This is a genomic window from Streptomyces sp. MMG1121 (assembly GCF_001280015.1).
Taxonomy (GTDB): domain Bacteria; phylum Actinomycetota; class Actinomycetes; order Streptomycetales; family Streptomycetaceae; genus Streptomyces.
The window spans coordinates 57,672-112,933 of the sequence record NZ_LGDV01000164.1 but is presented as its reverse complement, the minus strand read 5'-3'; the positions used below and the strand labels follow the sequence as shown (position 1 = coordinate 112,933).

General features: G+C 69.8%; 50 protein-coding genes, 2 tRNA genes and 2 pseudogenes (1 of these 54 only partly in view). 16 read left to right on the top strand and 38 right to left on the bottom strand.

Going from position 1 to position 55,262, the window contains the following annotated elements; translation table 11 throughout:
• Positions 1-142 (top strand): annotated as a pseudogene (locus tag ADK64_RS44990) (UTP--glucose-1-phosphate uridylyltransferase); the annotation flags it as partial.
• 68 nt (positions 143-210) lie between these two features.
• On the opposite strand, the gene obgE reads toward ADK64_RS44990, so the two are convergent.
• From obgE to ADK64_RS44985, 8 genes and pseudogenes are all read right to left on the bottom strand, one after another.
• Entirely contained in the window at positions 211-1,656 is a 1,446-nt protein-coding gene (gene obgE / locus ADK64_RS15810; protein WP_053659323.1) for a GTPase ObgE, read from the bottom strand.
• Between the two features lie 140 nt (positions 1,657-1,796).
• Positions 1,797-2,051 (bottom strand): 50S ribosomal protein L27, encoded by a 255-nt coding sequence (gene rpmA, locus ADK64_RS15805; protein WP_030779398.1) that lies wholly within the window; start codon positions 2,049-2,051, stop codon positions 1,797-1,799.
• A 14-nt stretch (positions 2,052-2,065) separates the two neighbouring features.
• Complete coding sequence (gene rplU / locus ADK64_RS15800; RefSeq protein WP_053659321.1) at positions 2,066-2,386, bottom strand: 50S ribosomal protein L21; 321 nt, start codon at positions 2,384-2,386, stop codon at positions 2,066-2,068.
• 311 nt (positions 2,387-2,697) lie between these two features.
• Positions 2,698-6,897 carry an Rne/Rng family ribonuclease gene (locus tag ADK64_RS15795; RefSeq protein ID WP_199829625.1) on the bottom strand — a complete coding sequence of 1,400 codons (4,200 nt, stop codon included), beginning with the start codon at positions 6,895-6,897 and terminating at the stop codon, positions 2,698-2,700.
• 262 nt (positions 6,898-7,159) lie between these two features.
• Entirely contained in the window at positions 7,160-7,936 is a 777-nt protein-coding gene (locus tag ADK64_RS15790; RefSeq protein ID WP_053659319.1) for a TIGR03936 family radical SAM-associated protein, read from the bottom strand.
• Positions 7,937-7,982: 46 nt separating this feature from the next.
• Positions 7,983-8,729, bottom strand: a pseudogene (locus tag ADK64_RS15785) (hypothetical protein); the annotation flags it as partial.
• A gap of 140 nt (positions 8,730-8,869) precedes the next feature.
• The gene (locus tag ADK64_RS15780; RefSeq protein ID WP_053659317.1) at positions 8,870-9,145 is read right to left on the bottom strand and encodes a hypothetical protein; all 276 of its coding nucleotides are present in this window, start codon (positions 9,143-9,145) and stop codon (positions 8,870-8,872) included.
• Between the two features lie 74 nt (positions 9,146-9,219).
• Complete coding sequence (locus tag ADK64_RS44985; protein WP_053659315.1) at positions 9,220-9,984, bottom strand: hypothetical protein; 765 nt, start codon at positions 9,982-9,984, stop codon at positions 9,220-9,222.
• 325 nt (positions 9,985-10,309) lie between these two features.
• On the opposite strand from ADK64_RS44985, the gene ADK64_RS15770 reads away from it, so the two are divergent.
• The 3 genes from ADK64_RS15770 (at position 10,310) to ADK64_RS15760 (ending at position 11,804) form a co-directional block, all read left to right on the top strand.
• Positions 10,310-10,786, top strand: coding sequence for a hypothetical protein (locus ADK64_RS15770; protein WP_053659313.1), 477 nt, complete (start codon positions 10,310-10,312; stop codon positions 10,784-10,786).
• A gap of 210 nt (positions 10,787-10,996) precedes the next feature.
• A complete protein-coding gene (locus ADK64_RS15765; protein WP_053659311.1) occupies positions 10,997-11,290 on the top strand; it encodes a hypothetical protein in 294 nt (97 codons plus the stop codon).
• Positions 11,291-11,513: 223 nt separating this feature from the next.
• The gene (locus ADK64_RS15760; RefSeq protein ID WP_053659309.1) at positions 11,514-11,804 is read left to right on the top strand and encodes a hypothetical protein; all 291 of its coding nucleotides are present in this window, start codon (positions 11,514-11,516) and stop codon (positions 11,802-11,804) included.
• 76 nt (positions 11,805-11,880) lie between these two features.
• On the opposite strand, the gene ADK64_RS15755 is transcribed toward ADK64_RS15760, so the two are convergent.
• The 5 genes from ADK64_RS15755 to ADK64_RS15735 all read right to left on the bottom strand — a co-directional run bounded on the left by ADK64_RS15755 (position 11,881) and on the right by ADK64_RS15735 (position 15,243).
• Positions 11,881-12,225 (bottom strand): hypothetical protein, encoded by a 345-nt coding sequence (locus tag ADK64_RS15755; RefSeq protein ID WP_234384590.1) that lies wholly within the window; start codon positions 12,223-12,225, stop codon positions 11,881-11,883.
• A 324-nt stretch (positions 12,226-12,549) separates the two neighbouring features.
• Complete coding sequence (locus ADK64_RS15750; RefSeq protein WP_053659307.1) at positions 12,550-12,807, bottom strand: hypothetical protein; 258 nt, start codon at positions 12,805-12,807, stop codon at positions 12,550-12,552.
• A gap of 132 nt (positions 12,808-12,939) precedes the next feature.
• On the bottom strand, positions 12,940-13,284 hold the full coding sequence (locus ADK64_RS15745; RefSeq protein ID WP_053659306.1) for a hypothetical protein: 345 nt from the start codon (positions 13,282-13,284) through the stop codon (positions 12,940-12,942).
• 41 nt (positions 13,285-13,325) lie between these two features.
• Entirely contained in the window at positions 13,326-13,571 is a 246-nt protein-coding gene (locus ADK64_RS15740; RefSeq protein WP_053659304.1) for a hypothetical protein, read from the bottom strand.
• A gap of 259 nt (positions 13,572-13,830) precedes the next feature.
• Entirely contained in the window at positions 13,831-15,243 is a 1,413-nt protein-coding gene (locus ADK64_RS15735) for a condensation domain-containing protein (protein ID WP_053659301.1), read from the bottom strand.
• A gap of 841 nt (positions 15,244-16,084) precedes the next feature.
• Between ADK64_RS15735 and ADK64_RS15730 the strand changes: the two genes are divergently transcribed.
• The 4 genes from ADK64_RS15730 to ADK64_RS15715 all read left to right on the top strand — a co-directional run bounded on the left by ADK64_RS15730 (position 16,085) and on the right by ADK64_RS15715 (position 20,136).
• Positions 16,085-17,047, top strand: coding sequence for an alpha/beta hydrolase (locus ADK64_RS15730; RefSeq protein WP_053659299.1), 963 nt, complete (start codon positions 16,085-16,087; stop codon positions 17,045-17,047).
• 232 nt (positions 17,048-17,279) lie between these two features.
• Positions 17,280-17,507, top strand: coding sequence for a ferredoxin (locus ADK64_RS15725; RefSeq protein ID WP_053659297.1), 228 nt, complete (start codon positions 17,280-17,282; stop codon positions 17,505-17,507).
• Complete coding sequence (locus tag ADK64_RS15720) at positions 17,497-18,891, top strand: NAD(P)/FAD-dependent oxidoreductase (RefSeq protein ID WP_053659295.1); 1,395 nt, start codon at positions 17,497-17,499, stop codon at positions 18,889-18,891. Before ADK64_RS15725 ends, ADK64_RS15720 begins: the two co-directional genes overlap by 11 nt.
• 39 nt (positions 18,892-18,930) lie before the next feature.
• The gene (locus tag ADK64_RS15715) at positions 18,931-20,136 is read left to right on the top strand and encodes a cytochrome P450 (protein ID WP_053659293.1); all 1,206 of its coding nucleotides are present in this window, start codon (positions 18,931-18,933) and stop codon (positions 20,134-20,136) included.
• A 12-nt stretch (positions 20,137-20,148) separates the two neighbouring features.
• On the opposite strand, the gene ADK64_RS15710 is transcribed toward ADK64_RS15715, so the two are convergent.
• Positions 20,149-20,619 (bottom strand): hypothetical protein, encoded by a 471-nt coding sequence (locus ADK64_RS15710; RefSeq protein ID WP_053659291.1) that lies wholly within the window; start codon positions 20,617-20,619, stop codon positions 20,149-20,151.
• A 554-nt stretch (positions 20,620-21,173) separates the two neighbouring features.
• Positions 21,174-22,127 carry a DUF5996 family protein gene (locus ADK64_RS15705; RefSeq protein WP_053659289.1) on the bottom strand — a complete coding sequence of 318 codons (954 nt, stop codon included), beginning with the start codon at positions 22,125-22,127 and terminating at the stop codon, positions 21,174-21,176.
• 445 nt (positions 22,128-22,572) lie between these two features.
• Between ADK64_RS15705 and ADK64_RS48985 the strand changes: the two genes are divergently transcribed.
• Entirely contained in the window at positions 22,573-23,076 is a 504-nt protein-coding gene (locus tag ADK64_RS48985; protein WP_078992679.1) for a PAS domain-containing protein, read from the top strand.
• On the opposite strand, the gene ADK64_RS15700 is transcribed toward ADK64_RS48985, so the two are convergent.
• The 11 genes from ADK64_RS15700 to ADK64_RS15650 form a co-directional block, all read right to left on the bottom strand.
• The gene (locus ADK64_RS15700) at positions 23,030-24,991 is read right to left on the bottom strand and encodes a TIGR03960 family B12-binding radical SAM protein (RefSeq protein WP_053659287.1); all 1,962 of its coding nucleotides are present in this window, start codon (positions 24,989-24,991) and stop codon (positions 23,030-23,032) included. The genes ADK64_RS48985 and ADK64_RS15700 overlap by 47 nt on opposite strands.
• A 70-nt stretch (positions 24,992-25,061) precedes the next feature.
• On the bottom strand, positions 25,062-26,567 hold the full coding sequence (locus ADK64_RS15695) for a CYTH and CHAD domain-containing protein (protein WP_053659285.1): 1,506 nt from the start codon (positions 26,565-26,567) through the stop codon (positions 25,062-25,064).
• A 124-nt stretch (positions 26,568-26,691) separates the two neighbouring features.
• Positions 26,692-27,888, bottom strand: a complete 1,197-nt coding sequence (gene rodA / locus ADK64_RS15690; protein WP_053659283.1) for a rod shape-determining protein RodA — start codon at positions 27,886-27,888, stop codon at positions 26,692-26,694.
• The gene (gene mrdA, locus ADK64_RS15685; protein WP_053659281.1) at positions 27,885-30,134 is read right to left on the bottom strand and encodes a penicillin-binding protein 2; all 2,250 of its coding nucleotides are present in this window, start codon (positions 30,132-30,134) and stop codon (positions 27,885-27,887) included. Before mrdA ends, rodA begins: the two co-directional genes overlap by 4 nt.
• A gap of 146 nt (positions 30,135-30,280) precedes the next feature.
• On the bottom strand, positions 30,281-30,958 hold the full coding sequence (gene mreD / locus ADK64_RS15680) for a rod shape-determining protein MreD (protein ID WP_053659279.1): 678 nt from the start codon (positions 30,956-30,958) through the stop codon (positions 30,281-30,283).
• Between the two features lie 14 nt (positions 30,959-30,972).
• Complete coding sequence (gene mreC, locus ADK64_RS15675; protein WP_053659277.1) at positions 30,973-31,914, bottom strand: rod shape-determining protein MreC; 942 nt, start codon at positions 31,912-31,914, stop codon at positions 30,973-30,975.
• A gap of 185 nt (positions 31,915-32,099) precedes the next feature.
• On the bottom strand, positions 32,100-33,119 hold the full coding sequence (locus tag ADK64_RS15670; RefSeq protein WP_053659275.1) for a rod shape-determining protein: 1,020 nt from the start codon (positions 33,117-33,119) through the stop codon (positions 32,100-32,102).
• Positions 33,120-33,453: 334 nt separating this feature from the next.
• Complete coding sequence (ndk, locus tag ADK64_RS15665; RefSeq protein WP_053659273.1) at positions 33,454-33,867, bottom strand: nucleoside-diphosphate kinase; 414 nt, start codon at positions 33,865-33,867, stop codon at positions 33,454-33,456.
• Between the two features lie 63 nt (positions 33,868-33,930).
• The gene (locus ADK64_RS15660) at positions 33,931-34,293 is read right to left on the bottom strand and encodes a DUF4233 domain-containing protein (RefSeq protein WP_053659271.1); all 363 of its coding nucleotides are present in this window, start codon (positions 34,291-34,293) and stop codon (positions 33,931-33,933) included.
• A 10-nt stretch (positions 34,294-34,303) separates the two neighbouring features.
• Positions 34,304-35,818, bottom strand: coding sequence for a bifunctional tetrahydrofolate synthase/dihydrofolate synthase (gene folC / locus ADK64_RS15655; protein ID WP_053659269.1), 1,515 nt, complete (start codon positions 35,816-35,818; stop codon positions 34,304-34,306).
• A gap of 195 nt (positions 35,819-36,013) precedes the next feature.
• On the bottom strand, positions 36,014-38,644 hold the full coding sequence (locus tag ADK64_RS15650) for a valine--tRNA ligase (RefSeq protein ID WP_053659267.1): 2,631 nt from the start codon (positions 38,642-38,644) through the stop codon (positions 36,014-36,016).
• A 137-nt stretch (positions 38,645-38,781) separates the two neighbouring features.
• On the opposite strand from ADK64_RS15650, the gene ADK64_RS15645 reads away from it, so the two are divergent.
• The 3 genes from ADK64_RS15645 to ADK64_RS15640 all read left to right on the top strand — a co-directional run bounded on the left by ADK64_RS15645 (position 38,782) and on the right by ADK64_RS15640 (position 41,186).
• Positions 38,782-39,789 carry a hypothetical protein gene (locus tag ADK64_RS15645; RefSeq protein WP_053659265.1) on the top strand — a complete coding sequence of 336 codons (1,008 nt, stop codon included), beginning with the start codon at positions 38,782-38,784 and terminating at the stop codon, positions 39,787-39,789.
• A 102-nt stretch (positions 39,790-39,891) separates the two neighbouring features.
• Positions 39,892-40,188, top strand: a complete 297-nt coding sequence (locus tag ADK64_RS45925; RefSeq protein ID WP_159046264.1) for a hypothetical protein — start codon at positions 39,892-39,894, stop codon at positions 40,186-40,188.
• 380 nt (positions 40,189-40,568) lie between these two features.
• Entirely contained in the window at positions 40,569-41,186 is a 618-nt protein-coding gene (locus ADK64_RS15640; protein WP_053659263.1) for a Uma2 family endonuclease, read from the top strand.
• Positions 41,187-41,266: 80 nt separating this feature from the next.
• Here the strand turns inward: ADK64_RS15640 and clpX are convergent, their stop codons facing one another.
• The 5 genes from clpX to ADK64_RS15615 form a co-directional block, all read right to left on the bottom strand.
• Positions 41,267-42,553, bottom strand: a complete 1,287-nt coding sequence (gene clpX / locus ADK64_RS15635) for an ATP-dependent Clp protease ATP-binding subunit ClpX (protein ID WP_053659261.1) — start codon at positions 42,551-42,553, stop codon at positions 41,267-41,269.
• Between the two features lie 168 nt (positions 42,554-42,721).
• Positions 42,722-43,387, bottom strand: coding sequence for an ATP-dependent Clp protease proteolytic subunit (locus ADK64_RS15630; RefSeq protein ID WP_053659259.1), 666 nt, complete (start codon positions 43,385-43,387; stop codon positions 42,722-42,724).
• 67 nt (positions 43,388-43,454) lie between these two features.
• A complete protein-coding gene (locus tag ADK64_RS15625; protein ID WP_053659345.1) occupies positions 43,455-44,060 on the bottom strand; it encodes an ATP-dependent Clp protease proteolytic subunit in 606 nt (201 codons plus the stop codon).
• Positions 44,061-44,330: 270 nt separating this feature from the next.
• Positions 44,331-45,701, bottom strand: a complete 1,371-nt coding sequence (gene tig, locus ADK64_RS15620) for a trigger factor (protein WP_053659258.1) — start codon at positions 45,699-45,701, stop codon at positions 44,331-44,333.
• A gap of 179 nt (positions 45,702-45,880) precedes the next feature.
• Positions 45,881-45,957: transfer RNA gene (locus tag ADK64_RS15615), tRNA-Pro, on the bottom strand.
• A 173-nt stretch (positions 45,958-46,130) separates the two neighbouring features.
• Here ADK64_RS15615 and ADK64_RS15610 point away from each other — a divergent pair.
• Positions 46,131-46,201: transfer RNA gene (locus ADK64_RS15610), tRNA-Gly, on the top strand.
• A 139-nt stretch (positions 46,202-46,340) separates the two neighbouring features.
• Here ADK64_RS15610 and ADK64_RS42205 read toward each other — a convergent pair.
• Positions 46,341-46,535 (bottom strand): hypothetical protein, encoded by a 195-nt coding sequence (locus tag ADK64_RS42205; RefSeq protein WP_063789908.1) that lies wholly within the window; start codon positions 46,533-46,535, stop codon positions 46,341-46,343.
• 408 nt (positions 46,536-46,943) lie between these two features.
• Between ADK64_RS42205 and ADK64_RS15605 the strand changes: the two genes are divergently transcribed.
• Entirely contained in the window at positions 46,944-48,137 is a 1,194-nt protein-coding gene (locus tag ADK64_RS15605) for an acyltransferase family protein (protein ID WP_078992677.1), read from the top strand.
• On the opposite strand, the gene ADK64_RS15600 is transcribed toward ADK64_RS15605, so the two are convergent.
• The 3 genes from ADK64_RS15600 to ADK64_RS15595 form a co-directional block, all read right to left on the bottom strand.
• Complete coding sequence (locus ADK64_RS15600; protein WP_053659256.1) at positions 48,134-48,631, bottom strand: HD domain-containing protein; 498 nt, start codon at positions 48,629-48,631, stop codon at positions 48,134-48,136. The two genes, ADK64_RS15605 and ADK64_RS15600, sit on opposite strands and share 4 nt — an antisense overlap.
• Positions 48,632-48,683: 52 nt before the next feature.
• A complete protein-coding gene (locus ADK64_RS45920) occupies positions 48,684-49,109 on the bottom strand; it encodes a hypothetical protein (RefSeq protein ID WP_159046263.1) in 426 nt (141 codons plus the stop codon).
• Positions 49,110-49,265: 156 nt separating this feature from the next.
• On the bottom strand, positions 49,266-50,438 hold the full coding sequence (locus tag ADK64_RS15595) for a PP2C family protein-serine/threonine phosphatase (protein ID WP_053659254.1): 1,173 nt from the start codon (positions 50,436-50,438) through the stop codon (positions 49,266-49,268).
• A gap of 176 nt (positions 50,439-50,614) precedes the next feature.
• On the opposite strand from ADK64_RS15595, the gene ADK64_RS15590 reads away from it, so the two are divergent.
• Positions 50,615-51,853, top strand: coding sequence for a GNAT family N-acetyltransferase (locus tag ADK64_RS15590; protein WP_053659252.1), 1,239 nt, complete (start codon positions 50,615-50,617; stop codon positions 51,851-51,853).
• A 7-nt stretch (positions 51,854-51,860) separates the two neighbouring features.
• Here ADK64_RS15590 and ADK64_RS15585 read toward each other — a convergent pair whose 3' ends face one another.
• On the bottom strand, positions 51,861-52,670 hold the full coding sequence (locus ADK64_RS15585; protein WP_053659250.1) for an Fpg/Nei family DNA glycosylase: 810 nt from the start codon (positions 52,668-52,670) through the stop codon (positions 51,861-51,863).
• 100 nt (positions 52,671-52,770) lie between these two features.
• The gene (locus ADK64_RS15580; RefSeq protein WP_053659248.1) at positions 52,771-53,256 is read right to left on the bottom strand and encodes a ribose-5-phosphate isomerase; all 486 of its coding nucleotides are present in this window, start codon (positions 53,254-53,256) and stop codon (positions 52,771-52,773) included.
• Between the two features lie 213 nt (positions 53,257-53,469).
• On the opposite strand from ADK64_RS15580, the gene ADK64_RS15575 reads away from it, so the two are divergent.
• Complete coding sequence (locus tag ADK64_RS15575; RefSeq protein ID WP_053659247.1) at positions 53,470-54,897, top strand: amino acid permease; 1,428 nt, start codon at positions 53,470-53,472, stop codon at positions 54,895-54,897.
• A 194-nt stretch (positions 54,898-55,091) separates the two neighbouring features.
• Here ADK64_RS15575 and ADK64_RS15570 read toward each other — a convergent pair whose 3' ends face one another.
• Positions 55,092-55,262: the 3' end of a biotin transporter BioY gene (locus ADK64_RS15570; RefSeq protein WP_053659245.1), read on the bottom strand. The gene runs 411 nt beyond the window's last position; 171 of the gene's 582 nt are visible here — the last part of the coding sequence; its start codon lies beyond the right edge, outside the window — the gene reads right to left on this strand; it ends in the stop codon at positions 55,092-55,094.

Here is a 55,262-nt window from a genome sequence, read left to right as displayed (position 1 = left end):
CCGCCGCTACGACACCGGCGACCGCGGCGACTATCTGCGTGCCATTGTCAGACTCGCGTGCGAACGTGAAGACCTGGGCCCGGACTTCCGGACCTGGCTCCGTCAGTACGTCGGCCAGGAGCTGACGGACGGCGACGACTGACGCCGGTACGGAACGCGAGAGGGCGGGCCGGAGGGAAACCTCCGGCCCGCCCTCTCGTACAGCGGATCCTAGAACGGCTCGAAGTCGTCGAACTCCCGGCCGGCCTCGTCGCGTTCGGCCTGCTGGTCCCTGCGGCGCTGGGCCGCGGGCCGGGGTGCCTCGAAGCGGTGGTCCTCGCCGCGGCGGCCCAGCATCTCGGCGCCGGCCATGACCGTCGGCTCCCAGTCGAAGACGACCGCGTTCTCCTCCGGACCGATGGCCACGCCGTCGCCGGAGCGGGCGCCCGCCTTCATCAACTGGTCTTCCACACCGAGGCGGTTGAGCCGGTCGGCGAGGTAGCCGACGGCCTCGTCGTTGTTGAAGTCGGTCTGGCGGACCCAGCGTTCGGGCTTCTCGCCGCGCACACGGAACAGCAGCTCACCGTCGACCTCCTCGCGGGTGACGGTGAAGCCCGCGTCGTCGACGGCCTTGGGCCGGATGACGATCCGCGTCGCCTCCTCCTTCGGCTTCGCGGCCCGCGCCTTGGCGACCAGCTCACCGAGCGCGAAGGTCAGCTCCCGCAGCCCGATGTGGGCGACGGCCGACACCTCGAAGACGCGGTAGCCGCGCGCCTCCAGGTCGGGGCGGACCATCTCGGCGAGGTCCTTCCCGTCCGGCACGTCGACCTTGTTCAGGACGACGATCCGGGGCCGGTTGTCGAGGCCGCCGTACTGGCGCAGCTCCTCCTCGATGATGTCGAGGTCGGAGAGCGGGTCGCGGTCGGACTCCAGGGTCGCGGTGTCCAGCACGTGCACCAGCACGCTGCACCGCTCCACGTGCCGCAGGAACTCCAGGCCGAGGCCCTTGCCCTGGCTGGCGCCCGGGATCAGCCCCGGCACGTCCGCGATGGTGTAGACGGTCGACCCGGCGGTGACGACGCCCAGGTTGGGCACGAGCGTCGTGAAGGGGTAGTCGGCGATCTTCGGCTTGGCCGCGCTGAGCACGGAGATCAGCGAGGACTTGCCGGCGCTCGGGTAGCCGACCAGCGCCACGTCGGCGACGGTCTTCAGCTCCAGGACGATGTCCTGCAGGTCACCGGGCACGCCGAGCAGCGCGAAGCCGGGCGCCTTGCGGCGGGCGGAGGCCAGCGCCGCGTTCCCGAGGCCGCCACGGCCGCCCTGCGCGGCGATGTACGACGTCCCGTGGCCGACGAGGTCCGCGAGGACGTTGCCCGCCTTGTCCAGGACGACCGTGCCGTCCGGCACCGGCAGGACCAGGTCCTCGCCGTCCTTGCCGGAGCGGTTGCCGCCCTCGCCGGGCTTGCCGTTGGTGGCCTTGCGGTGCGGTGAGTGGTGGTAGTCGAGAAGGGTCGTCACGGACTGGTCGACGGTGAGGATGACGTCGCCGCCACGCCCGCCGTTGCCGCCGTCCGGGCCGCCGAGCGGCTTGAACTTCTCGCGGTGTACGGAGGCACAGCCGTGGCCCCCGTTACCCGCGGCGACATGCAGTTCGACGCGGTCCACGAAGGTGGTCATGGTTCAGTGCCTCCAGAAGTACGGATGTTTCTCTCTTGCTTCACGCATAACACGCGAAAGGCGGACCCGCCTTCCCGAACGGGAAGTGAGGTCCGCCTCGCGAAAGCGTTCGGTGCTGAATCAGCCCTTGATCAGGTGATTCAGGCGACCGGAACGATGTTCACGACCTTGCGGCCACGGTGGGTACCGAACTCCACCGCGCCCGGCAGGAGGGCGAACAGCGTGTCGTCGCCGCCACGGCCGACACCGGCGCCGGGGTGGAAGTGGGTGCCGCGCTGGCGGACCAGGATCTCACCCGCGTTGACGACCTGACCGCCGAAGCGCTTCACGCCGAGCCGCTGGGCATTGGAGTCGCGACCGTTCCGGGTGGACGATGCGCCCTTCTTGTGTGCCATCTCTCCTCAGTCCCTTACTTCGCAGCCGTGGGGATACCGGTGACCTTGATCGCCGTGTACTGCTGACGGTGACCCTGGCGACGGCGGTAGCCGGTCTTGTTCTTGTAGCGCAGAATGTCGATCTTCTGGCCCTTGTGGTGGTCCACGACCTCGGCCTGGACCTTGATGCCGGCGAGCACCCACGGGTCGCTCGTCACGGCGTCGCCGTCGACAACGAGCAGGGTCGAGAGCTCGACCGTGTCGCCAACCTTGGCAGTGGAAATCTTGTCAACCTCAACGATGTCGCCGACAGCAACCTTGTGCTGGCGACCACCGCTGCGCACGATGGCGTACACGCGGATCTCTCTTTCGCTCGTTCAGAACCGGCACCCCCGCAGGCCAGCCACCCACACAACACACGGGCGACCTCTCCCGGCCCGCAGTGCGTCCGGGAGGATGAGGTTTACGGGGATGTGGCGCGCTCAATGACACGCCGACGGTCTAGATTACGGGGCCCGGCCGAGGGGGTCAAACCGGGCCTGGGGGTGTGGGGCGGTCACGGGGACGGCCGGGAGAGAGGGCCGCCCGTGCTCGTGCGGCCCGTCACCCGGCGCGCCGGCGCCGCCGGTGTGCGGCCGGTCGCGTGGACCGGCCGCACACCCGGGCGTCAGCCCTCGTCGGTGGCGGTGGCGGAGACCGTGGTGGTCTTCTTCGCCGTCGACTTCGCGGCGGCCGTCTTGGCGGTCTTGGCCGCCTTCTTGGCCGTCGTCTTCTTCGCGGCCGTCTTCTTGGCCGCGGTCTTCTTGACGGCAGCCTTCTTCACCGCCGCCTTCTTGGCCGTCTTGCGGGCCGCCTTCTTGGCCGGAGCCGCCTCCTCGACCGGCGCCTCGACCGCCTGCTCGGCGACCGGGGCCGGAGCCGGGGTCTCCTCCGCCGCGGCCGACGGGACGACCACGACGGCCGTCTCCTCGGACGCGGTCGGCGCGGTGGCCTTGCGCACGGCACGGCGGCGCGGGCGGGCCGGGGCGGCGCTCTCGGCGGGCGCCTCCTCGACCGGGGCGGGCGCCGCGGCGACCGGCTCCGGCTCGGGCTGCGCCACCGGCGCCTCGGCCACGGGCGCGGTCTCGGACACCGTCACCACGGACGCCTCGGCTCCCGCCGGGGAACCGGCCGGCGCCGACACCTTCCGGGTCGCACGACGACGCGTACGGCCCTTGGGCGCGGCCTCCTCGACAGCCTCGGCCTCGGCCTGCGGCGCCGGGACCGTCCGGTCCTCGACGACCGGCTCCGGACGGGCCACCGCTTCCTCGGCGGCGACGTCCGCGGCGACCGGCGCCACGACGGCCTCTTCCTTCGCGGCCTCGGCCTGCTCGGCCCTGGCCGCCCTGGCCGCCCTGGCCGTCTTCGGGGCCTTCTCCGCCTTGGGCGCACCGGCCGGAGCCGACGCCCGGCGGCTCGCCCGGCGCCGCGAACGGCCACGGGTGGCCGACGCCTCCGCCTCGGCGACGCTGCTGTACAGCTCCTCGTCCGGCGCGAACTCCGGCGCGGGCAGCGCGATGGGCTCGGCGACCTCGGCGGCCACCTCGACGACGGACTCCGTCTCGGGCTCCACGGCCTCGCCGGTCTCCACCGCCACGGCGACGGTCTCGTGCACGTGCTCGGCAGCGGCCTGCTCGTGCCCGTCACCGCCACGGCCGCGCTTCTTGCGCTTGCCGCCACCGCCACCGCCGGCCGCGCTCGGCTGCTCCATGTGCACGATGACACCGCGGCCGTTGCAGTGGACGCAGGTCTCGGAGAAGGACTCCAGCAGGCCCTGGCCGACCCGCTTGCGGGTCATCTGGACCAGACCCAGCGAGGTCACCTCGGCCACCTGGTGCTTGGTCCGGTCCCGGCCCAGGCACTCCAGCAGTCGCCGCAGCACCAGATCCCGGTTGGACTCCAGCACCATGTCGATGAAGTCGATCACGATGATGCCGCCGAGGTCGCGCAGCCGCAGCTGGCGCACGATCTCCTCGGCCGCCTCCAGGTTGTTCCTGGTGACCGTCTCCTCCAGGTTGCCGCCCTGGCCGGTGAACTTGCCGGTGTTGACGTCGACGACGACCATCGCCTCGGTCCGGTCGATCACCAGCGAGCCGCCACTGGGCAGCCAGACCTTGCGGTCCAGCGCCTTGGCGAGCTGCTCGTCGATCCGGTACGTGGCGAAGACGTCGACCTCGGAGGTCCACTTCGACAGCCGGCCGGCGAGGTCGGGCGCAACGTGCGAGACATAGCCGTGGATGGTCTCCCAGGCGTCGTCACCGCTGACGACGACCTTGGTGAAGTCCTCGTTGAAGATGTCGCGGACGACCCGGACGGTCATGTCCGGCTCGCCGTACAGCAGCGTCGGCGCGTTGCCGCTCTTGGCCTTCTTCTGGATGTCCTCCCACTGCGCCTGCAGCCGCTCGACGTCCCGGCGCAGCTCCTCCTCGCTCGCGCCCTCGGCGGCGGTGCGCACGATGACGCCCGCGTCCTCGGGGACGATCTTCTTGAGGATGGTCTTCAGCCGGGCCCGCTCGGTGTCGGGCAGCTTGCGGCTGATGCCGGTCATCGAGCCCTCGGGGACGTACACGAGGTAACGGCCGGGCAGCGAGACCTGGCTGGTCAGACGCGCGCCCTTGTGTCCGATCGGGTCCTTCGTCACCTGGACGAGCACGGGCTGGCCGGACTTGAGGGCGGACTCGATGCGACGCGGGCCGTTGGCCATGCCCAGCGCCTCGAAGTTGACCTCACCGGCGTACAGGACGGCGTTGCGGCCCTTGCCGATGTCGATGAAGGCGGCCTCCATCGACGGCAGCACGTTCTGCACCTTGCCCAGGTACACGTTGCCGACGTACGAGGTCGACTGCTCCTTGTTGACGTAGTGCTCGACGAGCACGCCGTCCTCCAGGACGCCGATCTGCGTGCGCTCGCCGTGCTGGCGCACGATCATCACGCGCTCGACGGCCTCGCGGCGGGCCAGGAACTCGGCCTCGGTGATGATCGGAACGCGTCGGCGCCCCTGCTCACGGCCTTCGCGGCGGCGCTGCTTCTTGGCCTCCAGCCGGGTCGAGCCCTTGATGGACTGCACCTCGTCGGACGGCTCGCTGGGCTTGCGCGGCTCGCGGACCTTGACGACCGTACGCTCCGGGTCGCCCTCGTCGGGCTCGGTGTCGGCGCCGGTGTCACCGGCACGGCGCCGACGACGACGGCGCCGGCGGCTGGAGCTGGAGCCGCCGGACTCGTCGCCACGAGCCTCCTCGGCGTCCTCTTCCTCCTGCTCGGCGGTGTCCTCGGCGTCCTGCGCGGCCTGTTCGGCGATCAGCTCGTCGCCCTCGCCCTCGGCGGCCTCACCGCGACGGCGGCGACGGCCGCCACGACGGCGACGGCGACGGGAGCCGGACTCCTCGAAGCCGTCGGCGCCCTCGGTCTCGTCGGCCTCCTCGCCCTCGGCGAGGTCCTCGACGGACTCGGCGGCCTCCTCCGTCTCCTCTTCCACGGCGGGGGCCTCGACGGCCTGCGGCTCCTCGACGGCACCTCGGCGACGGCGACGGCGCGGGGCGGCCTCGGCGCGCTCCTCCGCCTGCTCCGCGGTCTCCTCCGTACCGGCGGCCTCGGCCGCGGCCTCGGCGGCGGCGCGCTGCGGGGTCTGGAACTTCGGCTCGGCGAACACCGGCGCCTGGAAGACGGCGACGGCGGGCCGGGCCGGGCGGCGCGTGGACTCGGCCTCGTCGGCCTCGTCGGCTTCGGCAGCCGCGGCGGCCTTGGCGCGAGCGGACCGCGCGGGCTCGGAGAACCCGGACGCGGCACGCACGACCCGACGCCGGGAACGACGCGGGGCGGTCTCCTCGGCCGGGGCCTCGGCGACGGCCTCGACGGCCTGCGGCTCCTGGGCGGCGGCCTCCTCGGCCACGGGTGCCTCGTCCGGCGCGGGGCCGCCGGCGGGCGCGGACACCCGGCGGGTGGCACGCCGACGACTGCGCCGCGAAGCGGCCTCGTCGGCGGCGGGGGCGGCTTCCTCCACGGCGGGAGCGGCGGCCTCTGCGACCTCGGCGGCCGCCGGGGCCTCCTCGGCGGCCTGCGGAGCCCCGGCGGGCGCGGCCGCACGGCGCGTGGCCCGGCGACGCGGACGCGCGGCGGGCTGCTCCTCCTCGGCCCCCGCGGCCCCTGCGGTCTCCTGCGGTGCCGGCTCGGCCGCTACGACGGCCTCGACGGCCTCGGCGGACGACGGCGCCCCGGCGGGCGCGGAGGAACGACGGGTCGCGCGACGACGCGGACGCGCGGCGGCAGGGGCCTCCTCGGCGGCAGGCACCTGAGCGGCCTCGCCAGCCTCGGCGGCGGGCTCGACGGCGGGGGACGCCTCCGCCTCGGCGGGGGGCGTGGAAACGGTGCGCGTGGCCCGGCGACGGGTGCGGCGCGGTGCGGCCTCCTCGCCGACGACGACCTCGCCACCGTCGGTCACGGCAGCGGCCTTCTCGGTCTCGGTGGCAGCGGACGCGGCCGGTACGGCGGCCTCGACGGCCTCGGTGGACGAGGGTGCCCCCGCGGGGGCGGACGCCCGTCGCGTGGCCCGGCGACGCGGACGCGCGGCGGCAGGGGCCTCCTCGGCGGCAGGCGCCTGAGCGGCCTCGCCAGCCTCGGCGGTCTCCTCGACCTCGTCGGTCACAAGCTGCTCAGCAGCCTCGTCCGCCTCGTCGGCCGGTATGGCCGGCACGGTCGCCTCGGCGGATGCCTCGGCCGCGGCCGGCGGCCCCGCCGGGCGGGATGCGGCACGGCGACGCCTGCGCGGCGGCAGGGTGTCGCTGGGCGTGTTCAGTTCGGAACCCTCTGCGGGTTCGGTCGGTTCGAGCATGCGGGCGTTTCTCCCGTCAGGCTCCCGGGCGCCGCGCCTGGTCCGGCGACGGCCTCGAAGGGCCGTCCGCCGTTGACGTCCGCGGCCCGCGCGATGCGCTATGGCCGCCGTCCGGGGCGCGGGCGCCGCACGGGAGCACTCTGTGTCCTGTCTCGCCGGTTCCGTACGCCTTGTCGGTACGGCCTGGCGAAAGTCTTCTGGTCGGTGCGCTGCCCGACCCAGGTGGCTCCCGAGTACGAGGGCGGCGCTACGACGTCCGTCCCTACGCGGAACCTTCCGGCGTCGACGTCGTCGCGGCGGCCGCCGGTCTGGCCGTCAGGGCCCCGGTTGCCTCGCGGTCGGGCGCGAGCGGGTCGGTCACCGTGCCGGTCTCTTCATCGAACAGCCCCTGCGCCAGCCTGGTCACCGCTGCGGGGACCGGCGGCGCCAGGTCGGCCACGGCGCGGAGACCGGACAGGACGTCGTCGGGTCGTACGGCAGGCGTCACGTGCCGAACAACCAGCCGCAGTATCGCACAGGGCTGGTCGGTCGGCCTATCAGCCGGTGAACCATGTGTTTCCAGGCTCGCCACGGCCGGGCGGGCGTCGAAGGTACGGACGCCGTTCTTGGTCATGCGCTGCACCTCCACGGTGTCGGCCCCGGTGAAGGCCTCGACCGCGCGCTCGGCGTCACCGAGGTCGACGCCGTCCAGCCGCAGCTCCCAGACGGAGGCCGTCAGCCGGTCGGCGAGACCGGAGGTCCGCGCCTCGACCGCGTCGACGATGTCGAGCCCGACGGGCAGCGACTCGTCGAGCAGAACTCTCAGTTTCTCCGGATCCCGCGCCTCGGTGAGCGCGATCTCCAGGTACTCCGCCTCACTGCCCGTGCCGGTGGGTGCGGCATTGGCGTACGACACCTTCGGATGCGGCGTGAATCCGGCCGAGTACGCCATGGGTACGTCGGCGCGGCGCAGCGCACGCTCGAAGGCGCGCTGGAAGTCTCGGTGGCTGGTGAACCTCAGGCGGCCGCGCTTGGTGTAGCGCAGTCGGATGCGCTGCACCGCGGGTGCGGGCGGCGGGCCTTCGGGCTGTCGCTTGCCCAGTGTCCTAGTCCTTCGTGAGAGCGGTCGTACTCCTATCAAGAGTACGTGCCGAGGGCCCCCGAAGTTCCCCCCGGTCCACCGCGACCGGCTGCCGGGGTGCGCCGAACAGTGCTCGTCGCGCGTCGGCCCGTGTCTGTCGTACCGCGTCACGCGCGCTGGCCGGCGCCTCGCGCACGGCCCGCCCCACCACGCGCGCGCCCGCGGCGGCCGGCCGCAGGACGGCGTCCCGGACGACGTGTCCGACCGGGGCGAGCACGGTCCGGTACACCCGTCGCCCGGGCTCCACGAAGATCCACCGGAAGAGCGTCCCGAGAACCCGCCCGAGGGCCCGCGAGATCCGCCCGGCGATCCGCCACGCATGCCCGAGGGCCTCCCCCACCTCCCGCGCCACGACGGCCAGAACCCGCCCGACGGGCACGAGGACCCAGCGCCGCAGCGCAAGGGCGGGCAGGACGAACAGAACGCGCAGCACCCCGTACAGGGCGACGCCGACAGCGCCGGCGACGGGCGCGAGGACCCAGGTGCACAGCCACTGGGCGGGCACGACGACCAGATGCCGCGCCGGCCGGGCGAGGGGCCGTCCGACCGTAGTGAGCACGTACCGGTACAAGAACACGGCCGGTACGACGACAAGCACGCGCCCGACCGGTCGCACCACCGTGTCCAGCAGAAACCGTCCGGCGACGACGAGCGCGTCCCACGCCATCCGCACCGGCACGACCGGCACGAGGACGACGATCCGTACCGGAACATCCTTGCGGCGACCCGGTCCGTGACGCCGACTTCTGCATGTCCATACCGGTCAGGACGCCCCTGCCCGCCGTCCGGATGCGCGAACGAGCCCCCTCCCGCTCGGGGAAGGGGCTCAACAGGTCGCACGCGCCTCGCCTGTCAGAACGCCTGGCTGTTGCAGCCCATGTCCGAACCGAGGTGGCTCTGCTGCGCACCCGGGTTCCCTTCGCCGTTCAGCAGGTTGGCCGCGGCGGAGGAGAGGGCGCTGATGTTGCCGAGCACTTCGATGTTCATGTCGTGCGAGCGGCACTCGGTGCCCTGCGTGACGTCGACGTCATGGCCCGGCTCACCGTGTGCGAAGGCGGTGTTGCCGCCGAAGGAGCAGACGCTGCCGATGACGGCGCCTGCGAGGACTGCCTTGTGGAACGTGCGCATTGGTTCTCCGTTGGTCGAGCGGATGTGATCTGCGGCAGATCGAGCGGGAAGTGCGGACGATGACGGCGGGGCCGTCAGCCGAGCCGGGGAAGACCCAGCTGACCGAGGGGCGGTGCCGCGACCTGTCCGAGGCCGACCGGCGCCAACTCCGGGACGCTCGGCGCCCCGAGCATCGGGTTGACGAGCGGGTTCACCTGCGGGTTCACCTGGGGGTTCACCTGCGGGGTGACCCGCGTCGGGGTGTCCGGGGCGAAGCCCTGGGGTACGGCGACCTGCGGGGCGACCTGCGGCATGACCTGGGGCACGACCTGCGGCGTGACCTGCGGGGCCGGCTGCTGCGGAGCCGGCTGCTGCGGGGCGTACTGCGGCTGCGGGGCGTACTGCGGCGGCGGAGGAGCGTACTGCGGCTGCGGGGCGTACTGCGGCGGCGGAGGAGCGTACTGCGGCTGCGGGGCGTACTGCGGCGGCTGCGGGTACGGCGAGGTGGAGGCCTGCGCCGTGCCCTGCGACGAGGCGGACGCGGCGGCGTAGCCGGTCTGCTGCTGCGGGGGCGGCTGCGGCGGTGCGTACTGCGGCGGCGGGGGCGCGTACTGCTGCTGGTACTGCGGAGGGGAGACCTGTGCCACGCCCTGCGACGTGCCCGAGGCCGCGGCGTAAGGCGGCTGCTGCTGTGGCGCGTATGCCGGGGGCGCGGCCTGGGCATCCGGCTGCATCGGAGCCGGTGTTGGAGCAGCACCGCCATATCCGACGGGAGTGGCGGCTTGGCTGACGCCGGCGCCCATGGCGGACAGACCACCGGCCGCTGCCAGAACGAGCGCGGCCTTGTGAAGCTTGCGCATGAAACCCTCGGCCCTTCGATACCTGAAAAGGGAAATCCATCTCCCCGTCGGAACGAAGAATCCCGCGCCGTGGTCACGGCACCCAAAGGTCCGTCACCCATTTGCCAGCCACCCGGGCAGGCGGTGCGGCCCCTATGCCCTTGCGGCAAATGGGTGACCCCGGCGCGACACCCGTATCCGAGTCCGCGCAGTTCTCGTTCCCCACCGGGCAAGAACGATGACCCATCGCCACCGCTCAGGGCAACAACAAACAGCGACAACTGCCGCTGCTTCACCAGCATTTCGCCAGGTTCCGTGCACAGGTCAATGAAGGGCCGAGGATTTCATGCGCAAGCTTCGTCAAGTCGCGCTCGTCGTCGCAGCAGCCGGCGGTCTGACCGCCGTCGGTGCCGGCCCAAGCTCCGCCGTCACCCCCGCCGCCTACAACGGGGCCTCGCCGCCGCCCCTTTCACAGCCGGACGCCCAGGCCGCCTCGGCCACCTCCGCCCAGGCGACCGCACAGAGCTACGGCAACCCGGCGCCACAGGCGGCCCCACAGCGGGGCACCGATGTCGCTCCGCAGCTCAACCCTCAGCTGAATCCGCAGATCAATCCGCAGATTTCGCCGGCGGCCCCGCAGCCGGGACTGGGCGCTCCGGTCGGCCAGGCCAACCTGTTCCGTCCGTCCCAGGAGTGCAGCCCGCAGACCCTGCTCGGCGCGAACGTCCCGGTCGCTCTGCTCGCCGCCTCCGAGACCCGGGGCATCGACTGCACCCAGGCCAACAGTCAGTCGAACGCTCTCGCCAACGCGCATTCGCGCTGACGTCCGGACGGAAACACCCGGCATGCGCGGGCCTTTCGGAGATCGCCACCGAGAGGCCCGTTCGCATGCGATACGACTTCCGGGTGTTTTTGCTTCACGATCACGAAAGCGGCGCGTCGTTGCCGGTTTTAGCGTATTTCGTACTAATCTCCCGTAACTGTAAAAAGTCGATCTGTCACAGATCGCATCCACTCACTCCACGGAGATGACATGCGCAAGCTTCGCAACGTTGCCGTCCTGGTTGCCGCACTCAGCAGCATCGGACTCGTGAGCGGCACGGCGTACGCCGGCGGCCAGGGCGACGGCAAGGGCGGCGACCACGGGGACAGGTTCAACATCACGCAGAGCTCCCACTGCAAGTCGCACGACCTGAACCTCGACGTCCTCGGCGAGGTCGGCCTGCTCAACGGCCTGCTGGGCAACGCCCTGAACGGCGAGGGCAACCCGGGCGCCCAGGCCACCAACATCGGCTCGACGATGGGCTGCAACAACAGCGCCTTCTGAGCCGTGGTCCGGCGCCGAGACGCCGGACGGTAAATGGTCCCGGCGCCGGGCCGCAGGCCGGGCGCCGGGACCATTTGTGTGCGCCGACAGTTCTCCGAGATAGCGAAAAACAGCTCGAGTTCGGCGCGTCGCTCGATTTCTCGGGTATTTCGTATCAGCATTCATGTTGACAAAGATGGCGATTTCCCAGAGATCGCATCCACCTCATTCCATCGGAGATCACATGCAGAAGCTCCGCACCGCCGCCGTTCTCGTCGCCGCATTCGGGAGCCTCGGGCTCCTGGGTGCCGGCACTGCCCACGCCGACCAGGGCGGGGGCAGGGGCAGAGGCGGCGATGAATTCAATATCTCGCAGAGCAGCACCTGCCGGTCGCACGACCTGAACGCAGACGTCCTCGGCGAGGTCGGCATCCTCAACGGCGTTCTGGGCAACGGCCTGAACGGCGAGGGCAACCCGGGTGCGCAGCAGTCGTCCCTGGGCTCGTCCATGGGCTGCAACAACTCGTTCAAGTAGGTCAAGAAAACAATCCCCGGTATCCCGACCGATGGTCGGGATACCGGGGATTGTCGTTTGTTCCGGCCGAAAGCGCTCAGAACTCGATGTGCGGCTTCCTGAAGCCCTTGGGTAGCTTTGCCGTGTTGGAGCAGTCCACCACCGGTCCGACGCTCGCGGACCCGCCACCCACCAGTGTGTCCTCCGGAAACACCACGCGCGGACGGTCGGACGTCGAGCAGTCCTGCGCCTGCTTGATGACGTGCGCGCCGTTCTTGTCGATGCGGGTCTCGGTCTTGTGAACGCAGACCGTGCCGCCCTGTTCGGTGCTCTTGCAGCTGCCCTTGGGCCCCTCTGCGTACGCGTGTCCGGCGCCGACGCAGAACACGGCGAGACTTCCGACGAGCCCCGTGACGGTGGCGATCTTCCGTGCAGTGAACATGAGTTGTTTTCCTTTACGACGGAGGCCCGGGCGCGTGTGCCATTGACTGGCGTGCGCCCGGGCCCGAGAAGGTCGAATACAGAGCATTCCGCCACCGGACGCTTTGTCAGCGCGCCCAGCGGCGGGATTGGCGCAGCCCGGACGCGTACCCGACAGGATCGTCGTGCGTCCGGGCCGTCTTCGCCACGGTTTCACTCCGCACACCGGTGAACAGACCGAAGCGGTGCTGGTCCCGGATGCCGAGTTCGTACGATGCGCATCAGGCTTCCGGAGAAGGCCGATTCGCCCGTGCCGGTGCCGAGAGGCTGAGCCCTCGGTACGTCTTTACTCGTCGCCCTGGTGCTGGCCGTAGCCCTGCTCGGGCCCGGGGTGCCCCTCGTCCTGCTGCTGGCCCTGCGGCTGGCCCTGCGGCTGGGTGTAGTAACCGCCGCCGACGGCCACGGCGTTGGCCGACGAGTTGGCCACGGCGGTGATCTGCGGAGGCGCGTCCTCGTTACCGGCGGCGGAGCTGACCCCCGCGCCGAGGGCGGACAGCCCCGCAATCGCTGCCGCTACGACCGCAACGCGCTGAAACTTACGCATGGTTTGACCCTTCCTTACCCAGGCGGAGCGCCCGGCTTGACTACTTAATGTGAGCATATACACACCGTCAGTAGTTACCGGGGATCTCACTCCACATGTCGCGTCGGCCGGAAGGATCCGAACCCTGGAGGCTCAGCGCGGCATGTCGGGCGACATCTGCTCGTCGTCCTTGTCCGGCGCCGGCACCCCCACCGTCGTAGGGGAACAGGTCACCTCGGGCCCGAGTCGCTCCACCCCCTGCCCCAGGAAGGCGGGCAACCTCGTGGGCTCCACCGGGTGGCAGGTCTCCTGGTGCGGCAAGGTGCCGCCTTCGGGCACTTCACCCTTGATCCGCTGGGTGCAGCTGAGATTGCCCAGGATGTCGCGAGTACAGGTCCCCGGGCTTGCCGCGGCATGCGCCGGGGCGACGCCGATGCATGTCACAGCGAGGCCGCCGACGAGCCCCGAGACAGCCGCGATCTTCTTTCTGCTGAACATGTGTTGCGCTTTCCTTCCTAGGGATGCCCGCAGTGCCCGGCTCAGACGTGGAAAGCGTCGTTGAACTGACCGCAGGCCGTGTCGCTGGTGCCGGCGAGGCCGAGCACGCCGATCGGGACGTCGTTCTCGGACACCGTCTGCGGACTGCACTCCTGGTAGGGGCGGAAGAGGTCGACCGCCTGCGGCTGGTCCCCGCCGTAGGAGTCGGCGGTGGCGGTGCCGGCGCCGATGGCGGCCAGACCGCCGGCCGCCATTGCTGCGATCACGACCTGCTGGAGCTTGCGCATGGAACCCTCGGTTCTTTGCCTATACAGCGATGCTGGTTGCCTAGCGTGACTGCACAAACACTAGCAGTAGCGAGATGTGGCATTCCACACCAGACATCCATCCCGAGAGGGATATAGCCCCACAGAATCAACGAATGGACGCCAACTGGCCGTATGGAGACATGGATTGCCGCGCGGAACCCGAAGTTGCGTCAGGTGAACCGGTGTCAGGTACGGCCCGGCACCGGCACCAACACGAGTGATGCCGAAGAAAGTTGCGTCAGGAGAACGCCGGCTCCGCGACCCGCGAACGATCGCGCGCCGGCACGGAGACGATCAGGTCCCGCAGTCCCTCGACGTACAGCCGTACGTTCTTGTACGCGACCTCGGTGTCCGGGTAGCGGCAGGCGAACCACAGCCCCTCGTGCAGCCGGTTGACCCAGGCGCACACCTGGTCGCCGTACGACACCCGGATCAGTCCGTACGCCTTCTGCTCGGCCCAGGCTTCCGAACCGGGGATGAGACGGGCATCCACATACGAGATGATCGAGTACATATCCGGTGACGTCGGACGGAAGTCCGCGCCGAGCAGACGCAGTACCCGGGCCAGTGGAATGCGCGCCAGCGACCGGTTGGCCCGCAGTTCGGAGCGGACCGTGGCGAGCGCGTCGTCGAAGTCCCGCGCCGCGGGCACCTCGATGGGTGCGCCGCCGACGTACCAGCCCACCGAGTCCGACCACGCGGACTTCAGCCGGGTGTGGAACGGTACGACCGTGCGGTAGACCGGCTGCCCGCCGAGCTCGTGGACGATCAGACTGGTCGCGGCCAGGACACCCACCAGGCTGCCGCCGTAGGGCCGGCAATACGCCTCGAACGCGGCCGCCGCGTCCGCGTCGACGAGCGGCTCGCACACCAGCTTCTGCGCGGGCAGCTCGCCACCGGGCTGCAGACCGAGGTCGACGGGGAACTCCGGAAGCCTCCCGTCGCACCGGCTGATGAACTCCCGCCAGCGCGCCACGATCGCGTGCGTGTCGTCGATGCCGTCCGCGTTCGCCCGTTCCTGCTCGCAGAAGTCGACGTAACTTCCCGCGGGCGTGCCGGTGACGGGCTGCCCCGTGACGCCCGCCAGGTACAGTTCGTGGATCTCCTCCGGGATGCGATGGATGGAGTAGGCGTCGACATTGGTGTGGTCGAAGGCCATGTACACGCTGGTGGAGTCCTCGCGAACGACCGCCGTGTAGATGAGGTTCGGCCAGCCGAGCGCGTCCGCCGCGGCGTCAAATCGGTCCTGCAGATAGCGGATCAGCGCTCCCGCGTCGGCGAAGTCGCCGACCACCTCGCGGTGCAGCGACACGTCGTTCTCGTCGAGCGTGAACCGGTGCATGTCGTCGCCGGTCCACCTGAAGCCGCTGCGCAGCGTCTCGTGACGCAGCGTCCAGCCACGCAACGCCTGTTCCAGCTTGTCGAGGTCGGCTCGGCCCGGCAGGTCGAACGCCGTGCCGAGCCAGGTCGGTACGAACAGGCCGTCCTCCCGCACCGACCGGGCCGTTCTGATGTGCGACTCCTGGATGTACGCCGGCGGCCGCGGATCCGGCGCCAGCACTGCCGCGGCCGCGATGGTCGCCGGGCTGAACGTCCACTCGACGAGCCGCCCGGGCCGGACCTCGCAGCGCTGAATGTCAGAAATTCGCACGGTGGCGTCTCCTTCGCAGAAGACACCAGCTTGATCAAGGGGGAGCCGTACGCGAGCGGTGGTCGCTGTGTCGTCGGCTTTTCAGCGGGACGTGTGACACCTCGAACGAAGAAACGACACCGCTACGGTGATCGCTTGCCCTGAACGGCTGTTGAGCTCCGCGCGGGTGCCGCCTCCCGTCCCCCGGCGGCGGCCTCCGGTGCCGGTGACCGGGACGCCGTTGCCGTCCGGCGGCCGGGCGCCATGTCGGCGGTGCGCGAACGCTGTTCGCCGTCAGGGGCGTCGTGCACGATGTGGACGCGCACGAACTCCTCGTACACACCACGGCGTTTGATCTCCGGCGCGGCTCGACCGGCCGGCGGCGCTTCCGCTCTCGGTCGAACGTGGGGCCGACGTCGACGCCGCTGATGCCGTACTTCTCCCGCGGACACCCGATGACGGCCGCGGCGGCGACCGATGTGCCCCTTGCCCATGTACGTCCCGACCGGCGGGCAGGTCATGACGAAGCGACCGAGGACCCGCACGGCAACTGACCCCGCTTTGCCTTCAGTTGACGCCGCGCGGACGGAGGAGCCGAAGAGGCGGAGGTGCTTCTGCCTGGCAACGCCCCGGCGAGCCCCGTCGCCCGTGCCGCTTCATCGCCTGCGACGGGGACGCCGGCCGGCGTCCCAAGTCGAGGGTGTCGGGGCCCGCGACTACGATGGCCGTACTGCCCCATCGAGGGCTTGATCAGGAGCTCGGCCCAGAGCCCAGGCGTGCGGCGGCGCCGGCGCCCCCGGGGCGGGATCGACGCGCCCGCCTGTCCTCACCATGCCTCTCAGCCCTGCCAGGGAGCATTGTCATGGCCTCTCAATTTCCCTCGCTCATCCTGGAGCGCCCGGCTCAGGAACTGGCCGACGCGACCTCGAAGCCGCCGTTCCTGTACGAGCTGAAGCCGGCCGAAGCGCGCAAGGTCCTCGACGACCTGCAGGCGGCACCGATCGACAAACTGCCGGTCTCCGAGGAGTGGATCACCGTATCGGCCTCCGTGGGCGACGTACGGGTGCGCATCGTCAAACCGGAGGGCGCCACCGGAGCGCTGCCCGTCATCCTGTACATGCACGGCGGTGGCTGGGTGCTGGGCAACGCCGCCACCCATGACCGCCTGGTGCGGGAGTTGGCGGTCGGTGTGCAGGCGGCGGTGGCCTTCGTCGAGTACACGCCCTCACCGGAGGCCCACTACCCCGTGGCCATCGAGCAGGGCTATGCCACGGCGCAGTGGATCACGCGTGAGGGAGCGTCCAAGGGCCTGGACGCCGGGCGCATGGCGGTGGCCGGCGACTCGGTCGGCGGGAACATGACCGCCGCGCTCACCCTGCTGGCCAAAGAACGCGGAGACGTCACCTTCGTACAGCAGTCGATGTACTACCCGGTCACGGACGCGAACATGGACACCACGTCCTACGACCAGTTCGACACCGGCTACTACCTCAGCCGCAAGGCGATGGAGTGGTTCTGGGACGCCTACACCACCGACCCGAAGCAGCGCGCGGAGATCACCGCCTCTCCCAACCACGCCACCACCCAACAACTCACCGACCTGCCGCCGGCCCTGCTGATCGTGGACGAGGCCGACGTGCTGCGCGACGAGGGCGAGGCGTACGCGGCCAAGCTACGGGCCGCCGGCGTCCCGGTCACCACGGTGCGCTACGACGGCATCGTGCACGACTTCATGATGATCAACTCGCTCCGCCGGTCCAAGGCCGCCCGTGCGGCCGTCGACCAGGCCATCTCGGTCCTGCGCGACGCCCTCGGAACCGGCTAGCGTCACGCCCGACCGGCAGCCCGACCGGTAAGGACCAGCCGATCCCATTCGATCGAGAGAGGCTTCCCGAAGCCGCCGCGTCCCGGTTTGCGAGCCCCTCCGAAGGAGTCGATCCTGAAGGTGAGGCATGCCGTCCGATCGTACGGACCGAGCGCAAGGGCTGCGGAGTTCGCGGCGCAAGGCGCGGACGCGCCCGGGGAGAACCGCGGCCCCAGCAGGGAGCGGGTACCAGATGAGGCTTGTCGTCGATCTCAACCGATGCCAGGGATTCGCGCAGTGCGTCTTCCTCGCCCCGGACGTCTTCTCCCTGCACGGGGAAGAAGCGCTGCTGTTCTCCCCTCGCTTCGACGAGGCACAACGTGACCGGGTGGAGAAGGCCGCGGCCGCCTGCCCGGTCCAGGCCATCCTCGTCGACTACTCCGATGAGCCGACGAAGCGGGTGGAGCCCCATGTCGGCTGACACGGACGTCGAGGTCCTGCGGCGCCAGGGCCGCATCGTCGTGGTCGGCGCCTCGCTGGCCGGTCTGCGCGCGGCGGAGACCCTGCGCGAGGAGGGCTTCACCGGATCACTGACCATGATCGGCGACGAGTCGTACGAACCCTACGACCGGCCGCCGCTGTCCAAGCAGGCGCTGCTCGGGCGAGCACAGCCCGAGGACACCGCGCTGCCGCGGCGGCGCGACATCGACGCCGAATGGCGGCTGGGCGTCGCTGCCGAGGGCCTGGACCGGGAGGCCAAGCAGGTACGCCTGGCGAACGGCGACACCGTTCCCTACGATCGCCTGCTGATCACCACCGGGACCAGAGCGCGGCCCTGGTTCCACCCGGAACAGGCCGCACTGGACGGGGTGTTCGTGCTGCGGACCCGCGACGACTCCGCACGCCTGCGCCGGAAGCTGACCGGGGGCGTGTCCCGGGTGCTGGTGATCGGCGCCGGTTTCACGGGCTCCGAGGTCGCCTCCGCCTGCCGGGAGCTGGGCCTTGCGGTCACGGTCGCCGAACGCGGCCCGGCACCGCTGGTGGGCGCACTCGGCGGGGTGATCGGCGCGGTCGCCGACCGGATGCAGCGCAAGCACGGAGTCGACCTGCGCTGCGGCATCAGCGTCACCGCGCTCGAGGGTGACTATGTGGGACGGCTCAGGCGCGCCCATCTGTCCGACGGCTCGGCGATCGACGTGGAGGTGGCGGTCGTCTCGCTCGGTGCCATGCGGAACACGGAATGGCTCGCCGGCTCGGGGGTGGCCGCGGGCCCCCGGGGGATCGCGTGCGACGCCGGGTGCCGGGTGTTCGACGTCAACGGCATCGTCACCGACGACATCTACGCAGCCGGTGACGTCGCACGCAGCCCCCACCCGCTCTTCGATTACCAGTTCCTGGCGCTGGAGCACTGGGGCAACGCGGTCGAGCAGGCCGAGATCGCCGCCCACAACATGATCTGTGCGGGTCCCCAGCGCCGGCCGCACCTGTGGCTGCCGATGTTCTGGTCCTCCCAGTTCGGCGTCAACATCAAGTCGGTGGGTGTGCCCTCGCTGGGCGACCAGCTGGTCGTCGCCCAGGGGGCGCTCGCCGAGGAGCGGTTCGTGGCGGTCTACGGGTACCGCGGCCGCGTCATCGCCGCGGCGTCCTTCGACGGAGCCAAGTGGCTGGGGTTCTACGAGCAGCAGATCGCGGCCGGCGCCCCCTTCCCGCCGGAGTACCGCACGGTCGACCGGCGTACCGAATCGCTGGAGCCGGTCGACCCGGCCTTCCCGGATCCCCATCTGCCCACCCACGGGGCCACAGTCACGCTGACGGGCCACTCACCGAGCGAACGGCGCGTCCGGTTCGTTCCGTCACGTGCCTGATCAACCGCCCTGTGCGGCCCGGAGCCCTCAGGAGACACCATGACGCCCGGCACCATCTCCGCGCAGATCACCGACTACGCCAATCGGGCCGACCCCTACCCGCTCTACGCGGAACTGCGCAAGCAACCGGTCAGGCGGGAGGACGACGGCACCTACCTGGTCAGCACCTACTACGAAGTGCGGAACCTGGCCAACGACCCGCGGCTGAGCAACGACACACGCAACCGCCCGCCGGGCTACGCCCGCCCCGGACAACCGGCGGAGGAGACCGGCCTGCCGCCCGGCTTCATCTTCACCGACCCGCCTGTGCACGACCAGCTGCGCGACACCATCAACCGGCCGTTCGGACCCCCGCACAGCCCCAGATTCCTCGACGGTCTGCGCGGAGAGCTGAGCAAGGTCGTCACCGAGCTGCTCGACGCCTTCGAAGGCAAGGACCAGGTCGACATCGTCGAGGACTTCGCCTACCCCCTTCCCGTCACCGCCATCTGCAAGGTCCTCGGCGTGCCGCGCGAGGACGAACCACGCTTCCACGTCTGGGCCGATGCCCTGGCGTCGGCGCTCGATCCCCACCCCGGCGACGACGGCCAGGAAAAGGGGCAGCGGGCGCGCCAGGAGTTGGGCGCGTACCTGGCCGATCTCATCGAGACCAAACGCCGCCACCCCGGCACCGGGATACTCAGCGCGCTCACCCCCGACATGACACCGGCGGACCTGGAGGCCACCGCGGTGCTGCTCCTGGTCGCCGGCCACGAGACCACGGTCAACGCGATCACCAATACGACCCTCACCCTGCTGCGCCACCCCGACATCCTCGAGCGGTTCCAGAAGGAGCCGGACCTGGCCGTCCCGCTCATCGAGGAAGTGCTGCGCTACGAACCCCCGGTGCAGTTCGTCACGTGGACCACCGCCCTGGCCGACATCGACGTCGCCGGCACCACCATTCCCAAGGGCTCCCCGGTCTGGCTCATGCTGGCCGCGGCCAACCGCGACCCCAAGCGTTTCAAGGACCCCGACCGGTTCGATCCCGACCGCAAGGACAACGAGCACCTGGGCTTCTACACCGGCATCCACTACTGCTTCGGCGCCGCTCTCGCCCGCATAGAGCTCCATGTGGCCGTGCCCGAACTGTTCCGCCGGGTCAGGTTCTCCGGGCTGCTCGAGGACCCGCCGCCGTACCGGGCCAACGCGGTGCTGCGTGGCCCCCGCCACCTTCCTGTGGCGATCGAGGGCCTCACGGCCTGAGGGGCGGCGCCGTCACCACTCGCCGTGGTGGCCGATCACCCGGAAGCTGCCCACGACACCATCGTCACCGAACACGCCCCCGAGGCCGGTGCGGGTCACCGTGCCAAAGGTCTCTCCGTGAGGACCCACGGTGGTGACCGGAGCACCGTCGTCACAGGAAAAGCCCCGGTAGACCTCGACGGTCCTGCGGCTGTCATTGAAAACACTGAAGCTGCCGGAGCCGGTCGCCGTGATGCAGCCCTCGGCGGAGGCCGAGTACATACGTTCGTTGAAGTAGATCTTTCCGACCCGCCCATGGCCGTGGTCGCCTCCACCGGCACCGCGACCCTCGCCCTTCTCCCCGCCTGCGCTCCTGCCGCCCACGGGAGCCGCCGGAGGCGCGGCTCGGTGCACAGGCCGGGCCGCCCGGTGGACGGCGGGGGAAGCCGGGGTGGAACCGTCGGCCGAAGCGTAGGTGATGCTGGCGGCCACCAGGACGGTCACGCCTACTCCCGTGCCGACCACAGCAAAAATACGCGGAGACATGTCACTTCTCTCTGTCGCACGGATGCCGGCCGGTGCAACCGACCTGCGACGAACGTACCGACAGCCCCGATGACCGGCATTTCGGACAAGTCTCTGGTGTGACGGCATGACCCAAACGGGTACCGCCTGAACTGCGCGTACGCCCCGGAGAACACCAGGGAGCCCCCTTCCCGGTGGGGCACGGCGAGGAATGACGCCGGTCGTCGACACCCGCTTCAGGAGTTCGATCCGAGCCCGCTCCAGCCGCGGTCGTCGGCTGGTGCGACAGCCGAACAGAGACGCCGGTGTACGCCCCCGTCCGGCCTCGTTGATGTCAGCCGTGGACGTCAGCGACCTTCTGATCCGTAGCTCTATGCGGATCGGGCAATGGCGGCCATAGCGGTCGCGTCGAAGTCTCCAACGGGCGCTGGAGGCCGCGGGCCCGTTGCTGATGACCTCGCCGCCCGTGAGGGCGGCGGGCCGTCGAGATGGAACCCGCAGGAGCCAGCCGTGAGGACCGATCCCGGCCCGAGTCAGCCGTGCTGGTGCTGGACGAGCGCGGGCGGTGTCCTGCTCTTGTACCAACCCTCGACGCGGGGTCCGACGAGGTCGGACGGCCAGCCCGCCGTCTCGACGGCGGCATCGTAGACGGCGTCGCCGAACGCCACAATGGCCTCGTGCGGGTCCGCCGTCTCCCTGAGCCTGGCCCACGGCAGACGAACCAGACCAGCGTCAGGATGCCAGGCGGCGCCCTCAACACCCCAGGACCGGCCCCTGAGACCGTCCGGCTGGGGCCAGATGTACGCGTACATGCCGGCATTCGGCGCCTCGGCATCCCCGAAGGAGAATCCCACCGACACGTACGCGTCGAGTTGGGCGTTCTGCATGAACGGCGGCTGGTGGGCCGGCGGCACGGTGGGCTGCGCCCGGTAACGCGTGGCGGACAGGTCGAAGCCGCCCCACATCACACCCACCCGAGGGCGGTGTCCCAGGAAGGGGGCCTGCCACGCCTCGAGCCCGTCAGCGGCGAGGTTCAGCGCTGTCCAGATCAGCCGGGCCGCGTGGCCATCCCAGGTGCGTTCGGCACGATCGTCCTCGAAGCGCGGCGGGGCATCCGGAATCTCGCAGATCAACGAGCTGCGCGGTCGGTGTATGCCGAGCTCGTCTGCCGCATCGCAGAAGGACCTGTAGAACATGGCGACTGACCCGTTGGACAAGGGCACTGTCCGCGAGCCGTTGTCGGCCTCGATGACCACGCCACCGTCGAGCAAGCTGTAGTGCACCGTGAAGGTCACGCCGCGCTGCCGAAGCGTTGGCGTCCTGAGTCCCCGGGGTGTGACATCGAGGACGATGTTCCCCCAGCCGACTTCGAAGGGCTCGTCAAGGGTGTACTTGCCTGCGACCTGTACCAACCGGTTCACGTAGTCGACCATCGGCGCCAAGTCCTCATGGACCAGCGTCGGCCACGCATTGAGACGGTCGCTCACAGAGAGCCTCCCAGCGTGTCGATGGGATTGCGGGAGGACGTCAAGTACCGCGCCCGCTTCCCTACGCAGCGACGGGCGGGCGTCGGACACCGAACTGCGATCCAGTACCCCATTCTCACACGCAGGTCAGGGTCCCGCCCACTCGGTGGCGCGGGGCGTCCGACGTGCTGGGCCGGCAGCCGGGCATCTTCATGCCGGCACGGTGATCACACCAGACCGCCGCTGACAGCTCACCCTTGGGCATCTGCGGTATGACCGAACAACTGACGGCACCACTTGTGAATAAAGCCAGGTTGCTGAATTTCGCTGCTGCACCGCAACCAAGTTCTGTCACTCCCTCTTCACGGGCTGCCGTGCTCCGTTTCCAGCGGGCCCTGCCATCGTCACTTGATGTAGGCGGTCAATCGCACCTTTGTCTCAAGATGTGACGGCAGAATGCGCGAATATGAATGAAGGGGATGTTTTGGTATGCGCTAGAGAGCCGCAGATGAATGCCTCGGACGAACTCCTTCACATGCCTGACCCGGCGGCTCTTCTGACGCTGGACGGATCCATCCGCAGCCTGAACCCAGCGATGGCCACCGTGCTGGGCAAGCCGACAGAGACGTGCCTGGGACATGACTTCGGTGATCTGTGGCCCGCAGGCGAGAGCACTTCGGCCGAGAGTCTCGTGGCCCACGCCGCCAAGACGAAGACGGCAGCGATGCGGGTGCTGCAATACCCCGGGCCGGGCGGCCGCCTCGGAGACGATGTGCGAGGCTCATCCAGGGCCCGGCAGCGGCGTCCGAGCGGGCGCCGACGGGCGAGGGCTCGAAGCGCCGACCACAGCCAGCGCCGCAGCCACCTCCTCCTCACTCACCCCCGCCAGCGCCTCAACCACCCGATCGAGCGCCTCGCCCACCTCAGTGCGCGTGACCACTCGAAGCCGGCGTCGGACCCGCGTTCTTGACCGTCAGCGGCAGCAACTTCTTGCCGGTCGGGCCGATCTGGATGTGGGTGTCCATCTGCGGGCAGACGCCGCAGTCGAAGCACGGGGTCCAGCGGCAGTCCTCGACCTCTGTTTCGTCGAGGGCGTCCTGCCAGTCCTCCCAGAGCCAGTCCTTGTCCAGGCCGGAGTCGAGGTGGTCCCAGGGGAGGACCTCCTCGTAGCCCCGCTCGCGGGTGGTGTACCAGGCGACGTCGACGCCGAAGGCGGGCAGGGCCTTGTCCGCGCAGGCCATCCACCGGTCGTAGGAGAAGTGCTCGCGCCAGCCGTCGAAGCGGCCGCCGTCGTCGTAGACCGCGCGGATCACTGCGCCGATGCGGCGGTCGCCGCGGGAGAGCAGTCCCTCCACGATGCCGGGCTTGCCGTCGTGGTAGCGGAAGCCGATCGAGCGGCCGTACTTCTTGTCGCCGCGGATCTTGTCCCGGAGCTTGGCCAGGCGGGCGTCCGTCTCCTCGGCGGAGAGCTGGGGCGCCCACTGGAAGGGGGTGTGGGGCTTGGGGACGAAGCCGCCGATCGAGACCGTGCAGCGGATGTCGTTCGAGCCCGAGACCTCGCGGCCCTTCTGGATCACGTGCATCGCCATGTCGGCGATCTGCAGGACGTCCTCGTCCGTCTCCGTCGGCAGGCCGCACATGAAGTACAGCTTCACCTGACGCCAGCCGTTGCCGTAGGCCGTCGCGACCGTACGGATCAGGTCCTCCTCCGAGACCATCTTGTTGATGACCTTGCGCATGCGCTCCGAGCCGCCCTCCGGGGCGAAGGTCAGGCCGGAGCGGCGGCCGTTGCGGGTCAGCTCGTTGGCCAGGTCGACGTTGAAGGCGTCCACCCGGGTGGAGGGCAGGGAGAGGCCGATCTTGTCTTCCTCGTACCGGTCCGCGAGGCCCTTGGCGATGTCGCCGATCTCCGAGTGGTCGGCGGAGGAGAGGGAGAGGAGGCCGACCTCCTCGAAGCCGGTGGCCTTCAGGCCCTTCTCCACCATCTCGCCGATGCCCGTGATCGAGCGCTCGCGCACCGGGCGCGTGATCATGCCCGCCTGGCAGAAGCGGCAGCCGCGCGTGCAGCCCCGGAAGATCTCGACCGACATGCGCTCGTGGACCGTCTCGGCGAGCGGGACCAGGGGCTGCTTCGGGTACGGCCACTCGTCCAGGTCCATGACCGTGTGCTTCGACACGCGCCACGGGACACCCGACTTGTTGGGCACCACGCGCGCGATACGGCCGTCCGGCAGGTACTCGACGTCGTAGAACGCCGGGATGTACACCGCACCCGTCTTGGCCAGGCGGAAGAGGACCTCCTCGCGGCCTCCCGGGCGGCCCTCGGCCTTCCACTCGCGGATGATCCTCGTCATGTCGAGGACGGCCTGCTCGCCGTCACCGATGATCGCCGCGTCGATGAAGTCCGCGATCGGCTCGGGGTTGAAGGCCGCGTGGCCGCCGGCGAGGACGATCGGGTCGTCGATCGTGCGGTCCTTGGACTCCAGCGGGATTCCCGCCAGGTCCAGCGCCGTCAGCATGTTCGTGTAGCCCAGCTCCGTGGAGAAGGACAGGCCGAACACGTCGAAGGCCTTCACCGGGCGGTGGCTGTCCACCGTGAACTGGGGGACGCCGTGCTCGCGCATCAGCGCCTCCAGGTCCGGCCACACGCTGTACGTGCGCTCGGCGAGGACGCCCTCCCGCTCGTTGAGGACCTCGTAGAGGATCATGACGCCCTGGTTGGGCAGGCCGACCTCGTACGCGTCCGGGTACATGAGCGCCCAGCGGACGTCGCAGCTGTCCCACTCCTTGACGGTGGAGTTCAGCTCGCCGCCTACGTACTGGATCGGCTTCTGCACGTGCGGGAGCAGGGCTTCGAGCTGCGGGAACACCGACTCGACAGACATCGGAGGAACCTTTGTGAGCTGACAGGGGTGACCATCAAGCGTAACCCGCCCGGAAGGCTCCCCCGTACGCTCAGAAAACGGCCCCGGCGCCGATCTTCCGCCACAGCCCCGGCAGCTCCGCCTCCGCGGCGGCCGCCCGTGCCTCCTCCCTGCCGTACAGCAGGCCGTACGTGAACGCGCTCTCCCCCGCCGCGTGCGCCACCGCGGACAGCTCGTGCAGGGTCCGGCGGGCCATGACGCTGTCCTGGTGGTCGCCGAGGAGGGTCGTCAGGGACTTCATGTCCTTGGTCAGGGAGCGGGCCGGTTTGCGCAGGGCCTCGGTGGCCGCCTCGGCCGCGTACCGGGTGCGCTTGGCCTTCTTGCGGGCCTCGTGCACGGCGAGGTCGCGCTCCTCGCCGGGCGGGACCTCGAGGGCCTGCCCGACCAGGGCGGACAGGGTCGTCAGGTCCTTGCGTACGGCCTTGTCGAGCACCTTCTGCGGCCGCTTCCCGCCCGCCTTCCGCAGCGGCGGGTCGGCGAGCAGGGCGTCCAGTGTGTCCAGCAGCGTCAGATAGCGGCGGGAGTCGAGGACGCCGGTCAGACGGCTGTGCGCGCTGCCGTGCCGGGCCTGTGCCCAGGAGGTGAGGCGCTCTAGGACCGGGCCGTGGACCAGGGCGGACGGGAGGGTGTCGAGGGCGGTCGTCAGGCGGTCGGCCAGTACCTCCTGGTCGCGGTCGACACCCAGCTCGCCCGCGAGCCACTTCAGCTCCACGCCGATGGGGTCGGTGACGGTGCGGTCGAGGACCGAGCGGAAGCTGCGCAGGGTGCTGCGGGCGCGGCGGGTGGCGACTCGCATCCGGTGCACGGAGTCGGGCACGTCACGGCGGACGGCGGGGTCCAGCTCGACCAGCACGTCCCGCTGGGCCCGGAGGTAGGCGAGGACGTGGTCGCCGGCCGTCACCGGGGGGCGCGCGGGCCTGCCTTTTCCACGACTGCGGCGGCCGGAGGTCTGCTCCAGGGCCCGGGCGAGTTTCGACGGCGACCGCGACGGGTGTACGCCCGCCTTGCGCAGCCGTTTGTCCACCAGGTCCATGAGGGCGGGATCGCCGCCGTCGGCCAGCTCCACCTCGATCTCGGTCCACTGGGCGGCCCCGCCCGCGCCGCCGAGTCGCTCGGCGGTCACGGCGTCCGCACTCGCCTCGGCCAGCAGCGCACCGTCGGCGTCGACCAGATGGCGCACATCGCGGACGGAACGCAGCCGGACCAGCGGGATCAGCTCGGCGTCCCGGACCCGGGAGCGGACGAGGCCGGCGATCTCCTCGGGGACGGTGTCGGAGAGCGGTGCGCGGATCTCGTCGCGGACGCCGGGGGCGACCGGGAACTTCAGATGCCAGCCGGCGTCCGAACCGCCGGTGCGGCGGCGCAGGGTGAGGGAGGCGGCGGCCAGGCGTTCGTCGGCCGTGTCGTAGTAGGTGGCGTCGAGTTGGACCACGCCCTTGTCGAGCACGGCCGCCACCGCGCCGACGCCGGTCAGGTCGGGCAGCCCGCTGTCGTCGGATTCGTACTTGCGCTCGATCTCGCGTTTCGTATCCGCCATGGACTGAATCTAGTGCGCGGCGGACCGGCGCGGCAGAGGCCACCCCGGGTGAATGGCGGGAAAACTCCCGCCGTCCCCCCGGAGAACGACGCTCTGGCCCGCCCGGTCCGTCCCGCGCGGACTCTCACGCGGACATGGGTCTCTGTACCTTGATGGACTGAAGCAGTCCCACGGCCACCCACACCGCGAACATCGACGAGCCGCCGTACGACACGAACGGCAACGGCAGACCGGTGACCGGCATGATGCCGAGGGTCATGCCGATGTTCTCGAAGGCCTGGAAGGCGAACCAGGCGACGATCCCGGCGGCCACCACCGTGCCGTACAGCTCGGTCGAGTCGCGGGCGATGCGGCAGGCCCGCCACAGGACGAGCCCGATCAGGGCGATGATCAGGCCCGCGCCGACGAAGCCCAGCTCCTCCCCCGCGACCGTGAAGACGAAGTCCGTCTGCTGCTCGGGCACGAACTGGCCGGTGGTCTGCGAGCCGTGGAAGAGGCCTTGACCGGTCAGGCCGCCGGAGCCAATGGCGATCCGGGCCTGGTTGGTGTTGTAGCCCACGCCCGAGGGGTCCAGGTCCGGGTTGGCGAAGGCCGCGAAGCGGTTGATCTGGTACTGGTCCAGGATGTGCAGCTGCCAGATGGCGACGCAGCCGATCACGCCGACCGTGAGCAGGCCGAAGACCCAGCGGTTGGAGGCGCCGGAGGCGAGCAGGATGCCCAGGATGATGGCCACCATGGCGAGCACCGAGCCGAGGTCCGGCATGAGCAGCAGGATCAGGCACGGCACGGCCGCGAGGCCCAGGGACTGGGCCACGGTCCGGTGGTCCGGGTACGGCTTGTCGCCCGCGTCCACCCGCGTGGCCAGCATCATCGCCATGCCGAGGATGATCGCGACCTTGAGGAACTCGGCGGGCTGGATCGAGAAGCCGCCCACCACGATCCAGTTGCGCTGGCCGTTGATCGTGGCACCGAGCGGGGTGAGGACCACCAGCGCCAGCAGGACCGACAGGCCGTAGAGGATCGGCACGGCGTTGCGCAGGGCGCGGTGGCCGAGCCAGATCGTGCCGATCATCAGGGCGACCCCGATGCCGAGGTTCATCAGGTCCCGGACCAGGAAGTAGTACGGGTCGCCCTGGTTGATCTCGGTGCGGTTGCGGGTCGCGGAATACACCAGCAGCGAGCCCAGCAGGGACAGGGCGCTCGCCGCGAACAGTATCGGCCAGTCGAGCCGACGGGTCAGCGAGTCGCGGGCGAAGATCCTGGTCCAGCCGGCCCGCTCCGGGCCGTACCCGGAGACGGAGAAGCTGTTCGCGCCGGTCATGAGAGCATCCTCCGGCTTCCCCGCTTCCGCGGCCGCCTACGGGTGTTGCGGTTGCCCGTGGTGGGCGAGGGCGAGGTGGCGGGCTGCTGGTCGCTGCCGTTGCTGGGGTTGCTCTTCTGGGCGGCCTCGGCGTCCTTGCCCGGGTCGCCGGTGACCTTCGGGGCGGCGATCGTGCCGTCCGTGCGGACCTTCGGCAGAGTGCTCTGCGGCTGGGGCAGCAGCGCCTTCTTGTTGTCGATGGAGCCGTCGCCCTGGACGCCGTAGAGCGCGCTGTAGATGTTGCGCACGGCCTCACCGGAGGCTCCGGAGCCCGTACCGGCCTGGGCGATCGTCATGATCACCGTGTAGTCCTTGGAGTACGTGGCCAGCCAGGAGGTGGTCTGCTTGCCGTAGACCTCCGCCGTGCCGGTCTTGCCGTGCAGCGGGATCTTGTTCTGCGGCCAGCCGTTGAACTTCCAGGCCGCCGTACCGCGCGTGATGACGCCCGCGAAGGCGTCGTCCATGCCCTTGAGGGTGGCCTGGCTGACCGGCAGCTTGCGCTGCACCTTGGGCTTGATCTCCTGGACGGTCTTGCCGTCGGCGCTGACGATCGCCTTGCCGATGGTCGGGACGTACTCGGTGCCGCCGTTGGCGACGGCGCCGTAGATCATCGCCTCCTGGATCGGCGTGACGAGGGTGTCGCCCTGGCCGATGGAGTAGTTGATCTCGTCACCCTCGCGCATCTTGTTGCCCTCGAGGCAGTTCTCGTAATAGATCTTCTGGACGTAGGTGCCGTCCTTCTTGCCGGTCTTGCACCAGACGTCCTTGTTGGCCTTCCAGTAGTCGAGCTTCCACTGGCGGTCGGGGACGCGGCCGGTGACCTCGTTGGGCAGGTCGATGCCGGTCTCCTTGCCGAGGCCGAACTGGTGGGCGGTCTTGAAGAACCAGTCCTTCGGCTGGCCCTTCTTGGGGTTGATGCCGCCGTCCTTCTTCCACTCGTTGTCGCCGAGGCCGTAGAAGACGGTGTCGCAGGAGACCTCCAGGGCACGGCCCAGGGAGATGTCGCCGAAGTTCTCGCCCTCGAAGTTCTTGAAGACCTGGCCGCCGACCGAGTAGGAGCTGGTGCAGGGGTAGCCGCCGTCCCAGGCGTAGCCGGCCTGGACCGCGGCGGCCGTGGAGACCACCTTGAACGTCGAACCGGGAGCCGCCTGACCCTGTATGGCCCTGTTGAGCAGCGGGTAGTCGGAGTCCTTGCCGGTGAGGGCCTTGTAGTCCTTGGCGGAGATGCCGCCCACCCATGCGTTCGGGTCGTAGGTCGGGGCCGAGGCCATCGCGACGATCCGGCCGGTCTTGGCCTCCATGACGACGACGGCGCCGGAGTCGGCCTTGTAGTTCTCGCCGGTGATTTTGTCGTACTGCTGGCGGGCGGTCGTCATCGCCTTGTCCAGCTCGTACTCGGCGACGCGCTGCACGCGGGAGTCGATGCTGGTGACCAGGTTGGAACCGGACTGTGCGGCGTCCGACTTGGCCTTGCCGATGACCCGGCCGAGGTTGTCCACCTCGTAGCGGGTGACGCCGGCCTTGCCGCGCAGTTCCTTGTCGTACTCCCGCTCCAGGCCGGAGCGGCCGACCATGTCGGAGCGCAGATAGGGCGAGTCGGTGTTCTTGGCCTTCTGGATCTCGTCGTCGGTGACGGGCGAGAGATAGCCCAGCACCTGCGCGGTGTTGGACTTGCCCGGGCCGGGGTAGCGACGCACGGCCTCGGGCTCGGCGCTGATGCCGGGGAAGTCCTCGGAGCGCTCGCGGATCTGCAGGGCCTGCTTGGGCGTCGCCTTGTCGGTGATCGGGATCGGCTGGTACGGCGAGCCGTTCCAGCACGGCTGGGGCGTCTTGGCGTCGCACAGCCGGACCTTCTGCGTGACCTCCTCGGGTGTCATGCCGAGGACGCCGGCCAGCTTGGCGAGGACGGCCTTGCCGTCGTCCCTCTGCTTGAGCAGGTCGGTGCGGGAGGCGGAGACGACCAGGCGGGTCTCGTTGTCGGCGAGGGGCACGCCCCGGGCGTCCAGGATGTCGCCCCGCACGGCGGGGTCGACGACCTGCTGGACGTGGTTGCCCGACGCCTCCTTCTGGTAGGCGGCACCCTCCCGGATCTGGAGGTACCACAGGCGGCCGCCGAGCGTGCCGAGGAGGGAGAGAACGAGGATCTGGATCACGACGAGCCGGATCTGGACCCGTGGGGTCCGACCGGTCTCGGGGATGTTGGTCACTGCGGCTGCCTCCCCCTCTCAGTGCGCGAACGTCTGCGCGCGCAGCGCATGTGTGCGATGAGTCTGTGCGCGTACGAATGATGAACGATCAGTCTGTGAACCCGCGTTCCGAGACAGCTGACCCGTTCGGGTGAACTCCCCGGCGCTCACAGCCGCTTGACCCCCTTGATGCGGCCGACCCGGGCGGAACGGGTGCGGGCCTTGGCCTTCAGGACGCCGAGGCCGCCGCGCTGGCTGCCGATGCGCAGTCCGGTGCCGGAGGAGAGCCAGCCGGCGGAGATGTCCCCGGCCTTGGCGGCGGGGCCGGACTCGGTCAGCGGGTCGTTGTCGGCGCGGCGGGCCAGCCACATGATCCCGGGGACCACGAATGGGGCGAGCAGCAGGTCGTACAGGGCGGCCGAGACGAGCAGGCCGGGCAGGCCGACGTGGCGGGCGGCGGTGTCGCCGACCAGGGCGCCGACGCCCGCGTACAGCAGCGTGGAACCGACGGCGGCGGCGACCACGACGGCCATCGGGCCGGTCGCCGACTTCAGCCGGCCGTTGCCCGGCTTGATGAGCCCGGCGAAGTAGCCGGTGACGCACAGCACGAGCGCGTAGCGGCCGGCCGCGTGGTCGGCGGGCGGGGCGAGGTCGGCGAGCAGCCCCGCGCCGAAGCCGACGAGGGCGCCGCCGACATGGCCGTACACCATGGCGAGGCCGAGGACGGTGAGCAGCAGCAGATCGGGGACGGCACCCGGCAGATGCAGGCGGGCGAGGACGCTCACCTGGATCACCAGGGCCATGACGACCAGCGCGCTGGAGAGCAGGATCCGGTTGAAGCGCATGGGGAAGTCAGCTCCTACTGCTGCCGGCCGGTCGTGTCGGTCGCGTTGGCCGACGGGGTCACCGTGACGGTGACGGTCGGCGTCGGGGTCGGTTTGGGCTGGGTCGGCAGCACCTCGTCGCGGGGGTCCTTCTTCGGGGCCTCGACGACCACGCCGACGATGTCGAGCTTGGTGAAGCTGACGTACGGGGTGACGTAGAGGGTGCGGGTCAGGCCGCCGCCGGAGGGGTCGACCCGGGAGATCACACCGACCGGGACGCCCGGCACGAACGGGCGGTCGTTCTGCGAGCCGAAGGTGACGAGCCGGTCGCCCTTGTGCACCTCCGCCTGTCCGTTGAGCAGTTCCACGCGCAGCGGACGGTCGCCCTGGCCGGAGGCGAAGCCGAGTTCGTCACTGCCCTCCATGCGGGTGCCGACGGTGAAGTCGGGGTCGTTGGCGAGGAGCACGGTGGAGGTGTCGGGGCCGACGGTGGTGACGCGGCCGACCAGTCCGTCGCCGTTGAGGACGGTCATGTCGCGCTTGATGCCGTCGTTGGCGCCGACGTCGATGGTCACCGTCCAGGAGAAGCCCTGCGCGGACCCTATGGCGACGACCTGGGCGCCCTTGATGCCGTACTGGCCCTCGCCGGCGAGCTTGAGCATCTTGTCGAGCTGGTTCAGCCGGCTGCGGCTGCGGTCGTCGCTGCCGAGCTTCGCCTTGAGGGCCGCGTTCTCCTTCTCCAGCGCGGCCAGCCGGCTGTGCCGGCTGCCGGAGTCACGGATGGCGGAGACGGCGTTGCCGACGGGGTCGACCGCCGAGGACAGCCCGTTCTCCACGGGGCCGAACACCGCGGCCGCGGCCTGCCGGGCACCGTCGACCGGGGAGTTCCGGCCCCCTCGGATATCCACCGTGATCAGCGCGAGCGCGATGGCGACCAGCAGGACCAGGAGCAGCCGGCTCTCTTTCGTGTCCCTCACGTGCGGCGGCCGTGCCCTTCCTCAATAGGAATTCGGGAGCCCCTGCGCGGCGCGGGACGCGAAACCCGCGGCGCGGTACGCGAAACGCAAACCGGAGGGACTCATGTGTGGGAGCTTATGCCTCTATATCAACGATCCGCCGCACGAGAGGAGAACGTCTCGTACGGCGGAATCGAAGCGTTACGTCATCTGCGCGGCTGGGCGTCCAGCACCTGCTGCAGCGCCTCGAACTCCTCGACGCACTTGCCGGAGCCGAGCGCGACGCTGTCCAGCGGATCCTCGGCGATGTGGATCGGCATGCCGGTCTCCCGGCGCAGCCGCTCGTCGAGACCGCGCAGCAGGGCTCCGCCGCCGGTCAGAACGATTCCTCGGTCCATGATGTCGCCGGACAGCTCCGGCGGGCACTTGTCGAGGGTCGTCTTGACCGCGTCCACGATCGCGTTGACCGGTTCCTCGATCGCCTTGCGGACCTCGGCGGCCGAGATGACGACGGTCTTGGGCAGCCCGGACACCAGGTCCCGGCCGCGCACTTCAGTGTGCTCGTCGGTGTCGAGGTCGTACGCCGAACCGATCGTGATCTTGATCTGCTCGGCCGTGCGCTCACCCAGCAGGAGGCTGTACTCCTTCTTGATGTACTGGATGATCGCGTTGTCGAGTTCGTCGCCCGCGACGCGGATGGACTGGGCGGTGACGATGCCGCCGAGCGAGATGACCGCGACCTCCGTCGTGCCGCCGCCGATGTCCACCACCATGTTGCCCGTGGCCTCGTGGACCGGCAGGCCGGAGCCGATGGCGGCGGCCATGGGCTCCTCGATGATGTGCACCTGGCGGGCACCGGCCTGGGTGGACGCCTCGATCACGGCGCGGCGCTCGACGCCCGTGATGCCCGAGGGCACACAGACGACGACCCGCGGCCGGGCGAGATACCGCCGCTTGTGGATCTTCAGGATGAAGTAGCGGAGCATCCGCTCGGTGATCTCGAAGTCGGCGATCACACCGTCCTTCAGCGGACGGACGGCCACGATGTTGCCCGGCGTCCGGCCGATCATCTTCTTCGCTTCGGCACCGACCGCGAGGATCCCACCCGTGTTGGTGTTGATCGCGACGACGGACGGCTCGTTGAGTACGATCCCGCGACCCCTGACGTACACCAGCGTGTTGGCGGTCCCGAGGTCGACAGCCATGTCACGGCCGATGAACGACATTGAGTTCCCCATCCGGATTCATCTGGCCTTCCCTAGCTTTTGAGGGCATATCAGGACGGCGAGGCGGGTGCTGTGACGTGAAGGCTTCCATCGTAAACGCGCCTGCACGGACACTGCGCGAGGGTCTCCGCCATTGTCACCAGATGGCGGTCCGCCTCGCCTGTGGAGACGGTCCATCGGAGGCACGCGTTCCCCCGATCGGCAAGGCATATGCCAAAGGACGGCCGGAAATGTACGGCCGTCCCTGGTCAAGCGCAACCGGGCGGAGCTGACGCCCCGTCAAAAAAATTAGCGAAACATCCGCGCGCGGTTCATCCGCGGCCGCGGAAGTGGATCACGCCCGGCCCGGGAAGAAGATCTTCACCTCGCGCTCGGCGGACTCCTCGGAGTCCGAGGCGTGGATCAGGTTCTCCCGGACGATCACGCCGTAGTCACCGCGGATGGAACCGGGCGCGGCGGCGATCGGGTCGGTCGGGCCGGCGAGCGCGCGCACACCCTCGATGACCCGCTCGCCCTCGGCGATCAGCGCGACCACGGGACCGGAGGCCATGAACTCCACCAGCGGCTCGTAGAAGGGCTTGCCGACGTGCTCGGCGTAGTGCTGCTCCAGCGTGGCGCGGTCCAGGGTGCGCAGCTCCAGCGCGGTGATCTGCCAGCCGGCCTTGCGCTCGATACGGCTGATGATCTCGCCGGTCAGGCCCCGACGGACGGCGTCGGGCTTGAGCAGGACGAGGGTGCGCTGGGTCACGAGGTGCTCCTTACGGCTGACGTGTGCGGTGGGACGAGGTTACAGGGCGTGTCCGCGCGTCCGTCACACAGCGTCAGGGGTAGAGGAGGCTGCCTCCGCCTGGGCGGCGAATCTGGCCTTCGCCTCGTCCACCTTCCGCCCGAAGTGCACCGACGCCCACCACAGCGCCGCGAACACCGCGCCCATGAAGAACATGGTCGGGACGAAGACGCCGGAGGCGATCAGGGCGATCTGCAGCACCCAGCCGAGGGCCACCCCGCCCGGGCGGGTCACCATCGCGCACATCAGCACGCACAGCAACATGGCGATCCCGCTGACCAGCCACACCGTCGACACGGACAGGTCCGGGTCCTTCATGGCGACCAGTCCGGCGAAGCCGATGATGAAGAACTCGCCGATCAAGGTCGAGGAGCACAGCGTACGCATCTCTTGAGCCTCAGCCCTTCCCCAGCAGCAGCCGGGCCTCGCCGACTGTGATGACAGAACCGGTGACCAGCACGCCACCGCCCGCGAACTCGCCCTCCTCCTCGGCCAGCGTGATCGCGGCCTCCAGGGCGTCCGGCAGCCGCGGCTCGACCTGCACCCGCTCCTCGCCGAACACCTCGACGGCGATCGCGGCCAACTCGTCCGCGTCCATGGCCCGATGACTGGTGTTCTGCGTGACGACGACCTCGGCGAAGATCGGCTCGAAGGCCTCCAGCAGCCCTCGCACGTTCTTGTCGCCGCTCGCGCCCACCACTCCGATGAGCCGGGTGAAGTCGAACGCCTCGCGCACGGCCTCCGCGGTGGCCGCGGCGCCCGCCGGGTTGTGCGCCGCGTCCAGCACGACGGTCGGGGAGCGCCGTACGACCTCCAGCCGGCCCGGGGAGGACACGGCCGCGAAGGCCTTGCGGACGGTGTCGAGGTCCAGTGTCTGCGCGTGCTGTGCGCCGACGCCGAAGAACGCCTCGACGGCGGCGAGCGCGACGGCCGCGTTGTGCGCCTGGTGGGCGCCGTGCAGCGGGAGGTACACCTCGGCGTACTCGCCGCCGAGACCGCGCAGGGTGACCAGCTGGCCGCCCACGGCGACCTGACGGGCGACGACACCGAACTCCAGGCCCTCGCGGGCCACGGTCGCGTTCACCTCGACGGCCTTCTTCAGCAGCACCTGGGCCGCCTCGACCGGCTGCTGGGCCAGGATGACCGTCGCGTCCTGCTTGATGATCCCGCTCTTCTCGGCGGCGATCTCCCCGGTCGTCTCGCCGAGCCGGTCGGTGTGGTCCAGGTCGATCGGGGTGACCACGGCGACATCGCCGTCGATCACGTTGGTGGCGTCCCAGGACCCGCCCATGCCGACCTCGACGACGGCGACGTCCACCGGGGCGTCCGCGAAGGCGGCGTACGCCATGCCGGTGAGCACCTCGAAGAAGGACAGCCGGTACTCCTGCTGCGCGTCCACCATCTCGATGTACGGCTTGATGTCCTGGTACGTCTCGATGAACCGCTCGGCGGAGAGCGGGGCGCCGTCCAGGCTGATCCGCTCGGTGATCGACTGCACATGGGGGCTGGTGTAGCGGCCGGTGCGCAGCTCGAAGGCGCCGAGGAGGGCCTCGATCATGCGGGCGGTGGAGGTCTTGCCGTTCGTCCCGGTGATGTGGATCGACGGGTACGAGCGCTGCGGCTCGCCAAGTACGTCCATCAGCGCGGCGATACGGCTGACCGACGGCTCCAGCTTGGTCTCGCCCCAGCGGGTCGCCAGCTCCGTCTCGACCTCGCGCAGGGCCCGGTCGACCTCCGGGTCCTCGGGCCGCCCGGGTACGTCGGCCTGCGGCGAGCCGCCCTGCGTGCGCAGGGTGCGGCTGCCGGCCTCGATCACCGCGAGGTCGGGGTCGCGGGTGGTCTCGGCCTCGATGAGTTCGTCGAAGCTGTCGAGGGGGTCGGGGGTGTCGCTGGTGCCGGGCTCTTCGCTCACGGGGCCAGTCTACGGAGCGGAGGTGACAACGCGGCGGTTCGGGGTGGTGGCCCGGCGTCGCCGGGTTCGCGTCCGTCGTGGCCGCCCGCACCCACGCGGCGGAGCCGCACATCGACACGGCCCCGCGCCCCTTCAGGACGCCGAAGGCCCCCGGTGCTCGATCCGCACCGGGGGCCTTCGGTCACGCACGACGGCTTACGCCGGCGGGAGCTTCTCCAGCTGGGACTGGATGCGGGCGATGTCCTCCTCCGCCTTGGCCAGGCGGGTACGGATCTTGTCGACCACCTGGTCCGGGGCCTTGGCCAGGAAGGCCTCGTTGCCGAGCTTGGCGCCCGCCTGGGCCTTCTCCTTCTCGGCCGCAGCCAGGTCCTTCGCGAGGCGCTTGCGCTCGGCCGCCACGTCGATCGTGCCGGAGAGGTCCAGCGCGACCTCCGCGCCCGCCACCGGCAGGGTGGCCGTGGCCGTGAAGCCCTCGCCCTCCGGCTGGAGGCGCAGGAGCTGGCGGATGGCCGCCTCGTGCGGGGCCAGGGCCGTACCGTCCAGGGTCAGGCGGGCCGGGACGCGCTGGCCGGGCTGCAGGCCCTGGTCGGCGCGGAAGCGGCGGACCTCGGTGATGACCGACTGGAGGGACTCGATCTCCCGCTCGGCGTCGGCGGCACGGAAGCCGCTGTCCTTCGGCCACTCGGCGATGACGACCGACTCGCCGCCGGTGAGGGTGGTCCACAGGGTCTCCGTGACGAACGGGACCACCGGGTGCAGCAGCCTGAGCGTGACGTCCAGGACCTCGCCCAGGACCCGCTTGCTGACCTCGGCCGGGGCGCCGCCCGCCATGAAGACCGTCTTGGACAGCTCGACGTACCAGTCGAAGACCTCGTCCCACGCGAAGTGGAAGAGGGCGTCGGACAGCTTGGCGAACTGGAAGTCCTCGTAGAACGCGTCGACTTCGGCGACGACGGAGTTCAGACGGGACAGGATCCAGCGGTCCGTCGCCGACATCGCGGAGGCGTCCGGCAGTTCGCCCTCGACCGTCGCGCCGTTCATCAGCGCGAAGCGGGTCGCGTTCCAGATCTTGTTGGCGAAGTTGCGCGAGCCCTGGACCCAGTCCTCGCCGATCGGGACGTCGACGCCGGGGTTCGCGCCACGGGCCAGGGTGAACCTGAGCGCGTCACTGCCGTACTTGTCCATCCAGTCCAGCGGGTTGACCGCGTTGCCGAAGGACTTCGACATCTTCTTGCCGAACTGGTCACGGACCATGCCGTGCAGGGCGATGGTGTGGAACGGCGGGGTGCCGTCCATCGCGTACAGACCGAACATCATCATCCGGGCGACCCAGAAGAAGAGGATGTCGTAACCGGTGACCAGCACGGAGTTCGGGTAGAACTTCGCGAGCGACTCGGTCTGTTCGGGCCAGCCGAGGGTCGAGAACGGCCACAGGCCGGAGGAGAACCAGGTGTCGAGGACGTCGGTGTCCTGGTGCCAGCCCTCCGCCTCGGTCCCGGGCGGCTCCTCGTCCGGGCCGACGCAGACGACCTCGCCCTCCGGGCCGTACCAGACGGGGATCCGGTGGCCCCACCACAGCTGGCGCGAGATGCACCAGTCGTGGAGGTTGTCGACCCAGTCGAAGTACCGCTTCTCCATCTCCTGGGGATGGATCTTGACCTTGCCCTCGCGGACGGCGTCGCCGGCGGCCTTGGCCAGCGGGCCGACCTTGACCCACCACTGCATCGACAGACGCGGCTCGATGGTGGTCTTGCAGCGCGAGCAGTGGCCGACGGAGTGGACGTAGGGCCGCTTCTCGGCGACGATCCGGCCCTCGGCGCGCAGCGCGGCGACGATCGCCGAGCGGGCCTCCAGGCGGTCCATGCCCTGGAAGGGGCCGTGGACGGTGATGACGGCGTGCTCGTCCATCACGGTGATGGACGGCAGGTCGTGGCGCTGACCGATCTCGAAGTCGTTCGGGTCGTGGGCCGGGGTGACCTTGACGGCGCCGGTGCCGAACTCGGGGTCGACGTGCTCGTCCGCGACGACCGGGATGGAACGGTCGGTCAGCGGCAGCCTGATGAGCTTGCCGACCAGGTGCTTGTATCGCTCGTCCTCGGGGTGGACGGCGACGGCGGTGTCACCGAGCATCGTCTCGGCACGGGTGGTGGCGACGACGATGCTGTCGTCCCCCTCCCCGTACGTCATGGAAACCAGCTCGCCGTCGTCGTCCTGGTACTCCACCTCGATGTCCGAGATGGCCGTCAGGCAGCGCGGGCACCAGTTGATGATGCGCTCGGCGCGGTAGATCAGCTCGTCGTCGTAGAGCCGCTTGAAGATGGTCTGGACGGCCTGGGACAGTCCCTCGTCCATGGTGAAGCGCTCACGCGACCAGGCGACGCCGTCACCGAGGCGACGCATCTGCCCGCTGATCTGGCCACCGGACTCGCCCTTCCACTGCCAGACGCGCTCGACGAAGGCTTCACGGCCGAGGTCGTGCCGCGACTTGCCTTCCTTGCCCAGCTCGCGCTCGACGACGTTCTGCGTGGCGATGCCGGCGTGGTCCATGCCGGGCTGCCACAGCGTCTCGTAGCCCTGCATGCGCTTGCGGCGGGTCAGCGCGTCGATGAGGGTGTGCTCGAAGGCGTGCCCGAGGTGCAGGCTGCCGGTGACGTTCGGCGGCGGGATGACGACGGTGAACGGCGGCTTCTCGCTCTTCGCGTCCGCCTCGAAGTAACCGCGCTCTACCCAGCGCTCGTACAGCGGGCCCTCTACATCGGCCGGCGCGTACTGGGTCGGCAGTTCGGAGTCGGGCGCGGGTGGCTGCTGCTGAGCGTTCTCGGTCACGGGGGTCAGTTTAGAGGTGTCACGGGGTGGTCCCGAAACGCGTTTGTTCTGTAACGGTGCGGCCCCCGGTGCCGTGCGTTTCCTGTGGCTGGTCCAGGATGTCTGAAACAGATAAGCGTCCTAGGGGGAACCCAGCAATGAGCAACAACCAGCCGGGCCCGTACGGCCAGCAACCCCAGCAGCCGGGCCCGTACGGCCAGCCGGGGCAGCCGGGCCCGTACGGTCAGCCGGGGCCCTACGGCCAGCCGGGCCAGCCGGGCCCGTACGGCCAGCAGCCGCAGGCTCCGCAGCCCGGCTACGGCTACCCCCAGCAGGCTCCGCCGGCGGCTCCGCCGCAGCCGGGTTACGGCTACCCGCAGCAGGGCGGCGTGCCGCCGCAGCCGAACCCGTACGGCCAGCAGCCGGGGTCCTATGGGCAGCAGCCGCCCTACGGCATGCCGCAGGCGCCGCAGGCGGGCGGCGGCAAGAAGAAGACGGGCCTGATCATCGGCGCGGTGGCCGTGGTGGCGGCTGTGGCGGTGGGGGCGTACTTCGTGTTCGGCGGGGGCAGCAGCGGAGTGGCGGACGACGGGCCGCACAAGCTGACGACTCCACAGTCGGTCATCAACGGCACCTACACGAAGTCCAGCGACTCCGGCTCGGGCAACGTCAGCGACTCCGACAAGTCGGACTTCGAGAAGTGGGGGGTGAAGAACCCCACGGAGGTGGGTGCCGAGTACGACAACGGCACCGGGCTGACCAAGAAGGCGATCGCGTTCAACGGCGTGTACGGGACCATCGACAACCCCGAGGCGCTCGTCGACGCCATGTTCGCCAAGCTCAAGACGGAGTCCGAGAAGGACCAGAGCGGATCGGGCTTCAAGGGCAAGCTGATCGGCAGCCCCGAGACGGTCCACCCGTCGGGTTTCTCCAACGGCATCATGAAGTGCCAGGTGGCCCAGATCGACACGTCCGCCTCGTCGTCCTCGGAAGCGGGGGTGCCGAAGACCATGAACATGCCGATGTGCATCTGGGGCGACCACAGCACCGCATCCCTCGTCACGTCATACAGCGTGGCCACCCTGGCCTCGGGTCAGGCCGGCTCGCTCGACGACGCCGCGGACCTCGCGGCCAAGCTCCGCAACGACGTACGCGTCAAGGCCTGACCACGTCAGCCGTCACAGGGAAGGGCTCCGGTTGGGCAACCGGGGCCCTTCCTCACGCCTCCGGCTGGGACACAGAACCGCGCTCACACACGCGATCGATTCATGATCGTCTTGTTCGCATCAAGCACGACGCAATCGGGCATCACTGCCGCCGCCGTCCTCACGCCGATCGCAGCGGCAACGCCAGCGGCGGCGTACGGCGGCTGGGCCGGCTGCGACAACTACGTCCAGGACCACGGCTATGTCGTGGGCCCCAAGGTACAAGATGCCTGCCAGAACCGGGCGGTGTACGTGGAATGGTGGATACCCAATCCCAACTGCGTCAACGGGCTGTACGGGATCGGGGTCAACTACGGGGTCGCTCAGCAAGCCTGCACCCGCGCTCATCCAGGGGCCTGAAACGGACCTCACACTGGCTTGAACGACGCAGGCCGGCCGCCACTTCGCATGAGGTGGCGGCCTTGCCATACCAGGTGACGATGGCCCGGAGCCTCGGCCCGCTCTGCGAGGTTCGACCAAGAGACGGGCGCCCGACCAAGGTGCTTCGGGCGCCTTGTCTCGCAGAGCTGCTTACGCCGACTTCTGCTCCCCGGACCCCCGCCCCCGCGCATCCCGCGGCCGATGAACTCCGGGGTCATGCCGAGCTTCACCAGGCCTTCCGACATGACGACCTCCAGCGTGCAACGAAGCGACGTCTGAGGTCGGCTCTCACCGATCGGCCGTCACCGGCCGCGGCTACGCTGAGTGTCGACTGGCCCACACTGCGAGGGAGACGCATCATGTCAGTGATGCTGGAGCGACCGACGATAAGCGGCACCGACCCCCACCGCTTCGAGGACCTGCTCAACGCCCTCGACGAGTTGCACGTGCCCGACGGCTTCAAGGCCGAGATCATCAGGGGAAACATCGTCGTGTCACCGTGGTCGAAGGCCTACTACCTCGACGTGATGGACCTGGTCTGCGATCAGCTACGGGCCCGGCTGCCCGAGGGGCATCGGATCAGCGCCGCCCCTGCCTTGTACGTCTTCCCCGGCGTCGAGCGAGCGTATGGGCCTGACATCCACGCCGCACACCGAAAGACCCGCCGGACCGCAAGCAATCGCCTGGACGGCGACGGTCTCTCCTTCGTCGCCGAACTCACCTCGCCCTCCACTCGCGACGACGACCTCACCGACAAGGTCGAGCGCTATGGGAAGTCAGGTGTGCCGGTCTACCTCCTGCTCGACATGCAGGAGGAACTCGCCACTGTTTACTGGTCGCCGACCGCCAAGGGGTATGCGTCCCATCTCACCGTTCCGTTCGGCGAGAAGCTCCTCATTCCGGCGCCGTTCGACTGCACCCTCGACACGATCGGATTCCAGGCGCCCGCCGAGGCTGACGAAGACCCCGACACCTGATGGGAGCAGCAGGCGGCGGAGACAGAAGAGGGGCTCCTGGCGTAGTTACAGCCGGGAGCCCCTCGTACTCGTAGTACGGCCTACGCCGACTTCTGCTCCCCGGACCCCCGCCCCCGCGCATCCCGCGGAATCAGGGTCGGGTTGACGTTGGAGAGGACCACGTCGGCGGTGATGACCACGCGGGCCACGTCCTTGCGGGACGGGACCTCGTACATGACGCCCTGGAGGACTTCCTCCATGATGGCGCGCAGGCCGCGGGCGCCGGTCTGGCGGAGGATGGCCTGGTCGGCGATGGCCTCCAGGGCCTCGCGCTCGAAGTCCAGCTCCACGCCGTCGAGTTCGAAGAGGCGCTGGTACTGCTTGACGAGCGCGTTGCGGGGCTCCACCAGGATCTGGAGGAGCGCTTCCCGGTCGAGGTTGTGGACCGAGGTGATCACCGGGAGGCGGCCGATGAACTCCGGGATCATGCCGAACTTGACCAGGTCCTCCGGCATGACGTCCTCGAAGACGTCCTTGGCCTCCAGTTCGCGCTTGGAGAGGATCGTGGCGCCGAAGCCGATGCCCTTGGCGCCGGCCCTGGCCTCGATGATCTTCTCCAGGCCCGCGAAGGCACCGCCCACGATGAACAGGACGTTCGTCGTGTCGATCTGGATGAACTCCTGGTGCGGGTGCTTGCGGCCGCCCTGGGGCGGGACCGAGGCCGTGGTGCCTTCAAGGATCTTCAGCAGGGCCTGCTGGACGCCCTCGCCCGAGACGTCACGGGTGATCGAGGGGTTCTCGCTCTTCCTCGCCACCTTGTCGATCTCGTCGATGTAGATGATCCCGGTCTCGGCCTTCTTGACGTCGTAGTCCGCCGCCTGGATCAGTTTCAGGAGGATGTTCTCCACGTCCTCGCCGACGTAGCCCGCCTCCGTGAGCGCCGTCGCGTCGGCGATCGCGAAGGGGACGTTGAGCATGCGCGCCAGAGTCTGCGCGAGGAGGGTCTTGCCGGAGCCCGTGGGGCCCAGCAGGAGGATGTTGGACTTCGCCAGCTCGATGGCGTCGTCACGGCCGCTCGCGCCGCCGTTCTCGCCCGCCTGGACCCGCTTGTAGTGGTTGTACACCGCGACGGAGAGGGCCTTCTTCGCCGCCTCCTGGCCGACCACATAGCCTTCGAGGAACTCGTAGATCTCGCGGGGCTTGGGCAGCTCCTCCCAGCGCACCTCGCTGGTCTCCGCGAGCTCTTCCTCGATGATCTCGTTGCAGAGATCGATGCACTCGTCGCAGATGTACACACCGGGCCCTGCGATGAGCTTCTTGACCTGCTTCTGGCTCTTGCCGCAGAACGAGCACTTGAGCAGATCGCCGCCGTCACCGATGCGTGCCACGGTGTGCTTCCCCTTCGCCTGGGAGACGCCTGGACACGGAGGTCCAGCGGCTCCTGGTGCTGCCTTATGTCGACGGTACCTTGCCGGGCCCCGTGTTCGGGCCCCCCTTGGCAGGGTTCACTTTGACGTGCACCGTGCCAAGGGGGCCGGAAAGAATGCCCCTCCGGGTCAGCGGACCTCGGAGTTGTTCAGCTTGCGGGTGGAGATGATCTGGTCGACGAGGCCGTATTCCAGCGCCTCCTCGGCCGTGAGGATCTTGTCGCGCTCGATGTCCTCGCGGATCTTCTCGAGCGGCTGGTTCGAGTGCTTGGCCAGCATGTTCTCCAGCTGCTCACGCATCCGGGTGAACTCCTTGGCGATGATCTCCAGGTCAGAGAGCTGACCACGGCCGGTGGAGCCGGCCGGCTGGTGGATCAGCACGCGGGAGTTCGGCAGCGCCATGCGCTTGCCGGGCGTACCGGCGGCGAGCAGGATGGCCGCGGCGGAGGCCGCCTGGCCCATGCAGACCGTCTGGATGTCGGGCTTCACGAACTGCATCGTGTCGTAGATCGCCGTCAGGGCGGTCATGTCGCCACCGGGGCTGTTGATGTAGATCGAGATGTCCCGGTCCGGGTCCATCGACTCCAGGCACAGCAGCTGCGCCATGACGTCGTTGGCGGAGGCGTCGTCGATCTGGACACCCAGGAAGATCACGCGCTCCTCGAAGAGCTTCGCGTACGGGTCGTACTCGCGGATGCCCTGGGAGGTGCGCTCGACGAAGCGCGGGATGACGTAGCGGCTGTCGGGCCGGGGCCCTTCGTACATGCCGCTGGCGGCGCCGGGGAAGTTGCTCATGGGGTTCACCGTCCTGGTGGCGTTCGGGGGGCTTTGGTCTCGGCGGTGCGTGGCGTGGCCGGGCCGGTCAGGCACCGGTGCCGCCGCCTCCCGGAACACCCGAGGCGTGCGTGATGATCTCGTCAATGAGACCGTACTCCTTGGCCTCTTCCGGGGTGAACCAGCGGTCGCGGTCGCCGTCACGGATGATCGTCTCGACGGTCTGGCCGGAGTGCAGCGCGGTCAGCTCGGACATGGTCTTCTTGGTGCGCAGCAGGTACTGGGCCTGGATCTTGATGTCCGAGACCGTACCGCCCAGGCCCGCGGAGCCCTGGTGCATCATGATGTCCGTGTGCGGCAGGGCGAAGCGCTTGCCGGCGGTGCCGCCGGTGAGCAGGAACTGGCCCATCGAGGCCGCCATGCCCATGCCGATCGTGACCACGTCGTTCGGGATGTACTGCATGGTGTCGTAGATCGCCATGCCGGCCGTCACCGAGCCGCCGGGGCTGTTGATGTAGAGGAAGATGTCCTTGTCCGGGTCAGCGGCGAGGAGCAGCAGCTGAGCGGTGATCTTGTTGGCGATGTCGTCGTCAACCTGCTGGCCGAGGAAGATGATCCGCTCGCCGAGCAGCCGGTTGTAGACCTGGTCGCCGAGGCCACCACCGATGGAAGGCTCGCCGGCGGCTGAGGGCATCAGATTCGTCACGTATCCACCTGCTCGTCTTACGACGGCGCCGGGCCGTCTCATTGTTCTGCCTTTCATGGACCCTAACGCGATGGTCCCTTCGGGGAATCCCGCAGATGACGGTGTTCGCCGGGGGCGTAGCGCTCCGCCGGGGGGCCGCATATCGACGCAGCCCCGCGCCCCTTCGGGGTCAGCCGCTCCCCCGCATACGACGCAGGCCCCCGGGAGACACTCCCAGGGGCCCGTCGTACGTGCCTGCGAAGGCGCCGTAAGCCCGGATCAGGCCTCCGGCTGCTCCTCGGAGGTCTCCGACGCCTCGGCGGCCTCGGTCTCCTCCTCGTCGTCGCTCAGGTCGACGATCTCGCCGTTGGTGTCCTTGACCGTGGCCTTCTCGACCACGACGGCCAGGGCCTTGCCGCGGGCGACCTCGCCGACCAGGAGCGGCACCTGGCCACCCTCGACGACGGCCTGGGCGAACTGGTCGGGGGACATGCCGGAGGAGGCCGCGCGCCGCATGAGGTGCTCGGTGAGCTCCTCCTGGTTGACGTTGAGCTTCTCCTGCTTGACCAGCTCGTCGAGGACGAACTGGGTCTTGATGCCCTTGACCGCGGCCTCACGGGTCTCGGTCTCGAACTCCTCCTCGGTCTTGCCCTGGATCTCCAGGTACTTCGCGAGGTCAAGGCCCATCTGGCCGAGCTGGTGGTGCTCCAGGTTGTGCTTGCGGGTGTTGACCTCGTCCTCGAGCAGCTTCTCGGGGACCGGGACCTCGACCAGCTCGAGGAGCTTCTCCAGGACGCGCTCCTGGGCCTGGGTGGCCTGGTCGAACTGCTTCATGTTGGCCAGGCGCTTGCGGCTGTCGGCCTTCAGCTCGTCCAGGGTGTCGAACTCGGAGGCGAGCTGCGCGAACTCGTCGTCCAGCTCGGGCAGTTCGCGGGCGGCGACCTGGGTGACCTTGACGGTGACCTCGGCCTCCTTGCCCGCGGCGGAGCCGCCCTTCAGCTCGGAGGTGAAGGTGGCGTCCTCACCGGCGGACTTGCCCTTGACGGCGTCGTCGATGCCGTCGAGCAGCTCGCCGGAGCCGATGGTGTAGGAAACGCCGCTCGCGATGCCGTCCTCCAGCACCTCGCCGTCGACCTTGGCCTCCAGGTCGATGGTGACGACGTCGCCGTCCTCGGCGGCGCGCTCGACCGGGGAGGTCGAGGCGAAGCGCTCGCGGAGCTGCTCGACCGACTTGTCGACGTCCTCGTCGGTGACCTCGACGGCGTCGACCTCGACCTCGATACCGGAGTAGTCCGGGATCTCGAGGGCCGGGCGGATGTCGACCTCGGCGGTGAAGTTCAGCGTCTCGCCGTCCTTCAGCTCCGTGATGTCGACCTCGGGCTGGCCCAGCGGGCTCAGCTCGGCCTCGTTGACCGCCTCGGTGTAGAACTTCGGAAGCGCGTCGTTGACGGCCTCCTCCAGCACCGCACCGCGGCCGAACCGCTGGTCGATGACACGGGCCGGGATCTTGCCCTTACGGAAGCCCTTCACCGTGACCTGCTGGTTGATCTTCTTGTACGCCGCGTCGAGGCTGTCCTTGAGCTCCTCGAAGGGCACCTCGACAGTGAGCCGAACCCGGGTCGGGTTCAGGGTCTCCACGGCGCTCTTCACGGTTCGGTCTCCTTGTGGCTGACTTCTTGGTTTCTGCCGGAGCCAGACTGGTCCGGCGGATTTAGCCGCCCGGGAGAGTTCGTAGGCCGAGTGGGCCGGGACACACGGGCGCGCAGCTTGCATAGTAACCGCAGCCGGTCAGCGCCCCAAAAGGCGATCATCAGGATGCCGTGAGCCGGTGGTCGGGGTGGCGGGATTTGAACCCACGGCCTTCCGCTCCCAAAGCGGACGCGCTACCAAGCTGCGCCACACCCCGTCTGGTGCGACACGTAGGGTACATGCCCCGGCCGCTCGCGTCGGCCGCATTCTTCTCGGCGGCGCACGGGAGGCCCGCCGGGGCTTGCGGAGGCGAACTCGTTGGCCTCGGCACTGGGCGACCCGCTACGATGCCTCCAGTGCCGCGGTCACGGACCTGCGGCGCACTGTGTTGCGGGCGTAGCTCAATGGTAGAGCCCTAGTCTTCCAAACTAGCTACGCGGGTTCGATTCCCGTCGCCCGCTCTGATCGATCAGATCTCTCCAGAGGCCCGGCCTCCGCTTCGGCGGGGCCGGGCCTTTGGCGTGTTCCGGACAGCCGTGCGAGCCGGGGCGGCCATGCGAGCCGGGGCGACCGTCCGAGAGGGCCGGCGGCCGGGGCGGATCAGAATCTGATCGAGTTGATCGAGTCCGCTATCGAGTTCAGGAAGCGGGTGATGGAGGGGGCCATGCCCGTCGAGGCCAGGAAGAAGCCGAAGAGGATGGCGACGATGGCGGGGCCCGCCTTGATGTTGCCCCCTCGGATCAGCACCACCAGGATGATCGCCAACATCAGCACCACAGACAGTGAAATGGCCACAACTGATCACACCCTAGGTCGGTCCGCTCTCCCGGCCCGGAGGTACGGCCCGCGCACCCCCGCCAGAACCATCGTGCCACCAACCCGGCCGCCGTATGCGGCCCGTGACACAACGTCGGGTAAGGGACCGGCGCGGGCGATGCGCCGCACAGCAATTCGACCATGGGTCCGCGCCTGACTCCCCATGAAATTGCGCCACTTCGTTTCCGTCTCCACACATCCTGCGCGCAGGTAATTCGAATTGATCGCACAGAGCTGCAGTATGCCCCATTTAGTGGGGATGAATCGGTACATCACGGGTGAACCGACGATCCAAGTGCATGTAAATCAGTGGGCGTTCGAAGCCATTAACCGGCAATGTCTGCGCGGGTTTTACGAAATTCCACAGGCAACGCTAGGGTGCCTGAGATGTTCGATGCCGTCTCGCCCCTCGGTCACATCCGCAGGGCACTTCCTCCGTCGCGGACGCCGGCGGACGGGGTGCCCGGTCCGCGTACCCCGGCGGGTGCGCCGGAGCGGCAGCCCCCGGCCGGCAGACCGGGCGCACAGCGCGACGCGTTCTTCGACAACGTCAAGTACCTGGCGATCGTGCTGGTGGCCGCGGGGCACACCTGGGCGCCGCTCAAGAGCGACAGCCGTGTCCTCGAAGGCCTGTACAACGTCGTGTACACCTTCCACATGCCGGCGTTCGTCATCATCTCCGGCTATTTCTCGCGCAGTTTCGACATGCGTCCGGACCGGCTGAAGCGCCTGGTCACCGGGGTCGCGGTGCCGTATGTCGTGTTCCAGACGGCCTACTTGCTGTTCCGGCGCTTCGTCGGCCACTCCGCCGAGCCGTTCGACCTCGTCTCCCCGTGGTACCTGACGTGGTTCCTGTGCGCGCTGTTCGTGTGGCGGCTGACCAGCCCGCTGTGGAAGCTGGTGCGCCGGCCGCTGCCGATCGCGCTCGGCATCGCCATGATCGGCTCGGTCTCTCCCGGCACCGGAGCCGGCCTCGACCTGGGGCGCATCCTGCAGTTCCTGCCCTTCTTCGTACTCGGCCTGACCCTGCGGCCCGAGCACTTCACCGCGCTGCGCCGCAGGTGGGTACGGATCGCGTCGCTGCCGGTGGCCGCGGTGGCGCTGGCCGTCGGCTGGTGGACGGCGCCACGCCTGCAGGACAACTGGTTCTACCGGGAGAGCGCGGCACAGAACCTGGGCGCACCGTGGTGGACCGGCCCGCTCATGACGCTGGGGCTGTTCGCCTGCGCGCTGCTGCTGACCGCCGTCTTCTTCGCGTGGGTGCCGCGGCGCAGGACGTGGTTCACCGCGCTCGGCGCGGGCACCCTGTACGGCTATCTGCTGCACGGCTTCGTGGTGAAGTCGGTGACCTACAGCGGCTGGTTCGACCAGGCCTGGCTGCACGGCCCGTTCGGCGAGATCCTCGTGACGCTGCTCGCGGCCGCCGTCGTGACGCTGCTGTGCACCAGGCCCGTGCAGCGCGTCTTCCGCTTCGCGATGGAGCCGAAGATGGAGTGGGCGTTCCGGCGGGACGCGGCCGAAGTCGCCCGTGGGCGCGAGCACAAGGAGCAGGCCCCGGCCCGGGAGTCGGTCAGCGCCTAAGCCTGCACGGCCCCCTGGTCCAGACCGAGGAGTGCGCGCATCCCCGCGTACTTCTCGGTCAGTCGTGTCCGGGTCGGCTCGTCCAGGACCGCCAGCCGCTCCGGGGCGGCGTTGTGCGCCAGGTCGGCCTCCTTGACCAGGCGGGCGCCCGGGGTGGCGAGGATCCGCCGCGCGTACGCCGCCGGCTCCTCCCCCGCCCGCTTGGTGAGGGCGTCCACGATGGCCTTGGTGCGCGGGGTCAGGGCGGCCGCCGCCAGCCACTCCCGGGTGAGCGCGTCGTCCTCGACCGCGTCGTGCAGCCAGGCCGCCGCGATCTGCTCCGCGTCCCCGCCGCGAGCGCGCACGCCCGCGGCGACGGCGGCGAGGTGTCCGGCGTACGGCCGCCCCGCCTTGTCGGTCTGCCCCTCGTGGGCGGCACGGGCGAGTGCCTCGACCTCGTCGAGCGTGAGCAGGGGCGGGGGTGTGGAGGCGGATGCGGCCGTGGGCTGTGTCATCGGCCCAGTGTCTCCCGGCGCGGGGCCGCGCGGGCCGGGAGGGTGACCGCGGTCAGGGCAGGGGCGGGGGCGCGGCCCGTGGTGAGGCGTTCGCCGGTGAAGGTGGTGGAGGTCCAGTCGTGGGCGGTGTAGGGCCGCCCTCCCTGCGGGGCTCGGGCCGGGAAGGTGACGTCGGGTACGGCGGTGCGGGCGCCGGGGGCCGCGGCTGCCTCGGCGAGGAGGCAGGCGTCGAGGAGGCGCGGTCGGGGACGGGTTGGTTGTCGCCGTCGCGGCCCAGATGGACGCGTTGGTCGGCGGCGGCTACGACGGGGGCGTGGGCGTAGCGGTGGGGCGGGACCTCGGCGCGGGCGCCGGTCTCCAGGAGGATGCCGCAGGCCGTGATGATCGTCGCGGCGAGGGCGAGAGCGGTGAAGGTGCCGGTGAAGGCGGAGGGTTTGAAGCGGAGGGCTGCACGGGCCAGGCCGTCGGGTCGGAGCATGGGGTGCCTTGTCGGTGTCTCGCCTCGGCTTCGCCTTCGGCCGGGATTCTCGCTCCCACCCGAGGTGCTCGCCCCGCTGAACACCGCCCCGCGCGTCACGCGAGGGCCGTACCACGGCACGACCCGGCGCCACCCCGCCCGGCGCAGCGCCGCGGCTCAGCGCACCGGGGCCGTTGCCTGGCGGCAGATCAGGAGGAGGGCTCGGTCGTCGTTGACGTCCTTGGCCACCGCCTCGATGAGGTGCCAGGCGGCGCCGTGGAAACCGCCGGCGACATAGCGGTCGGCCTCGCCGGTGAGGCGGTCCATGCCCTCGACGATGTCGCGGTCGGAGGTCTCGACCAGGCCGTCCGTGAAGAGCATCAGGACGTCACCGGGGCGCAGGGAGCCCTTCACGGGGTCGAACTGGGCGCCGTCGTAGACGCCGAGCAGCGGGCCCTCCGCGGCCTTCTCCTTCCAGCGTCCGCTGCCCGCGCTCAGCTGGAGCCCCGGCGGATGGCCGGCGGTGTACAGCTCGTAGTCCCCGGAGTCGAGGTCCAGGACGAGATGGATGGAGGTGGCGAAGCCCTCGTCCCAGTCCTGGCGCAGGAGGTAGCCGTTCGCCGCCGGGAGGAAGGCGTGCGGGGGCAGGGAGCCGAGCAGACCGCCGAAGGCGCCCGACAGGAGCAGGGCGCGGGAGCCCGCGTCCATGCCCTTGCCGGAGACGTCCGTGAGCACGACCTCCAGGGTGCGGCCGCCGTTCGTACGGGCCGCGACGACGAAGTCGCCGGAGAAGGACTGGCCGCCGGCCGGCCGCAGCGCCATCTCGTGGTGCCAGCCCTGCGGCAGCTTCGGCAGCTTGCTCTGTACCCGGATCCGCTCGCGCAGGTCGAACAGCATGGTGCCGCCGCGCCGCCAGGGCACCCCGACCCGGCTGCGGAACTGGGCCGTGAGCAGGCCGAAGAAACCGCAGGCCGCCACGACGAGGACCACGCCCGGGGTGACCCGGGACGGTCCTTCGGTGTACGGGCCGAGCCGTACCGACTCCACGATCAGCGCCGTCGCCCCCGCCGCGTACAGGCCGAGCAGGCTCGCCGGGCGCAGCAGCAGGCCGCCCGCGATGATCGGCAGCACCAGGGTGGCCGGGGAGCACCACACCGAGTCGACCAGGGTCACGGCCATGAGGACGGGGATGGTCAGCAGCAGACCGGCGAAGGCGATCCAGTCGGAGCCGTCGCCGCGGAAGTAGTCCACGGCGCTTCTGCGCAGGCCGGTGCGGACCCGGTGCCACTGGATCTTCCACCGGGCCGTGAACGTCTCGGCCTTCGCGCGCCGCTCTCGTCCTGCTGCCATTAGTTCGGGACCCTATCGATCGGACCGGCTGCTTGGCACGGGAGGTCCCACTTGTCCCCCGTGCGGGGCTCCCCCGCACAGCCGGCCCGCACAGTGAACGGCATCCGGGGCCGGAGCGCTCCCGTCCGGGACAAATTCGCTGGCTCGTCCCGCAACGCCCTGATAGGCATGCGCCCATGGGGACTGAACGCGCGACTGAGTTGACGGTGTTGCGGCCGGAGGATTTCGACCGCTGGTGGGACCACCTGGCACGGGCCTTCGGCGGGACGGCCGCGGCCGAGGAACGCGCACTGGACCGGTCGCTCACGGAGTTCGGCCGTTCGCTGGTCGCCCGGGACGGGGCGGAGATCGTCGGGACGGCGGGGGCGATCAGCTTCCGGATGACCGTGCCGGGCGGGGCCGAGGTCCCGGTGGCCGGCGTGACCATGGTGAGCGTGGCGGCCACCCACCGGCGGCGCGGGGTGCTGACCTCGATGATGCGCCGGCAGCTGGACGACGTGCGCGCGCTGGGCGAGCCGCTGGCGGTGCTGTTCGCGTCCGAGCCGGCCATCTACGGCCGTTTCGGCTACGGCGCGGCGACCCTCCAGCTGGCGGCCGAGATCGACACGAGCCGGGTCTCACTGGCGCTCCCGGCCGGCACCGAGGACACACGGGTGCGGTACGCGGAGCCCGCCGAGGTCCTCGCCGAGTGCGAGGCGGTGTACGCGGCCCTGGTGCCGGGCCGGCCCGGGATGCTGGCCCGGCAGCCCGGCTGGGAGCGGGTGGCTCTGCTCGACCCGGAGAGCGAGCGGGAAGGCGCGTCGGCGCTGCAGTGCGTGGTCGCCGAGCGGGAGGGGCGGGTCACGGGGTACGCCCGGTTCCGCACCAAGATGGGCTGGGGGCCGAGCGGACACGACGGCACGGTGACGCTGGAGGGCCTGGCCGCGCTGGACCCCGCGACGGGCGCGGCGCTGTGGCGCTTCCTGTTCGGCCTCGACCTGATGACCACGCTGTCCGTGCGCGCACGTCCGGTGGACGACGCCTGGCAGTACCTGGTGGACGACATCCGGCGCTGCCGCACGAGCGTGCGGGACGGCGCCCAGGTCCGGCTGGTGGACGTGGGCAGGGCCCTGTCGGCCCGCACCTACCAGGCGCCGCTGGACGTCGTGTTCGAGGTCGAGGACGCTTTCTGTCCCTGGAACGCCGGGCGTTGGCGGCTCACGGGCGACACGAAGGGCGCGTCCTGCGAGCGGACCACGGACGCGGCCGATCTCGCCCTGTCGGTACGGGAGTTGGGCGCCGCCTATCTCGGCGGGGTGAGCCTGCTGTCGCTCGCGGCGGCCGGGCGGGTACGGGAGGTGCGGCCGGGTTCGCTGACGGAGGCGTCGGTGGCGTTCAGCTCATCGGTTCCGCCGTGGCTGCCGCACGGCTTCTGAGCCCGCCTCACCGCTTCTGGCAGGTGGGGCACCAGAAGAGGTTGCGGGCGGCGAGGTCGGCGGTGCGGATCTCGTCCCCGCAGACGTGGCAGGGCTGGGTGGCTCGGCGGTAGACGTAGACCTCGCCGCCGTGGTCGTCCACGCGCGGCGGCCGTCCCATCGCCTCCGGGGTGTGCTCGGCCCGGACGGTGTCGATGCGATTGTTCCTGACGCCTTCGCGCATCAGCTCGACGAGGTCGGCCCAGACGGTGTCCCACTGGGCGGGGGTGATGTCCCTGCCCGCCCGGTACGGGTCGATGCCGTGCCGGAACAGCACCTCGGCGCGGTAGACGTTGCCGACGCCGGCGACGATCTTCTGGTCCATCAGCAGGGCGGCGACCGTCGTACGACTGCGGGAGATCCGGCGGTACGCCGCGCCCGGGTCGGCGTCCTCGCGCAGCGGGTCGGGGCCGAGGCGGTCGTGTATCGCCCGCTTCTCGTCGTCCGTGATCAGTGCGCAGGTGGTCGGGCCGCGCAGGTCGACGTACGCGGTGGCGTTCGCGAGCCGGAGCCGGACGGTGTCGGTGGGCGGGGGCGCGGGAATGTCGCCGAAGCCGACCTTGCCGAAGAGGCCGAGGTGGATGTGGACCCAGTCGGCGTCCCGGAAGCGGAGGAAGAGGTGCTTGCCGTGGGCTTCGGTGGCCGTCAGCTCGGCGCGGTCCACAAGGGCGGCGGCGTCGGAGAACTTGCCCTGGGGGCTGGTCACCCGCGGGGCGGTACCCCGGAAGCGCTCGGCGTAGTCCTGGGCCAGCCGGTGAATGGTGTGCCCTTCCGGCACGGCTGAGCTGTCCTTTCGTTTCTTCCCCACCCACCCGTTCCGGCCGACGGGACGGCCGGCGAAGGGGTGGGCGGGTGAGCCGAGGGGGCCGGGGGCGGGGCTACTGCTGCGGGTGGTGCGGCGGGATCGGCGGGAGGTCGCCCGTCGTCTCGTACGCCGAGAGCATGTCGATGCGGCGGATGTGCCGCTCGTCACCGGAGAACGGCGTGCTGAGGAAGACCTCGACGAACTTGGTCGCCTCCTCGGTGCTGTGCATACGCGCACCCACGGCCACCACGTTGGCGTTGTTGTGCTGACGGCCCAGCGACGCGGTCTCCTCGCTCCAGGCCAGCGCCGCCCGCACGCCCTTGACCTTGTTCGCGGCGATCTGCTCTCCGTTGCCGGAGCCACCGATCACGATGCCGAGGGCCTCGGGGTCAGCGGCCGTACGCTCCGCCGCGCGGAGGCAGAAGGGCGGGTAGTCGTCCTGGGCGTCGTAGATGTGCGGCCCGCAGTCGACGGGCTCGTGCCCCGCCGTCTTGAGCCACTCGACGAGGTGGTTCTTGAGTTCGTAGCCCGCATGGTCGGAGCCGAGATACACGCGCATGCCATGAGTGTGACACGCCTGATCCAGGGCAGCAGCTCCGGGTGTCGGCGCCACACCGGGGCCAAAAGATGTGAGCAAAACCATAGAACCTCAAGGGAACCTCAAGTAACGATTCGGATTCAGAGGTTCCCCAATCCGTTCGCCTCGCTTTCACTGGACCGACTCGTACACCGCTCGTGCGAGCTGCTTCACCTGGCGCAAAGGAAACCGTCCATGACCCCTGGTTCGGGCCTCCAAGCAGGACTGAAAAACCGCCACCTGACGATGATCGCGATCGGTGGCGTGATCGGAGCCGGCCTCTTCGTCGGTTCCAGTTCGGGCATCGCTACCGCGGGACCCGGCATCCTTCTCTCGTACGCCCTCGTCGGCACGCTCGTCGTCCTCGTGATGCGCATGCTCGGCGAGATGTCCGCAGCCAACCCCACCTCCGGCTCCTTCTCCGCGCACGCCGACCGTGCGCTCGGGCGCTGGGCCGGGTTCTCCATCGGCTGGCTGTACTGGTTCTTCTGGGTCGTCGTGCTGGCCGTCGAGGCCACCGCCGGCGCCGGGATCCTGCACGGCTGGGTCCCGGGCGTGCCCCAGTGGGCCTGGGCGCTCATCGTGATGTCCGTGCTGACCGCGACCAACCTGGTCTCCGTCGGCTCGTACGGCGAGTTCGAGTTCTGGTTCGCCGGCATCAAGGTCGTGGCGATCGGCGCGTTCGTCGTCATCGGTCTGCTGGCCGTGTTCGGCGTCCTGCCGGGCGTGCACGCCGACAAGGCGAGCTTCGGCAACCTGACGAACCACGGCGGCTTCCTGCCGCACGGACCCGGCGCCATCCTCACCGGTGTGCTGCTGGTCGTCTTCTCCTTCATGGGCAGCGAGATCGCCACCCTGGCGGCCGGCGAGTCGGAGGACCCGCAGCGCGCGGTCACCAAGTCCACCAACAGCATCATCTGGCGTATCGGCGTCTTCTACCTGGGCTCGATCCTCGTCGTGGTCTCGCTGCTGCCGTGGAACGACCCGTCCATCAAGAAGAACGGCTCCTACGTCGCAGCGCTGGACTCGCTCGGCATCGCCCACGCCGGCCAGATCATGAACGTGATCGTGCTGACCTCGGTGCTGTCCTGTCTCAACTCCGGCCTGTACACGGCCTCCCGCATGGCCTTCTCGCTCGGCCAGCGCGGTGACGCGCCGAAGGCGTTCGCCCGCACCACCTCCCGCGGTGTGCCGATGGCGGCGATCCTGGCGTCGGTCGCCTTCGGCTTCGTGGCCGTCTTCTTCAACTACGCCTACCCGAAGACCGTCTTCCTCTTCCTGGTCAACTCGTCCGGCGCGGTCGCCCTGTTCGTCTGGCTGGCCATCTGCTTCTCGCAGCTGCGGATGCGCAAGATCATCCAGCGGGAGGCGCCGGAGAAGCTCGTCGTGAAGATGTGGCTGTACCCGTACCTGACCTGGGCGACGGCCGCCTTCATCGTCTTCGTCCTCGGTTACATGCTGACCGACACGAAGGGCGAGAGCAGCGGCCGTACGACGGTGCTGCTGTCGCTCGGGGTCGCGGCCGTCGTGATCGTGATCGCCCTGGTGAAGCAGAAGACCGAGTCGAAGCGTGCGGCGAGCGCGCCCGCCGTCGACGCGGTCGAGAAGGTCACCACCGGCTGACACGACGAGCCGGACAGCGGAACATGGCCGCACAGCCTGACGGTACCTGTCAGGCTGTGCGGCCGTTCTGCGTCCCATGGCCCGCCCGCGCCGACCGCGCCGCAGGCGACTACGCCCCTGAATACGCGAAAGAGGCCCGCCCGGGTCAAGGGGACTGACGACCCGGCGAACCTCTTGCGCAGGAACTACGGCGGCTAGCGCTTGTTCGCGAACTTCCAGGCCGTGGGCAGCGCGCCCATCGCCAGGGCGGCCTTGAGGGCGTCGCCGATCAGGAACGGGGTGAGGCCGGCGGCGACGGCCTGGGAGAGGGACAGGTGGGCCGCCAGGGCCAGGTAGGGCACGCCGACGGCGTAGATGATCGCCTC

Coding starts and splice junctions, on each gene's coding strand:
- ADK64_RS15580 (WP_053659248.1), bottom strand. CDS start 53,256: ATGCGCGTGTATCTCGGCTCCGACCATGCGGGCTACGAACTCAAGAAC.
- ADK64_RS15630 (WP_053659259.1), bottom strand. CDS start 43,387: ATGAGCAACTTCCCCGGCGCCGCCAGCGGCATGTACGAAGGGCCCCGG.
- ADK64_RS15670 (WP_053659275.1), bottom strand. CDS start 33,119: ATGTCGTTCATCGGCCGTGACATGGCTGTCGACCTCGGGACCGCCAAC.
- ADK64_RS15730 (WP_053659299.1), top strand. CDS start 16,085: ATGGCCTCTCAATTTCCCTCGCTCATCCTGGAGCGCCCGGCTCAGGAA.
- obgE (WP_053659323.1), bottom strand. CDS start 1,656: ATGACCACCTTCGTGGACCGCGTCGAACTGCATGTCGCCGCGGGTAAC.
- ADK64_RS15600 (WP_053659256.1), bottom strand. CDS start 48,631: ATGACACAGCCCACGGCCGCATCCGCCTCCACACCCCCGCCCCTGCTC.
- ADK64_RS15590 (WP_053659252.1), top strand. CDS start 50,615: ATGGGGACTGAACGCGCGACTGAGTTGACGGTGTTGCGGCCGGAGGAT.
- ADK64_RS15740 (WP_053659304.1), bottom strand. CDS start 13,571: ATGCGCAAGCTCCAGCAGGTCGTGATCGCAGCAATGGCGGCCGGCGGT.
- ADK64_RS15625 (WP_053659345.1), bottom strand. CDS start 44,060: ATGCCCTCAGCCGCCGGCGAGCCTTCCATCGGTGGTGGCCTCGGCGAC.
- ADK64_RS44985 (WP_053659315.1), bottom strand. CDS start 9,984: ATGCGCAAGCTTCACAAGGCCGCGCTCGTTCTGGCAGCGGCCGGTGGT.
- rpmA (WP_030779398.1), bottom strand. CDS start 2,051: ATGGCACACAAGAAGGGCGCATCGTCCACCCGGAACGGTCGCGACTCC.
- ADK64_RS15745 (WP_053659306.1), bottom strand. CDS start 13,284: ATGTTCAGCAGAAAGAAGATCGCGGCTGTCTCGGGGCTCGTCGGCGGC.
- mreD (WP_053659279.1), bottom strand. CDS start 30,958: ATGCGCTTCAACCGGATCCTGCTCTCCAGCGCGCTGGTCGTCATGGCC.
- ADK64_RS15700 (WP_053659287.1), bottom strand. CDS start 24,991: ATGTCTGTCGAGTCGGTGTTCCCGCAGCTCGAAGCCCTGCTCCCGCAC.
- ADK64_RS15770 (WP_053659313.1), top strand. CDS start 10,310: ATGCGCAAGCTTCGTCAAGTCGCGCTCGTCGTCGCAGCAGCCGGCGGT.
- ADK64_RS15765 (WP_053659311.1), top strand. CDS start 10,997: ATGCGCAAGCTTCGCAACGTTGCCGTCCTGGTTGCCGCACTCAGCAGC.
- ADK64_RS15640 (WP_053659263.1), top strand. CDS start 40,569: ATGTCAGTGATGCTGGAGCGACCGACGATAAGCGGCACCGACCCCCAC.
- ADK64_RS15780 (WP_053659317.1), bottom strand. CDS start 9,145: ATGCGCACGTTCCACAAGGCAGTCCTCGCAGGCGCCGTCATCGGCAGC.
- ADK64_RS15750 (WP_053659307.1), bottom strand. CDS start 12,807: ATGCGTAAGTTTCAGCGCGTTGCGGTCGTAGCGGCAGCGATTGCGGGG.
- ADK64_RS15760 (WP_053659309.1), top strand. CDS start 11,514: ATGCAGAAGCTCCGCACCGCCGCCGTTCTCGTCGCCGCATTCGGGAGC.
- ADK64_RS15595 (WP_053659254.1), bottom strand. CDS start 50,438: ATGGCAGCAGGACGAGAGCGGCGCGCGAAGGCCGAGACGTTCACGGCC.
- ADK64_RS15695 (WP_053659285.1), bottom strand. CDS start 26,567: ATGGCGGATACGAAACGCGAGATCGAGCGCAAGTACGAATCCGACGAC.
- rodA (WP_053659283.1), bottom strand. CDS start 27,888: ATGACCGGCGCGAACAGCTTCTCCGTCTCCGGGTACGGCCCGGAGCGG.
- ADK64_RS15755 (WP_234384590.1), bottom strand. CDS start 12,225: ATGTTCACTGCACGGAAGATCGCCACCGTCACGGGGCTCGTCGGAAGT.
- ADK64_RS45920 (WP_159046263.1), bottom strand. CDS start 49,109: ATGCTCCGACCCGACGGCCTGGCCCGTGCAGCCCTCCGCTTCAAACCC.
- ADK64_RS15605 (WP_078992677.1), top strand. CDS start 46,944: ATGTTCGATGCCGTCTCGCCCCTCGGTCACATCCGCAGGGCACTTCCT.
- ADK64_RS15795 (WP_199829625.1), bottom strand. CDS start 6,897: ATGCTCGAACCGACCGAACCCGCAGAGGGTTCCGAACTGAACACGCCC.
- ADK64_RS15720 (WP_053659295.1), top strand. CDS start 17,497: ATGTCGGCTGACACGGACGTCGAGGTCCTGCGGCGCCAGGGCCGCATC.
- ADK64_RS45925 (WP_159046264.1), top strand. CDS start 39,892: ATGATCGTCTTGTTCGCATCAAGCACGACGCAATCGGGCATCACTGCC.
- ADK64_RS15725 (WP_053659297.1), top strand. CDS start 17,280: ATGAGGCTTGTCGTCGATCTCAACCGATGCCAGGGATTCGCGCAGTGC.
- ADK64_RS15715 (WP_053659293.1), top strand. CDS start 18,931: ATGACGCCCGGCACCATCTCCGCGCAGATCACCGACTACGCCAATCGG.
- ADK64_RS15660 (WP_053659271.1), bottom strand. CDS start 34,293: ATGCGTACGCTGTGCTCCTCGACCTTGATCGGCGAGTTCTTCATCATC.
- ADK64_RS48985 (WP_078992679.1), top strand. CDS start 22,573: ATGAATGAAGGGGATGTTTTGGTATGCGCTAGAGAGCCGCAGATGAAT.
- ADK64_RS15575 (WP_053659247.1), top strand. CDS start 53,470: ATGACCCCTGGTTCGGGCCTCCAAGCAGGACTGAAAAACCGCCACCTG.
- ADK64_RS15645 (WP_053659265.1), top strand. CDS start 38,782: ATGAGCAACAACCAGCCGGGCCCGTACGGCCAGCAACCCCAGCAGCCG.